Consider the following 44,474-nt stretch of genomic DNA (forward strand, 5'->3'; position numbering starts at 1 on the left):
CCCCCCCCTACACGCCATGACCAATACCATCCAAGAACTGATGGAACCCGACAGCGCGGTCTACAAGACCCTGCTCGAGTCCACCAAGGCCATTCCCTGGAAGATCGACTGGAGCACCATGCAGTTCGCCTATATCGGTCCGCAGATCGAGCACTTGCTGGGCTGGACGCCGGAGAGCTGGAAGAGTGCCGAGGATTGGGCCATGCGCATCCACGCCGAGGATCGCGAGGCGGTGGTCAATTTCTGCATCGCCCAGTCCAAGGCCGGTGCCGACCACGAAGCCGACTACCGCGCCCTCACCCGCGATGGCGAGCACATCTGGATCCGCGACGTGGTACATGTGGTGCGCAACGACGATGGCAGCCCCAACTCCCTGATCGGCTTCATGTTCGACATCACCGAGCGCAAGAAGACCGAGGCGCGCCTGATCGAATTGCAGAAGGAGCTGGAAGCCCTGTCCTATCGCGATGGCCTCACCAATGTCGCCAATCGCCGCATGTTCGACTCGGCCCTGGAAGTGGAATGGGCCAATGCCGTGCGCACCCAGTCGTCGCTGTCGCTGATCATGCTCGACATCGATTTCTTCAAGCAGTACAACGACCACTACGGCCACATTGCCGGTGACGCCTGCCTCAAGCAGGTCGCCGCCGTGCTCAGCGAGGCGGCCAGCCGCCCCAAGGATTTCTTCGCCCGCTACGGCGGCGAGGAATTCGTGCTGATCCTGCCCGAGTGCGACGACAAGACCGCCCTGCAGGTGGCGCAGCGCTGCCGCAAGCTGGTCGTCGACGCCGCCCTGCCGCACGAGAAGTCCCAGGTCGCCGACACCATCACCATCAGCCTGGGCGTACACACCATCACGCCCTCGCCCATGGACCAGCGCATGAGCTTCCTGGAGCAGGCCGACCGTCGTCTCTACAAGGCCAAGCAACTGGGCCGCAACTGTATCGCCGTCGACGAGTGAACTGTACCTGTCTCGCGGCAGGGGTGACCGATAGAATCGTTTGCCCTGACACCCTGCCGCGAGACCATGATGCCTGCTACCTACGCCTACCGCCTGCTCAACGTGTTTGCCGAATCGACCTTCGGCGGCAATCCCCTGTGCGTGTTCGACGACGCCCGTGGCCTGGACGACGCCACCATGCAGGCGCTGGCGCTGCAATTCAATCTCTCCGAGACCACCTTCATCCTGCCCTCGACGGTGGCCGATGCGCGCGTGCGCATCTTCACCACCGGCTACGAGATGCCCTTCGCCGGCCATCCCACGCTGGGTAGCGCGCATGCCGTGCGTGAGCTGCTGGGCCTGGGCGATGCGCTCACCCTGGAGTTCAAGGCTGGCGTAGTGCCGGTGACTGCCCAGGGCGATGTCTGGACCTTTACCGCGCCTTGTCCGGGCGGTGTCAGAACGGCACCATCGCCACTCTCGCGCGCCGAGGCCGCTGCCCTGGTGGGCTTGCAGGCTGATGACCTGGCTGCCGATCCGATCTGGGTCGATACCGGCGCCGACCAGTTCCTGATTCCGCTGAAGACCCCGGATGCGGTGCGCCGCGCCCAGCCCGACAGCGGCAGCCTGGACCGCTGGCCGGCCAGCAGCCTGGGACGCAAGACGGCCTATGTCTTCGCCTTCGATGACCAAGCACCGGGCCAGGTGCTGGCACGCTACTTCTTCACCAAGCAGGGCGGCGGCGTGGCCGAGGATCCGGGTACCGGTTCGGCTTGCGCCAACCTGGGCGGCTGGCTGTTGGCGACCGGTCATGCACTGCCGGCCAGTTTTGCGATCGATCAGGGTGCTGCGGTCGACCGTCCTTCACGCCTACACCTGGCGGTATCGGCCGAGCGGGCCATCCAGGTCGGTGGACGCGTCATCGAGATCGGCCGTGGCAGCGTCACCATCGATCCGGTCGGCCGTACGCTGCTGGCCTGACAAGCTTCCCCCTGGCTCCCTGGTGCATCAGGCCTGCATGCCACCTTCCTGCGTCAGCGGGAAGATCAGGTCGTGCAGCCAGTCCATGAAGCCGGCCAGCCGCGCCGGCACATGGCGGCGGCTGGCATAGAGGATATTGATGGGCATCGGTGCCGGGCGGTATTGCGGCAGCACTTCCACCACCCGCCCACCATCGAGCAGCTTGCGCTTGCGCGCCCCGACCAGCGGCAGCTGGATCAGGCCCAGACCGGCCTGGCAGGCGGCGTAGTAGGTCTCGGTGCTGTTGACGGTGACGCTGCCGGCCATGGGCAGCAGGTGCGTCTGCTTGCCGTCTGACCATTCCCATCCGGGCGAACGCCCGCCCAGTACCTGACGGTAGTGCACCAGCTTGTGATGCGCCAGGTCGTCCAGGGTGCGCGGCGTGCCGTAACGCTTGAGGTAGGCCGGGCTGGCACAGTTGATCTGCACCAGGTGGCCGATGGGGCGAGCCACCAGCGAAGAATCATCCAGCGTCCCCGTGCGCAGCACGCAATCGAAGCCCTCGGCCACCAGATCGACGCGGCGGTCGCTGGCCGACAGTTCCACTTCCAGTTGCGGATGCCGCTCCAGGAAATCCGGCAGGGCCGGCAAGACCACTTCGCGCGCCATGGCGCTGGACATGTCCACCCGCAGGCGCCCACTCAGGGCCTGCCCGCCCGCATGGAACATGGCCCGCAGCGACTCGAAATCATCCAGCAACTCCTTGCTGCGCCGGTAGAAGGCCTCGCCATCGGCGGTCAGCTGCACGCGCCGCGTGGTGCGCTGGAGCAGGCGCGTGCCCAGCATCTGCTCCAGTTGCTGGATGGCCAGCGAGACACTGGCATTGGGCAGGCCCAGCTGGCGGGCCGCACCACTGAAACTGGCCAGTTCAGCCACGCGCTGGAAGATCTTGAGGGTGTCCAACTGGTTCATGTCCGGCCTCGATTATTATTTATTCTTGAAAAGTCTAATATCAAACCAGAAATTTATTAAGAAAAATCTTCTCAATATACTGGGCTCCGTTGTCAAGCAAAACACCACCCAATGCCTCATTCTTCACGGAGCCCGACATGAACCACAGCACCAGCACCTCCCCCCGTACCCTCCGTATCGCCCTGATCACCGGCGGCAGCCGCGGCCTGGGCAAGAACACCGCCCTGCATCTGGCCCGCGATGGCGTGGGCATCATCCTCACCTACGTCGGCAACCGCGCCGCCGCCGAAGCCACCGTGGCCGAGCTGCAAGCCCTGGGCACCAAGGCCGTGGCCCTGCAGCTGGACCTGGCCAACAGCGCCAGCTTCCCCGCCTTCGCCCAGGCGGTGCGCAGCGCCCTGCAGGAGCAATGGCACAGCGAGCACTTCAGCTACCTGGTCAACAATGGTGGCATGGGCATGCACGCCGCCATCGCCGAAACCACCGAGGCGGTCTTCGATGAGCTCTTCAACGTGCATCTCAAGGGCATGTTCTTCCTGACCCAGGCCCTGCTGCCGCTGCTGGCCGAGGGCGGTCGCATCATCAACATCTCCAGCGGCCTGGCACGCTTCTCCCTGCCCGGCTATGCCGCCTACGCCGCCATGAAGGGTGGCGTGGAAGTGATGACGCGCTACATGGCCAAGGAATTCGGCGCGCGTGGCATCTCGGTCAATACCGTGGCGCCAGGCGCCATCGAAACCGACTTCGGCGGCGGACGCGTGCGTGACAACGCCCAACTCAACGCCTTCGTGGCCAGCCAGACTGCGCTGGGACGCGCCGGCCTGCCCGATGACATCGGGGCTGCCATCGCCTCCCTGCTGCGTCCGGAGAATGGCTGGATCAATGCCCAGCGTGTCGAAGTCTCGGGTGGCATGTTCATCTGAGCCCCCTGCCATGCTGGCCGCAAGGCCAGCGAAGCAAGCCTGCGCCTAAGCCGGTGCAGGCTTGCGTCGTCCTTGTGCTTCCCACTCCATTTTGTCGCTTTACCACGCCCCGATTGTCGACAAACCGTCCACAAGTACCTCGCCCCTTGTTGCAATTGAAAAGGACAGTGCATTGTGTTGCGCATTGGAATGTGCTCGGGTAACATCCCCCGACGTTGATCTGCCATTCGGCCAATGCCGCAGCCGCTTTCCAGCGCTGCCGAAATAGCTGGATGGTCATACCAGTTCGCAATCTGGGCATCAGACAATCAGATCGAGCGTAGCGCCACGACGGCGCCATGCAAGGAGGCACGACGAGCACGAATCCAGGCAGCGAGATCCTTCGCCCCATTCACGCCGTGTCCATATGGTGGAGTACAAATAGGGGGCGGTATTTTCAGTCATTTCATTCGCAATCGCGCAGTCCGTTGCTGTGCGGGCGTCACCTCGCTGGTCATTGCGCTGTTTGCCTCCCCCACCAGTTTCGCTGCCGGCACCGCCGGATCTGACGGTCCTGATTGCTCGCGTACCTATACGCTGGCGCTGCATGACCATGGCCTGCTCTATTCGGCCGCGACCGACACCGGCATCGACAAGGATTTCTCGGACGAGCTGATCCGTCGCAGCGGTTGTAAGGTCAATGTCAGCCTGATGTCGCGTGCGCGTATCTGGCAACTGATCGAATCGGGTGCGCTGGACTTCAGCCTCTCCGGCATCACCAACCCCGAACGTGACAAGTACGCGGCCTTCGCCTGGTACTTCAGCAACAAGTACTACCTGCTGGTACGCAAGGATGCCGGCATCACCCGCCTGTCCGACGTAGCCCGCAACGAACACTTCCAGCTGGGCGTGATCCGCAGTTTCCGCTACAGCACCAATGCCAACCGCATGGTGGACCAGTTGAGCGCCGCCAATCGCGTCAGCCAGGCCGGTGGCCTGGAACCGCTCTACGACGCCCTGCTGCTCAATCGCATCCAGGGCATGATCATGGAGCCCTTCGACTACCCGGTGGTGGAAGAAAAGCGCATCCGTGAAGCCACCAGCGTCATCAGCTTCGACGACCCCTCCGTGCTGCACGGCATGATCATGTCCAGGAAGGCCCTGCCGCCTGCCGAACAGGAAAAATGGCGCGCACTGGTCAACGGCATGCTGGCCGACGGCACTGTCCTGCGTATCTTCCAGAAGTACTTCAGCGCAGAACTGGCAGCGGCCATGGTTGAATTCCAGAGCAAACCGTGAACTGGATACGCCTGATCCTGCTCCCCCTGCTGATCCTGGCTACCGGACTGGGCGTCACCTGGACCGCCTGGGACCACGAACGCGACGCCGCCAACAAGGAACTGCACTCGCAATTCGCCTCCGTGCTACGCGAGACCGTCAGTCGCATCGAGCAGCGCATGGCCTCCTACGAGCAGATGCTGCACGGTGTACAGGGCCTGGTCTCGGCCACCGGCACGATCGATCGTGGCAACTTCCGCGATTACGTCAATGCGCTGAACCTGGACGCCAATTTTTCGGGCATCCAGGCCATCTCCATTGAAGAATGGATTCCCGCCGCCGCCATGCCGGCCCATCTGGCGCGCATGGCACGCCAGGGGATCGCGGACTACCAGGTCCGCCCCACCGGCGAGCGCGAGGCCTATGCCCCCACCATCCTGCGCGAACCCTACGTGGGCCGCAACCGCCTGCCCTTCGGCTTCGACCAGTGGTCCGACCCGGTGCGTCGCGCTGCCATGGAGAAGGCGCGTGACTCGGGCATCGCGACCATCTCCGGCAAGGTCGACATGCCCAGCATCGATGGCCACGAATATCCGGCCTTCATGATGTACCTGCCGCTCTACGAGCGCGGCAAGCCCCAGGGCACCATTGCGCAGCGCCGTGCCAGCCTGATCGGCTGGGTGCATGCGATCTTCCGCATGAACGATGTCATCGCCAGCCTCTATGGCGAAAGTACCCGCAGCATCGCCTTCGCGCTCTACGATGGCGTCGAGGCCAAGCCTGCCATGCTGATGTATCACTCCACCGGCGAAGCGACCCAGGTCTTGCCGGCGCAATTGTCGGCCAATGAATACCTGGTGGTGGCCAACCACAACTGGACCTTGTCCATGCACACCACCGACGGCTTCACCGCCCAGTTCGGTCGCAATGCCGAGCGCCTCATCGCTGCCACCGGCATCGCCATGAGCGTGACACTGGCGCTGCTGGCCTGGCTGATGATGTCCAGTCGCGTGCGCGCCATGCGCCTGGCGCAGAAGATGACGGCCGAACTGCGCGCCAGCGAAGAGCAGTTCCGCGCCATTGCCGATTGCACCGTCAACTGGGAAGTCTGGTGGGGCCTGGATGGCTGCCCGCGCTGGATCAACCATGCCGTGCGCGACTACACCGGCTACTCGGTCGAGGAATGCCTGCAGATGAAGGACTTCATCGGCACCATCGTCCATCCCGATGACGAACGCCGCATCCGCGCCGAGCTGGCCCGTTGCATGGATGGACAAAAGCGCGAGGATGTCGAGTTCCGCTGCGTGCGCAAGGATGGCTCGGTGTTCTGGCTGGCCCTGTCTTCGGCGCCCATCACCGATTCGCATGGCGCCTTCACGGGTTTCCGCACCAGCAGCCGCGACATCACCGACCGCAAGCAGATCGAGGCCGAACTGCGCATCTCGGCAGTGGCCTTCGACTCGCGCGAGGGCATGCTCATCACCGATGCCAACAGCAAGATCCTGCGCGTGAACAAGGCCTTCACCGAGATCACCGGCTACAGCGCCGAAGAGATCGTCGGCAAGCACCCCAACCTGCTGCGTTCGGACCGCCACGGCCCGGCGTTCTTCCAGGAGATGCGCGAGAGCGTGCGGCGCTTCGGCAAGTGGCAGGGCGAGATCTGGGACCGCCGCAAGAACGGCGAAGTCTATCCCGAATGGCTCACCATCTCGGCTGTCAAGAACAAGGATGACCAGGTCACCCACTACGTCAGCACCCATCACGATATCAGCGACCGCAAGCTGGCCGAGGAACGCATCCGCGAGCTGGCCTTCTTCGATGCCCTGACCCGCCTGCCCAACCGCACCCTGCTGCTGGACCGTCTCAAGCAGGCCATTGCCCTCTCGCTGCGCACCAAGACTTGTGCAGCCCTGCTGTTCATCGACCTGGACCACTTCAAGACCCTGAACGATACCGTCGGTCACGAAAAGGGCGATACGCTGCTCAAGCAGGTGGCCCAGCGGCTGGTGGCCAATGTGCGCGAGAACGATACCGTGGCCCGCGTCGGTGGCGACGAATTCGTGGTGGTGCTGGAGGGCCTCAACGAACATCAGCAGGAAGCCGCCACCCAGACCCGCGCCGTGGGCGAGAAGATCCTGACCGCGCTGGGCGCGACCTACCAGCTCGACGATGTCGAATACCGCACCACCGCCAGTATCGGTGCGACCGTCTTCCTGGGCCGTGCGGCCTCGGTGGATGAGCTGATGAAACAGGCCGACCTGGCCATGTACAAGGCCAAGGAAACCGGCCGCAATGCGCTGCGCTTCTTCGACCCGGCCATGCAGACCGCCGTGCTGGAACGCGCCGCGCTGGAAGCCGGCCTGCGCAAGGCCATCGACAGCGACCAGTTGCTGCTGCACTACCAGCCGCAGATCGTCGAAGGCGGCCGCGTGACGGGCGCCGAAGTGCTGGTGCGCTGGCAGCACCCGCAGCGCGGCATGGTGCCGCCGGGCGACTTCATCCCGCTGGCCGAAGAAACCGGACTGATCCTGTCGCTGGGCAACTGGGTGCTGGAGACCGCCTGCAAGCAGCTGGCCACCTGGGCCGGCCAGCCCAACAGCGAACACCTGAGCATTGCCGTCAACGTCAGCGCGCCGCAATTGCGCGAGCCCGATTTCGTGCAGACCGTGCTCGACACCATCGAGCGGACTGGCGCCAATCCGCGCCGCCTCAAGCTGGAACTCACCGAGAGCCTGCTGGTAGACAACGTCGAAGACATCATCCAGAAGATGTTCGCCCTCAAGGCCTATGGCGTGGAGTTCTCGCTGGACGACTTCGGCACCGGTTACTCCTCCCTGTCCTACCTCAAGCGGCTGCCGCTGAATCAGCTTAAAATCGACCAGTCTTTCGTGCGCGATGTCCTGGTCGATCCCAACGATGCCTCGATCGCCAAGACCATCGTCAACCTCGCCCAGAGCCTGGGCCTTGGCGTCATCGCCGAAGGTGTGGAGACCGATGCCCAGCGCAGCTTCCTGGCCGATGCCGGGTGCCATGCCTACCAGGGTTATTTCTTCTGCCGTCCGGTCGCCATCGAGGCTTTCGAGAAATTCGCGCAGGAATTCGATCCCCAATTTTCTGCCGCATAGGAATCCGCCATGAGCAATGCACTGTCCGCCTTCGCCATCGACCAGAAATGGCCGGCGCAACACCCCGATCGCATCCAGCTTTACTCGCTGCCCACGCCCAATGGCGTGAAGGTCTCGATCATGCTGGAAGAAACCGGCCTGCCCTACGAAGCCCACCTGGTCAGCTTCGAGACCAACGACCAGATGTCGCCGGCGTTCCTGTCGCTGAACCCGAACAACAAGATTCCTGCCATCATCGATCCCGACGGCCCCGGCGGCAAGCCGCTGCCGCTGTTCGAATCGGGCGCGATCCTGCTGTACCTGGCCGAGAAGACCGGCCAGTTCATCCCCCAGGATGCGGCCGAGCGCTACCAGGTGATCCAGTGGGTGATGTTCCAGATGGGCGGCGTAGGTCCGATGTTTGGCCAGCTGGGTTTCTTCCACCGCTTCGCCGGCAAGGAGTACGAAGACAAGCGCCCGCGTGACCGCTACGTCAATGAATCGCGCCGTCTGCTGGCCGTGATGGACCAGCGCCTGGCCCAGCATGCCTGGCTGGCCGGTGACGACTACTCCATCGCCGATATCGCCACCTTCCCGTGGATCCGCAACCTCGTCGGTTTCTACGAAGCGGGCGATCTGGTCGGCTTCAAGGACTTCCCCAACGTAGCGCGCGCACTGGAAGCCTTCGTGGCACGTCCGGCCGTGGTACGCGGTCTGACCATCCCGGCCCGCAACTGATCCTGGCGAGCGCGAGGCGGTTTCATGTAAATCCGCTTTGCGCTCCTTGTCTCCCCGCGTTAACATGGCGGCAATGTTCCACGATCGCACTGCTCGCACGCCTGCCATGACGAACCGCTTACATCCGCGCCGCCTGGCCGCTTTCCTGCTGTCCCGCTTGCTGCCGGTCCGTTTGCTGCTGGCCACTGCCTGCACGCTGGCCCTGGTCAGCGCCCTGCCGGCCCAGGCCGTGGACCTGTCGCTCAAGACCCTGCGCGTGGGCAACCTCTCGCGCACCTATTTCTCCGAACGCAGCGGCGTGGGTGAAGCCCAGCCGCTGATCATCGCGCTGCATGCCAGCGGCTCCAGCGGTTCCATCCTGGCACGCGCCACCGGCCTGACCGAGATCGCCGAGGCCGCCGGCTACATGATCGCCTACCCCAACGGTACCGGCCTGGCCATCGATGCACGCACCTGGAATTCGGGCGGCTGCTGCGGCTATGCGCAGATGCACCAGGTCGATGACGTGGCCTTCCTGCGCGCACTGATCGACAAGCTGGTGTCCGAGGGCCTGGCCGATCGCGAGCGGGTCTACCTGGTCGGGGTTTCCAACGGCGGCATGATGGCCTACCGCATGGCGGTCGAAGCGCCCCAGCTGTTCAAGGCCGTCGCCGTGGTCAGCGGCGTGCTCGACGTGCCGGCCGACACCGTCAAGGCTGCCATGCCGGTCTTGCACATCCATGGCAGCGATGATCCCTTCATCCCCTTCATGGGCGGCATTGGCAAGCAAGAGGTATCGCAGTTGCCGCGCATCTCGGTGGCCAAGACCATCGAAGCCTGGGTCAAGGCCGATGGCGCCGATCCCAAGCCGGCCATCAACGATATCGCCGACACCGCAGGTGACGGTACCACCATCCGCCAGTACACCTATCACAGCCCCAGCGATGCGCAGGCCGTGGTGCTCTACGAGGTCAAGGGCGGCGGCCATGCCTGGCCGGGCGGCGCTGCGCCCATCATCAATGGCGGCAAGACCTCGCAGAACCTGGATGCCTCGCGCACCATCGTCAGCTTCTTCAATGCCCATGGCGGCGGCACCAGCGAACAGGCCCAGGACGATAGCCTGCCGCCTGGCGCCACGCCGATTAAGCCAGCAACCGCACCGGCACCGGCCGCCCCCGTGAACGCGCCCAAGCCGGTCGCGCCTGCCGCGACCCTGCCCACGGCACCACCCCGCAAACCTTTCATCACGCGCTGAGACAGTACACGCCATCGACATCGAAATGGCACTATCATAGGAGCCAGCGTTCAATCCTCCTTGCCATCACAATGAAAAGATTCATCACCAGCGTCCTGATCGCCGTCGTCCTGTATTTCCTGCTGCCCTTCGTGACCAAGTTCATTCCCCACTATCGCCTGGCGGTGTACTGCATCACGGCCGGCATCGTCTCCTTCGCCATCTCGGCGCTGATGGACAAGACCTGAGCCCTGCACCGCATGAAAAAACGGCCGCCACGTTGAACGTGGCGGCCGTTTCTACTTGAGCGCGGAAATGACGGGATCGCGGCGGATCAGCACTCGCCGCGACGCTCATGTCCGGGCGGACAGTCGCGGCCACGACCACGGTCGTGATCACGGTCATGGTCGCGGTCGTCATCGCGATGATCGTGGCGGTACTCCTCGCGCGGCGGCGGACCGTTGCGCCAGCCGCCACGGTCGAGCTCCCAGCCACGCGGGCCTTCGCGCCAGATCGGCTGGGCATAGACATAGCCGGGGCGCTCGCGCAGCCAGTGGCCTTCACGCCAGAAATGGCGGTGACCATCCCAGTCCCAGAATCCGGGGATCCAGACATAGCCGTGACGCGGCGGTGGCAACACCTCGGTACGCGGTGGTGGCGGCGCACCGATGTTGATATTGACCGACACCTGGGCCTGGGCCACAGGAACCAGGGCGGACGCCGCGGACACGGCGATCAGGGTGGCGAGTATTATTTTTTTCATGGCAACAAATCCATCAGGGTGATAACAACTTTCAGACCTCAACCGGCCCGCTACGGTTCCGCATGGGACATGAAGAACGGCACGCAGGCCGGCGCGGCTGCCAACGATATCATCGCTGGCTTGATCGTGCAGCACGGGGCGTCTTGCCTTATCCGCCCTTGGCGCTCTTGAACATGGCCTTGATGCCGCGAATCGCCTGGCGGATGCGGGACTCGTTCTCGATCAGGGCAAAGCGCACATACTCGTCGCCATATTCGCCGAAGCCGATCCCGGGCGAGACGCAGACCTTGGCCTCTTCCAGCAGGATGCGCGAGAACTCCAGCGAACCGAACTGGCGATACGGCTCCGGGATCCTGGCCCAGATATACATGGACGCCTTGGGCACATCGACCATCCAGCCCGCCTCATGCAAGCCCTTGACCAGCACATTGCGGCGCCGCTCGTAGTTGGCGCGGATCTCTTCCACGCAGGACTGGTCGCCCTCCAGCGCCGCAATCGCCGCCACCTGCACCGGCGTGAAACTGCCATAGTCGTGATAGCTCTTGATGCGCGCCAGCGCCGCCACCAGGCGGGCATTGCCGACCATGAAGCCGATCCGCCAGCCGGCCATGTTGTAGCTCTTGGAGAGCGTGAAGAATTCCACCGCCACCTCGCGCGCGCCCGGCACCTGCATGATGGAAGGGGCTTTCCAGCCATCGAAGGTGATATCGGCATAGGCCAGGTCATGCACCACCAGGATCTGGTGCTCGCGCGCCAGCTTGACCACGCGCTCGAAGAATTCCAGCTCCACGCATTGCGCAGTCGGATTGGAGGGGAAGCCCAGGATCATCATCTTGGGCTTGGGATAGCTCTCGCGCACCGCGCGTTCGAGCTCATCGAAGAAATCCACGCCCGGGCTCATGCGCACCGAGCGGATATTGGCGCCGGCGATGACCGCGCCATAGATATGGATGGGATAGCTGGGATTGGGCACCAGCACGGTATCGCCCTTGTCCAGCGTGGCCAGCATCAGATGCGCCAGGCCTTCCTTGGAACCGATGGTGACGATGGCCTCGCTGTCGGGATCGAAGTCCACCTCGTAGCGGCTGCGATACCAGTGCGCGATGGCACGACGCAGACGCGGGATCCCCTTGGAGGACGAATAGCCATGCGTATCCGGGCGCTGCGCCACCTCCACCAGCTTCTCCACGATATGCGGCGGCGTGGGACCGTCGGGATTGCCCATGGACATGTCGATGATGTCCTCGCCGCGGCGGCGCGCGGCCATCTTGAGCTCGGCAGTGATGTTGAAGACGTAGGGCGGCAGCCGTTCGATACGTGGGAAGCTGACCGGGAAGGCCTCGGCAGGTACAGCGGAGGAAGACGAAGCGGAGGAAGAAGAAGCGTCAGGCGTGCGCGAGGAATCGCGCGAATCTGCGGATTGCGTCATGAGGGTCTTTCACGTAAGCGCCCGGAACCGTCCGAGCGACGTTGGAACGAATGTTCCGCGAAAGATTCTATGCGCGATGCCGCAGATGCACAAGCGCGATTTTCTGCTGCGCCATCGGGGACGGCTACTCGTACTTGCGCGCGTCCTCGATGACCTTGCCATCGTTGGGCAGGCTGCCCGGTGCCACCAGCAAGACCTCGCCGCGCAACTTGGTGACGTCGCGCAGACTGCCTGCCAGCGCCCCCACGTCGATGCCCGGATTGGCCGGATCACCCACTTCGCAATGCAGGGTCATGATGTCGTTGGCCATCTCGCCCGAGACCACCAGGCGCGCCCGCAGCACGTCGCCATGCCGGCGCACCACGTCAGCCACCTGGGAAGGATGGACGAACATGCCGCGCACCTTGGTAGTCTGGTCGGCCCGCCCCATCCAGCCCTTGATGCGGGTGTTGGTGCGCCCGCAGGGAGACACGCCCTGCACCACCGCCGACAGGTCGCCGGTGCCGAAGCGGATCAGCGGATAGTCGGGATTGAAGGAGGTCACCACCACCTCGCCGACCTCGCCCGGGGCCACCGGATCGCCCGTGCCGGGACGCACGATTTCCAGGATCAGCGACTCATCCAGCACCATCCCGGGATGGACCTGCCCCTCGCTCATGGTCTCGTAGGCGATATTGCCGATATCGGCCGAGGCATACAGTTGCAGCACCTGTGGCACGCCGTGCGCATGGAACCAGGCGCGCAGCGACGGCGGCAAGGCCTCGGCACTGACCAGGGCGCGCTGCACGCTGCTGATGTCGGCGCCCATTTCCTGCGCCTTCTCGATGATGATCTTCAGGAACGACGGCGTACCCACATAGGCATCGGGCTTCAAGGCCGTCATGGCATTGACCTGCAGTTCGGTCTGGCCGATGCCGGCCGGGATCACCCCGCAGCCCAGTCGCGCCGCACCGCCCTCGACCATGAAGGCCGCCGGCGTGAAATGGTAGGCAAAGCAGTTCTGCAGCAGATGTCCGGGCTGCAGTCCGAGTGCCTTCATCGGGCTGGCAAAGCGCCACCAGTCGGCCCCGTGACCTTCGGGATCGAAGATCGGCCCCGGCGAGACGAACAGCCGGCGCAAGGACCGTACCGGTGTGGTATTGAGGCCACCGAAGGGACTCTCGTGCGTCTGCAGGTCCTTCAGGTCGGACTTGCGCGTCACCGGCAGGCGCGCCAGGTCGCCGCGCGAACGGATCGCCTGCGCCTCCACGCCCTGCAGGATGCGCGCCCAGCCGGGCGCTGCCTGTGCGCGTGCCACCAGTTGCGGTAGGGCCTGCATCAATTGGTCTTCGCGCTGCCCGGCATCACGCCGCTCCAGCGCATCGAGTTCTGCCAGCACCAGCCTGGGATCAGCCATGATGCCCTCCCCTCAGGCCAGCCAGCGCTTGCGGCGCCGATAGAACTTCATGTCGCGGAAATTCTTGCGCCCGGCCGCCGAGACGCCCAGGTAGAACTCCTTGACGTCCTCGTTATCGGAGAGATCGCTGGCAGCACCTTCCATGACCACGCGGCCATTCTCCAGGATGTAGCCGAAGTCGGCATAGCGCAGCGCCACCATGGTGTTCTGCTCGGCCAGCAGGAAGGACACCTTCTCCTTGCTGTTCAAGTCCTTGACGATCTCGAAGATCTCTTCGACGATCTGCGGCGCCAGTCCCATCGAGGGCTCGTCCAGCAGGATCATCGAGGGCTTGGCCATCATGGCGCGGCCGATGGCGGTCATCTGCTGTTCGCCGCCAGAGGTATAGCCGGACTGCGACTTGCGCCGCACCTTCAGGCGCGGGAAATAATCGTAGATCTTTTCCAGCTCCTGCCTCACTTCGGCATTGCTGATGCCGCGCGTATAGGCGCCGGTCAGCAGGTTTTCTTCCACGGTCAGGTGGCCGAAGCAGTGCCGTCCCTCCATCACCTGGATCACACCGCGCTTGACCAGATCGTTGGGGGTCATGCGGTCCACGCGCTCGCCACGGAACTCGATGCTGCCCTTGGTCACGTCGCCGCGTTCGGCATGCAGCAGGTTGGAGATGGCCTTGAGGGTGGTGCTCTTGCCCGCGCCATTGGCCCCCAGCAGGGCCACGATCTTGCCCTCGGGCACATCCAGCGAGACGCCCTTCAGGACCAGGATCACGTGGTCATAGATGACTTCGATATTGTTGATCGACAGTGCCTTGCCCGCTGCTGCGTTGGACGCAGCCGGCACGGCGGTCGAAATGGGTGTGGCGTTCATGTGCATTCGCAATCCGAAAAAAGCGCCGGTAGCCATGGGAGACGTGCAAGGCCACCGGCGCAAGCGCCTACTTCATGCAGGCAGGAGTGATGCCTTTCTCTTTTGCGTATTTGGCGGCGGAGGCCTTGAACAGCGGGTGGATCAGGTTCTTGTTACCCTCGATCCAGTCCGACACCAGCACCCACTTGCTGCCATCCCATTGCTGGATCCTGACCTTGCCCGAACCCTCATGGTTCTCGCAGGAGGTCTTGATCTCCGGCAGCAGGCCGGTAGCGCCCAGGGCCTTCAGGCGGGCGTCGGTGATGTTGAGGTTCTCCAGGCCCCAGCGCACCTGTTCGCCGCTCATGACTTTTCCTTTGCCGAACTTGTCTTGTGCCGTGCGCACCGCTTCAACGGTCGCAATGGCCGCCGACACGCCGCGGTTGTAGAGGATGGAGCCGAGCTTGTTCTTGTCCTGCATGTTGCCGCGGCCCGCGCCGTAGACCACCTTGTCGATATCGGCGATCACCGGCACATCCTTGCCGGCCACGTTCCAGGTAGCCGACAGGTAGCCCTTGGCGGCTTCGCCGGCGGGAATGGTGTCTTCCTCGGAACCGGCCCACCAGGAACCGATGATCTTGTCACGCGCGAAGCCCACCTTCTGCGCCGCCTTCAGCGCGGTCTGGTTCATCACGCCCCAGCCCCAGAAGATCACGTAGTCGGGGTTCTCCTGGCGGATGCGTAGCCACTGCGCACCCTGCTCGTTGCCGGGGTGCGCCACCGGGATCTCCACCAGCTTGAACTTGCCGATGGACGACTCGGCCTGCAGCGCCACGATGGGTTCCTTGCCATAGGCCGAATCGTGATACAGGAACACGATCTTCTTGCCCGCCAGCGAACCGCCGTTCTTGGTCGCCAGGTACTTGACGATGGCCGAGACCTGCATCTGGTAGGTCGTCACCAGCGGGAAAGCATATGGGAACACCGAGCCATCCACCGCATCGGTGCGGCCATAGCCGATCATCAGCAATGGCACCTTGTCTTCGGCGGTCTTGTCGATCAGGGCATAGGAGATGCCGGTGGCCATCGGGTTGATGGCCGTGCCGTGGGTCACGGTATTCTTGTTCTTCATGCGCTCGTAGCACTCCACGCCCTTGGCGTTGTTGTACTCGGTCTCGCACTCTTCCCAGGAGAGCTTGACGCCATTGACGCCACCTTCCTTGAGATTGACGTAGTTCAGGTAATCGACATAGCCGCCATAGTAGGACTGGCCATTGGTGCCATACGGCCCGACCCGGTAGCTGGGGATGGCGATGAACTGGTCGCTAGTCTGCGCCAGCGCCGGCACTGCCGCCGACAGCAGGCCGGCCGCGCAGGCGGTGGCCAGCACCAGCTGCCTCAGATGCTTCATGCTTTTCATGGTCTCGTCTCCTTTATGTTGTCGTTGCCGACTTTTATCGGGCACCGGTGTCCCGGCCCTTCCTACCTTGAATCGAAGATGCGGCGCGTCAGTGCGGGAACGGCCACAGGCGCAGTTTTTCCTTGGCGATCTGCCACAAGCGGGCCAGTCCGTGCGGCTCGGCGATGAGGAAGAAGATGATCAGCGCGCCGAATACCATCAGCTGGATATGCGACACCGTGGCATTAGTGAACGGCAGGTGCAACAGCTCGGCCAGCGGCGGCAAGGCGTTGTCCAGGAAGATCGGCAGCAGCAGGATGAAGGCCGAACCCAGGAAGGAACCGAGGATGCTGCCCACGCCACCGATGATGATCATGAACAGGATGCGGAAGGACAGGTCCAGCGAGAAGCCATCCGGCTCCACCGACCCGAGGTAGCAGAAGGCGTAGAGTGCGCCGGCCACACCGCAGTAGAAGGAACTCACCGCAAAGGCGGTCAGCTTGGTGCGCATCAGCGGGATGCCGATCACCTCGGCGGCCACATCCATGTCGCGCACCGCCATCCAGGCGCGGCCGGTGGAAGAGCGCACCAGGTTCTTGGCTACCAGCGCGAGCACGCTGACGATGGCCAGCACGAAGAGATACTTGCGTACCGGCGTGTCGATGGCCAGGCCAAAGAAATCGATCTTGGGCGTACTGATCACGCCCGAGGAACTGTCATTGGAGAACCAGGAAAACTTGGTCAGCGCCCACACCACGAAGAACTGTGCGGCCAGCGTGGCCACGGCCAGGTAGAAGCCCTTGATGCGCAGCGATGGCAGCCCGAAGAGCACCCCCACCAGGGCCGCGCAGCCCCCCGAGAGCAGCAGCGTGGCGACGATGGGAATGCCCTCGATGCGCAGCTGGAAATTGTAGGCCGCGTAAGCCCCCACGGCCATGAAGGCAGCCGAGCCCAGCGAGAGCTGGCCGGCGTATCCGGTCAGCACGTTCAGGCCCAGGGCTGCCAGGGCAAACACCAGGAACGGCACCAGGATGGCCGAGAACCAGTATTCGTTGCCCAGCAGGGGCACGCCCAGGAAAGCAAAGGCCATGAACAGCGTGAAGATGATCCGGTCCTGGCGGATCGGGAAGATCTGGCTGTCGGCGAGGTAAGTGGTCTTGAATTGTCCGGCTTCACGGTACAGCATTGCATCCTCCTTGTTGCTGGATTGAAGAGCCCGTTCGGGCTGAGTAGCCGCCCCAGGCGGCGTATCGAAGCCTGCGCGCAAGCTCCCGATCACGGAAACTGCCCTTCGATACGGCCTTCGGCCTACTCAGGGCGAACGGCGTCATATCGCCATCATTGTTTCGCCCCACTGTCATACCCGGTCGATATGCCGCTCACCGAACAGCCCTTCCGGCCGCACCAGCAGGAACAGCAGCGCGAACACATAAGGGAACCAGCCTTCGATGCCGCCGAAGTTGCCGCCGAAGGCATCCTGCATCACCGGCGGAATATAGATCTCGGCCAGCTTCTCGGAAGCGCCGATGATGAGCCCGCCCACGATGGCGCCAGGAATCGAGGTAAAGCCGCCGAGGATAAGCACCGGCAAGGCCTTCAGCGCCGTCATGGTCAGCGCGAACTGCACGCCATTGCGCGAACCCCACAGCAAGCCCGCCACCAGCGCCACGAAGCCGGCCACGCCCCAGACCACCGCCCAGATATGCTGCAGCGGGATACCCAGCGACAGCGCGGCCTGGTGATCGTCGGCCACGGCACGCAGCGCGCGGCCCACCTTGGTCTTCTGGAAGAACAGCGCCAGCGCCGCCACCAGGGCCACCACCATGCCCGAGGCAAACAGGTCGAACTTGGAGAGGCCGATACCGAGGCTGTCCATCACCGACTGGATCGGTTCATCGACGATGCCCAGGTCGATGGGACGCACCTCGCTACCGAAGAGCAAGGGGCCCAGCCCTTCGAGGAAGAAGGTCAGGCCGATGGTGGCCATGAACAGCGTGATGGGCGGCTGGTTGACCAGCTTGCGCAGCACGAAACGTTCGGTGGCCAGCCCCACCAGGATCATCACCACGAAGGCGCCGATGATGGCCGCCCACATCGGCATGCCCTTGTCCATCAGGCCCACCACCGCCAGCGCGGCAAAGTAGACCATCGCGCCCTGGGCGAAATTGAACACGCCCGAGGCCTTGTAGATCAGCACGAAACCCAGCGCCACCAGCGAATACATCAGGCCGGACAGCAGGCCACTGAGCGTCACTTCGAGAAAGAATTGCATATCGTCTCCTTGCTACCGCCTTCGATATCGTTTTTATTATTTATATTATTTTGTGATTTCCACCCTGCCCGGCCGCACGCTCAATGCGAGGTACCTAGATAGGCCTTGATCACTTCCGGATTGCCCATCACCTCGTCCGGGGTGCCGTCGCCGATCTTCTTGCCGTAATCCAGCACCACCACGCGGTCCGAGATATCCATCACCACGCCCATGTCGTGTTCGATGAGGACGATGGTGGTGCCGAACTGGTCATTGACGTCCAGCACGAAACGGCACATGTCCTGTTTTTCTTCCACGTTCATGCCGGCCATGGGTTCGTCCAGCAACAGCATGCTGGGTTCGGCCGCCAGCGCCCGCGCCAGTTCGACACGCTTTTGCAGACCATAAGGCAGGCGCCCTACCGGCGTCTTGCGGATATGCTGGATCTCCAGGAAGTCGATCACCTCCTCCACCTTGCGACGGTGCTCGATTTCCTCGTTGCGTGCCGCGCCCCACCACAGGGCATTCGACAGCAGGCCCGAGCGCATCTTGGTGTTGCGCCCGGTCATGATGTTGTCCAGCACGGTCATGCCCTTGAACAGGGCGATGTTCTGGAAGGTACGTGCAATGCCCTGGCGCGCAATCGCGCTGGGCGGCATGCCACGGCGCGACTGGCCGCGATAGAGGATGTTGCCCTTCTGCGGATGGTAGACGCCGTTGATGACATTGATCATCGAACTCTTGCCGGCGCCATTGGGGCCGATGATGGCGCGGATCTCGTGTTCGCGCACATCGAAGGAGATATCCGTCAGGGCACGCACGCCCCCGAAGGACAGCGAGATGTTCTGCAGGTCGAGGATGACCTCGCCGATGCGCCGGCCGCTGGCGGTGACAGCCGCCTGCTCGTCGGGACTGGTCACCGGCGGCATCCCCGAGGGGAGGATTTCTGAGGACAGGTGTCGTTTCATGGTCGTGTTCATTCAGCGATGGTCTGGTTCGGGCTACGCTGGTGGCCGGGCATGTGGCCCGGGACGAGAAGGCGTTTTTCTCAGGCGGCGCTTTGCAGCGTCTTGTAGGTCTTGGCGTCGGCGATCCTGAGGTCGGCAGCGATCATGCCCTGGCGACCATCCTCGAACTTCACCTGCGTCTCGATGTACTGGGAGGGCTTGCCCTCATAGAGCGCCTCGATGAGCAGCGCGTACTTGTCGGCGATGAAGCCGCGCCTCACCTTGCGGGTACGGGTCAGCTCCTCGTCGTCGGGATCGAGCTCCTTGTGCAGCACCAGGAAGCGATGGATCTGCGAATCGGCCAGCAGCGGATCGGCCACCAGGTCAGCATTCACCTTCTCCACGCACTCGCGCACCAGCTCGTAGACGGCCGGATTGGCAGCCAGGTCGGTATAGCCGCTATACGGCAGGTTGCGCCGCTCGGCCCAGTTGCCCACCGCATCCATGTCGATGTTGATGAAGGCCATGCATTGCTCGCGGCCATTGCCGAAGGTCACCGCCTCCTTGATGAAGGGGAAGAACTTCAGCTTGTTCTCGATGTACTTGGGCGCGAACATGCTGCCGCAGGCCATCTTGCCGACATCCTTGGCGCGGTCGATGATCTTGAGATGACCGTCGCTGTCGAAGAAGCCGGCGTCGCCCGTATGGAAGTAGCCATTGGCGTCGATGGCTTCAGCGGTGGCTTCGGGACGCTTGAAGTATTCCTTCATCAGTCCGGGCGAGCGCACCAGCACTTCACCGCTGTCGTCGATGCGGACTTCCACGCCCTTCATCGGACGCCCCACGCTGTCGAGCTTGACGTCGCCCGAGGGCTGCATGCACACCGTCACGCAGGTCTCGGTCATGCCATAGAGCTGCTTGAGGTTGATGCCCAGTGAGCGATAGAAGTCGAACAGGTCCGGGCCGATGGCCTCGCCGCCGGTATAGGCCACGCGCAGGCGCGACATGCCCAGCACGTTCTTCAGCGGGCCATACACCAGGAAATTGCCCAGCGCATATTGCAGGCGATCCAGCAGCGACACACCCGACTTGCCGTCGAGGATACGCATGCCGACCCGGCGCGCCACGCCCATGAAGCCATGGAACATCTTGCGCTTGAGCCAGCCCGCATCCTCGATACGGATCATCACCTGGGTCAGGATGTTTTCGTACACGCGCGGCGGTGCGAAGTAGTAGGTCGGGCCGATCTCGCGCAGGTCGGTCATCACCGTATTGGGTGACTCCGGGCAATTGAGGCAGAAGCCGGCCACGTGCTGCTGGGCGAACGAATACAGGAAGTCACCCACCCAGGCCAGTGGCAGGTAGCAGAGAATGTCGTCGTTCTCGTCGAGGTGGTCGAACTCCACCAGCGTGCGGGCCGTGGTGACCATGGCCCGGTGCGAGTGGCACACGCCCTTGGGCTTGCCGGTGGTCCCGGAGGTGTAGAGGATGATGGCCACATCGTCAGGGCTGCCGGCATTGACTTCGTTCTGGAAGAAATCCGGATGGGCGCGCTCGTAGGCGCGGCCCAACTCCTGCACGCGGGCAAAGGAGAGCAGTTCGGGCTGATGGTAGTTGCGCATGCCGCGCTCATCGTCATAGATGACGTGGGCGATGCGTGGCAGTTGCTCCTTGATCTCGAAGACCTTGTCGACCTGTTCCTGGTCTTCGGCCATGACGAAATCGACATTGGCATCGGTGAGCACATAGGCCATGTCGGCCGCCGGTGCGTCCTGGTACAGCGGTACCGGCATGCCTCCCAGGGCCTGCGCCGCCGACATCGCCCAGTACAGGCGCGGGCAGTTGTTGCCGATGATGGCCAGGCTCATGCCGCGCTTGAAGCCCAGGGCGGCCAGGCCGCAGGCAAAGGCGCGCACCTCATCGGCCACCTGGCGCCAGTTCGTGGTCTGCCAGATGCCCAGGTCCTTCTCGCGGAAGGCCGGCCGCGTGGGGCGGCTCTGGGCATGCGCCAGCAACAGCCGCGGAAAGGTCGCGGCATCCTTGTCTTGTCTCGTCTCCACCATCTTCCCACCTTAGTGTGCAGGTTCGAAAGATTCGCCTCGGTCTCTTGTCTCGGTCCCTGAAGCGAACCCGGTGTCGGATCAGTCTGTGCCGCCAGGCTTACGCTGCTCTTACTGCGGCATCGATCGGCCTGGTGTGCCAGCTGTCCTGTCTCTATTTCTCTTTATTTCCTTCTCCGGGCCTGAAGCCCTTTTTTGCGATGATAGTAGAGTCAGTTGTTGCCAGTGGATGTCATCTCACGGACAATTGACAAAACTTTTGATATTGCGACGCATCATCATGGAGACACCAATACGACGCATGCTGTCCAAGAGCATCTGGGCGCAGGCACTGACGGAAGACCAACTGGCCCGGGTGGAGTCGGAAGTGGTCAGCCGCAAGATTCCCGCCGGCGGTTACGTCTGCCGCAAGGGCGATCCGGTCGCCCACTGGATCGGTGTGCATGAAGGCTTGCTGAAGATGAGCAGTGTCTCGCCTGAGGGCAAGACGGTTTCCTTTGCCGGCATGGCCAATGGCGGCTGGCTGGGAGAAGGTTCGCTGCTCAAGGACGAGCCGCGCAAGTACGATGTGGTGGCACTGCGCGAGAGCGAGTTGCTCTACATGCCCAAGTCCACCTATATCTGGCTGCTGGACAACAGCATTCCCTTCAACCGCTTCCTGGTGACGCAGTTGAACGAGCGCCTGGGGCTGTTCATCTCGCTGGTCGAATACGACCGCATGCTGGAACCCGATGCCCGCGTGGCGCGCTGCCTGGCAGCCCTGTTCAATCCCTACCTCAATCCGGGCATCGGCCTGAACCTGCAGATCTCGCAGGAGGAAGTCGGCAATCTCTCCGGCACGTCGCGCCAGCGCGCCAACCAGGCCTTGCAGGTGCTGGAGAAGGCTGGGCTGCTCAAGGTCGACTACGGCAGCATCACCATCAATGACCTCGATGGCCTGAGGCAATTTCCCGGCTGACTTCACCTATCCGGTCACCCCGGGCAGACATGAAAAAGCGCGGCCAGGCCGCGCTTTTTTCAGATGCGCAATCGATTGCGCACGGACAGCAAAAAACTGCTCAGGCTGTGCCGGAAACCGGTCCCGTCTCCCCTGCCTCACCCATGCGCGCCGGACGGTTGCGGTTGCGCCAGTAGATGCCCGTGTCGGCTACGGTGCCCATGAATTCCTTGGGATCGGTGGACTTGACCACGTAGCCATTGGCGCCGAGTTCATAGCTCTGGTTGATATCGCGCTGGTCGTCAGAGGACGAGAACATCACCACCGGAATGTGCGACGTCGCGGCATTGGACTTGATGATCTTCAGGAAATCATGCCCGCTCATCAGCGGCAGGTTCAAGTCCAGCAGGATCAGGTAAGGATGCAAATCCTTGCGGCTGGCATAGTCCCCCTGGAAAAAGAATTCCTCGGCCAGTTCCGCATCGGCAAACCAGGTCAGCTTGTCGGCCAGCTTGCGCGTGCCCAGGGCCAGGCGCGTCAACTCGGCCACTTCCGGGCTGTCGTCGACGAGGATGATGTCATATTGCTCGATATCCATGGATGGATCGCTTTCTTCAGTAAATTTCAAGCTGGAACTCTTCTTGTTGGTCTGACCATTTCCTGGTTCCGCCGCAACGTCTACGCTCCCCTCGCATCCACGTTGCCGCCCCATCTTGTCAAACAGGAAATTGTCCAGCATCGGCGAAATACCAAAAAACCAGTGCCGACGCCGATTCCAGCACTGTCAGGGGATTATTGCACAGGCGATTTCAAAAGGAATCAGATTTTTCCTGACGGCCATCCGCCTCGCCGATCGCCATGTCTCACTTGTCCGGCGTGGCGATGCCGGTGCGAATGGCATAGCGCACCAGGCCGGGCACGTCGCGGATATCGAGCCGCTCCATCAATTGCGCACGGTGCGTCTCGATGGTCTTGGCACTGACGTTCAACTGGTAAGCGATCTCCTTGGTATTGTTGCCCTCGGCAATCAATTGCAGGATCTCGCGCTGCCGTGGCGTGAGCACTTCCACCGGCGTGCCGTTCTGGGCCACGCGCTTCATGTAGTTGTCCAGGGCCTCGCGCGAAATGTGCGAATCGAGGTACTGGCGACCATGCTTGACCTCGTAGAGTGCCTTCTCCAGCTCGGTAGCGGCCGAATCCTTGAACAGGTAGCCATTGGCGCCGGCATTCAAGGCCTGCATCACGTATTCCTCGCTGCCATACATCGACAGCATCAGGAAGCGGATGGTCGGATAATCGCCCCGCAGGCGGCGCAGCGCCTCCAGTCCATTCATCCCTTTCATGGCGATATCGAGCAGCACCAGGTCGGGGTTGAGCTTGGGGATCATCTCGATGACCTCGGCGCCATCGGACGCCTCGCCGACCACTTCCACGCCGGGCATGGCGGTCAGCAAGGCTTTGATGCCACTGCGCACCAGCGCGTGGTCGTCGGCCAGCATGATTCGGGTGAGCATGGTTACATCCTCCTGACGATGGGGGCAACCGGCAGGTGCATGACGATTTCCGTCCCTGCGCCGGGCGCCGATGAAATATCCATGGATCCGCCTACCAGCACGGCCCGCTCTTCCATGTTGAGCAAGCCGAAGCTGGTACCGGAAATGGCGTTGCTGCGGGCACGCTCGATGTCGAAACCGCGACCATCATCGCGGATGCTGAGGAAGACCTGATCCTGCTGGCGATCGACCTTGACCCAGATGTTCTGGCATTTGGCGTGGCGCAGGATATTGGTGACCGCTTCCTGCACGATGCGAAAAGCAGTGTTCTCGATGTCATGATGCAGCTCGCGGTCGTGGCCGCTGCTCTCGAACCAGCCACTGACATTGGCCAGCTTGGACTTCTGCTCCACATAGGAGCGCAGCGCCGCGATCAGGCCCAGGTTGTCCAGCTGGGGCGGACGCAGATCCAGCGACAGGCTGCGCACCTGGGCCAGCACGGCGGTGACGATATCGATGCCATTCTGCAGCGACGGCCCTTCCAGGGTGCCGGTCTTCTTGATGGTTTCGAGATTGATCTTCAGCGCCGTGAGCGACTGCCCGACATCGTCGTGCAAGCCGCGCGCCAGGTGCTGGCGCTCGCGCTCCTGCACCTCGATCACGCGCGAGGACAGCAGTTGCTGGCGCTGGATCGCCAGCTCCAGCTCGCGCCGCGACTGCTCGCGCTCGGTGACGTCGATGGCCAGGCCGGCGACCATGTCGCCCTTGCCTTCGCCACTGATGGGAAACCGCACCACATCCAGGATGCGGGCATTGTGGTTATGGTCGAACACGGTTTCCTGGGTGTGCAGCTCGCACTTCTCTTCCAGGACCTTGCGGTCGTACTCCTGCGACGCCTCGGCGGCACCGGTGCTCATGAGCTCGGCATCGGTCATGCCATCCATGTCCCCGGGCGTCATGCCAAAGAACGCCGACTGCGCCGGATTGACGTAGCTGTAGCGCAGTTGCGAATCCTTGATCCAGGTCGGCATCGGCGCGGCATTCATGAAGGCATTGAAGCGTGCCTGCATCTCGCGCAGCGCCTGGGCGCTGGCGCGCTGCTTGCGACGGGCCTGGGAATCGCGCAGCTCGCGGTCGACCGCATGCGGCAGGCGGGCGATGGCGCTCTTGAGGAAGTAATCCTGGGCGCCGGCCTTCATCACCTCCACCGCCGTCTGCTCGCCGATCACGCCGGAGACGATGATGAAGGGGGTCTGGTCATTGTCCTGCTTGACCAGCTTCAATGCCTCCACGCCGCTGAACATGGGCATGGAATAGTCGGAAATGACGATATCCCAGCGCTGCTCGTGCAGCGCCGCCAGCAGCGCCTGTTCATCATCCACGCGCTGCCAGGTCGGCTCGAAGCCGCCGCGCTTGAGCTCTCGCACCATCAGCACGGCGTCTTCTTCCATGTCTTCGACAAACAGTACTCGCAGGGGAATACTCATGGCTCCAGTCTCACAGGTTCACACTCTCACATTCATCGGCCCAGGAGGGCCTCATCTAATTTCGTTCAGGCCCGGCGCCAGGCCCTTGCGCGGCAGCGAGAAATAGAAGCTCGCGCCTTCCTTGGGCTTGCTCTCGGCCCATACCCGGCCGGTATGACGGATCACGATACGCTGCACCAGCGCCAGGCCGATACCGGTTCCGGCATATTCCTCCTGGCGATGCAGACGCTGGAAGGTACCGAAGAGCTTGTGCGCATAGCGCATGTCGAAGCCCACGCCATTGTCATGCACGCCGTAGATGTACTCCTCCGGCCCCACCAGCATGCTCACCCGCACCACTGGCCGCTCGCTCTTGCTGCTGAACTTGACGGCATTGCTGAGCAGGTTTTCCCACACCTGGGTGATCAGGCCACGATTGGCCACCGCACCCTCCAGCCGTGGAACCTCGAACTCGACGCCTGGATTCTCCTGGCGCAGCCCGGCGATCACCTGTGCCACCAGGTCATCCATGGAGAAGCGCTCCAGCGTCAGCTCGCCGGTGGTGGACTTGGCCAGCTTGAGCAGGTCATTGATCAGCTCATCCATCTTGCGCACGTTGCGGCGGATCACCTGCAACTGCTCGCGGCCCTTCTCATCGATGGCTGCCGCGTAGTCCTCTTCCAGGATCATGGCGTAGCCGGAGATGGCACGCAGCGGCGCGCGCAAGTCGTGCGAGACGGAATAGGAAAAACTCTCCAGTTCCTTGTTCACGCTGTGCAGATGCTGGGCCTGACGCTTGAGATCGGCATTGAGGGCCTCGATCTCGTCTTCGGCGCGCTTGCGGTCCGAGATGTCATAGATGACGGTGCGGCTGATGAGACGGCTGTTATCCCGGCTGGGAATGGCGGTGGCATTGACCAGCGCCGTGAATTCGCTGCCATCGGCCCGGCGATAGTTCAGATCGATGCCGCTGATCTCGCGCCGGAGCAGGAACTGCGGCTGCAGTTCGCGCAGGTAGCGCTCGGCGCTGGCCGGTGCCAGCAGGTCGGTGTGGGTCATGCGCCCCACCACCTCGTCACGGGTATAGCCCAGCCACTTCAGCTCGGTATCGTTGATCTTGATGATCTTCTTGTCGGTCTCGTCAACCGTGTGATAACCGCAGGGGGCATTGTTGTACAGGTCTTCGATCTCGTCGGAATAGGCCTGGGCACGCTGCTGTGCCTCGATGCGCCGGCGCATCTCGCGACGCAGCTTGTTATAGACCAGCACCAGCAGGGTGATGCTCACCAGGCTGCCGCTGAGCACCATCAGGATGGTCAGGTCGGCGCTGGCCGCAGTCTCCTGCGAGCGCGTGGCCAGCAGCGTGTTCTCGTTGCCCTTCATCTCGTTGAAGCCGTCCCGGATCTGGTCGCTCAGGGCCTTGCCTTCCAGCACGCGCTGGCGCGCCACCGTCCGATCTATCTCCAGCAATTGCCGCGCCATGGTCAGGCGCTGGATCACCAGCTCCTCGGTATGCTCCAGTACGCGCATCTGCTGGACGTTGTCGACCATCAGCCGGCGCAGCTCGCGCATCAGGGCGTCGGCCTGCCGTGCCCCGGTATCGAAGCTGGCGCGGTACTCCTCGTTGCCCGACAACACGTACCCACGCGAACTGCTGACAGCATCGCGCACGGTGGAATTGGCCTCCTCCAGCACCTTCAGCACCGTATGGGTGTGCTGCAGCCAGACCGCACGCTCCTCGAAGTCACGCACGCTGCGATAGGAAAAACCGGCCACGCCCAGAAGGAGCAGCAAGGCCAGGAAGAAGAATATGCCTGTACTGGCACGGGCCAGTCCGCTTTGTTTGTTCATCGGCATGGTTCAAACCAATAGGCAGCAAGCATCCAACCCGCTTGCGTCACCAGGCAAGCGCCCGGCAGTGCATGTGTTCATGTCTTCTCCAGAGAGCGCATGCACGCGCAAGTTCCTCGATATCCTGCAAGCCGCCAGAGGCGGATCGCAGCACTGCCTTACCGCTACCCTTTCGCTTCACAGTCACTCTGTACACGTGCAACTTGGTTACTCTCCTGGTCAGCCAATACCGCCATCCTCGATCACCACGATGGCACCGCTTCTTGCTCGCATCAGGATAGACACCGTTGCTGCCCGGCCGTCAGGGTGGAACGCCGCCGCTTTCCCTGCGAGAAAACGGCAAGTGACGACTGACATGGGCCTCCGGGACAGTGGCAACGACCGCAGGCAGACATTGCCGGGGCCTGCAGCCACCGACCGGAAAATGATTCCTTGCTATCAAATGTTTTCATTCTTATAGCAAATTACTCTATCTGCATCGATCACGTCTCGACGACGCTGTTGCTTCTTCGCACTTTCCTGAATATTTATTCGAATTAATTCTATAATAGTATCAAGCTTTTATTGTGACTAGCCGGCACCCTACAACAATGAAAAATTCGCATCTTTTCCTGCTGGCCGCCGGTCTTTTATTTTGCTACGCGCCAGAGCTACTGGCGGCAAGCTCGACTGGCAATCTCGACATCACAGCCATGGTGCCGACGCAATGTATCGTCCAGAGCGCCGCCCTGCCTTTCGGCACCTATTCTTCCGGCGCCATCCAGCAGAACGCCCAGATCGGCGTGACCTGTTCCAGCGGCACCAGCTATACGGTGAGCCTGGATGCCGGCACGGCCTCCGGTGCCAGCACCGCCAACCGCAAGATGGTCAGCACCGATGGCAGCAACTCGCTTAATTATGGCCTGTACCAGGATGCCGCACGCACTCGCACCTGGGGCAATGCCAACGGCACCGATACGCTGTCCGGCGTAGGCAACGGCAACAGCCAGAGCATTCCGGTCTACGGCTACGTCCCCGCTGGGCAGACTTCGCGTGCGGGCGTCTACAGCGACGTGGTCGCCATTACCCTGTCCTACTGATCACACTGGCTTGCGGCGGCGGCATTCGGCCCGCCTGATGTAGGCGCTCCTGGCGGCCAGTTACGACCATGCTGGCGGCATGTCGTCTGCAATATCTCTTCCTGATCCCACCCCTTAGTCACTCCCGCTCGCGCTCTTCTTTCATCCGGTCTCACTTGGGTCATGCCGTCAATCAACTTGTCGCATGGCATTATTAGTCACGCCGATTCACTTAATTTCTTAACTTTTGATCAAATTTTGTGGCTTGCCTGCAACTTTGACGATTACTTAACTATCTTTTCGTTTTACTCTAGAAAAAATGACATTCGCCTGACAACTAGAGTGGAGATTTCGTAGCGTGACGAGATCCGGATCCATTTTTTGGCGGCTGACCAGGTTCTGGTCCATGGCCTGCCTCGTAAGCGCAGGGGGGATACAAGCGGCGCTGGCGTCGAACTTCGAGATCGCCCCGGTGGTGCTGGAGCTTTCGTCTTCGCGCACCGCTGGCGTGGTCAAGATCGTCAACAACGACAACCACGTCGTCTCGCTGCAGATCCGCGCCTTCGACTGGAACCAGGTTGACAGCAAGGACGACCTGCAGCCGACCCAGAACCTGATCATCAGTCCGCCGGTCTTCAGCCTGGCGCCTGGCGCATCGCAGGTCATCCGGGTGGTCTCCAAGCAAGCCGCCGGCAACAGCGAGATCGCGTTCCGGCTGCTGATCGACGAGATCCCCTCGGCCGCCGAGGGCGCCACGATCAACTTCAAGTTCCGCATCTCGATGCCCGTGTTCATCGCCGCCAATGGCCAGGCCAAGACACAGCTTGACTATCAGTTACGTGCCGGCAAACCTGCCCGACTGCAGGTGCTGAACACCGGCAATCGCCGCTCGCGCCTGCTCGACCTGATGCTGACCCTGCCCAATGGCAAGACCATCAAGGCCCCGGCCGGCAGCAACCCTTATACGCTGGCCGGGGTGACGCGCCAGTACGTGATCGATACCGAGACCCCGCTCGCCACTGGCAGCAAAGTCAAGTTGAGCGCCAACAGCGATACCGGGCCGATTGATGCCGAACTGACCGTCGCGCCTTGAGTTGCCTCTCGCGCTGGCTACTGGCTCTGATCCTGCTGCTGGTGGGCGTGGTCGGACGCGCCGCCCAGCCGGGTGAGGACATCCTGCTGCTGGAGGTGTCCATCAATGGCCGCGGGACCGACCTGGTAGCGCAGTTCACGCGTCGCCAGCAACAGCTTTACGCGACCACCGCAGAACTGCGCAGCCTGAAGCTGCGCATCGATGGCGCAGACGACGACCTGGTGGCGATTTCTTCCATCGCCAGCCAGATCGATCTGGACGAAGCCGGCGCCCGGATCAACCTTGCCATTCCGGCCCGATTCATGAATACCACCGACATCGACGCCAACAGCACTGCCGAGAAGGTCCCGCTCTCGCCCGGCGGGCGCGGACTGGTGCTCAACTACGACCTACTGGCCAGCAACAGCCAGGGCCAGCATGCCCTGGGCGGCCTGTTCGATGGCCGCTGGTTTTCCGGCAGCAGCGTGTTCAGCTCGACCGGTCTTGGCTATACCGGCAATAGCGGCGGTGTCTCCGCGCGCCTGGAAAGCACCTATACCTATTCCGAACCCTCCAGCCTGATCCGTTATCGCGCGGGCGACGTCATCAATGGCAGCCTGGCCTGGAGCCGTTCGGTGCGCATGGGGGGCTTCCAGTACGCCTCCGACTTCAGCCTGCGGCCCGACCTGGTGCGCTTCCCTACGCCGTCCCTGGGCGGCGAGACGGTGGTGCCGTCGACCGTCGACCTGTTCGTCAACGGTGTGCGGCAACTGTCGCAACCGGTGCCGCCCGGCCCCTTCGAGATCCGGCAACCGCCCATTGCCAGCGGCGCCGGCCAGATCGCCGTCGCCGTCACCGACGAGCTGGGCCGCCAGACCTTCCGCACGGTCAACTTCTATGCCACCGATCGCCTGCTCAAGACGGGCTTGTCTTCCTACTCGGTCGAGGGCGGCTGGGTGAGGCGCAACTATGGCTTGCGCAGCAATGATTATGGCCAGTTCGCCCTCTCCGGCACGGCGCGCCACGGCATGAACGACTGGATCACCCTGGAGGGACATGCCGAAGCCATGCGCGCCCTGACGCTGGCCGGCGGTGGTGCCGTGTTCAACCTGGACAACCGCGCGGTACTGGCCTCGGCCGTGGCGGCCAGCCGCTCCGATAGCAGTTCCGGACAGCAGGTATCACTGGCCATCGAACGCAATGCCGATCCACTGAGCATGTCGATCAGCCGTACCCAGTCCACCGAGGGCTACCAGGATATCGGCGCGGTCCAAGGTGCGCCGGTCTCGCGCAGCGCCACGGTGGCCACGCTGGGCGTGAACCTGCGCAGCGCTGGTTCCCTGAGCATGGCCTATGCCAGGACCAAGAGCCCGCTGCTCTTCACCGACCTCGGCACCACCGGCCTGGCCGACAGCGAGACCCTCACCGTGACCTATTTCAAGTCGGTGGGCAGCAATGCGAGCATGTACCTGACGGCTTACCGGGATTTCCGCAACAGCGGCTATGGCGCAACAGTGGGCCTGATCATTCCGCTGGGCGGCCGCGATGTCGCCGGCGCCAGCGTGGGCAGCAACAACGGCCAGCGCACCACGACCCTGCAGGCTGGCCGCTCGACGGTGGCCATCGGCGACCTCGGCTGGCAGCTGCAAGACACCGAGGGCAGCTACCAGCAACGCCTGGGGCAGCTCAACTACAAGAGCCGCTATGGCAGCTTCAACATGGCCGCCTCGCAGTCAGCCAATGTCACCAGCCAGCGCGTCGGCGCGCGCGGCGCATTCGCGGTCATGGATGGCAGTGTCTTCGCCGCGGACTGGATCGATGACAGCTTTGCCCTGGTCAATACCAGCGGCGTCAAGAACGTGGGTATCTATACGGAGAACCGCTACGCCGGCCGCACCGACGACAACGGCCAACTGCTGCTGAGCAATCTGCGCGCCTACGACGTTAACAAGATCTCCGTCGATGTGCTGGACCTGCCACTGACCCTGCAGCTGGACCAGTCCGACCAGTACGTCAAGCCACGTGACCGCTCCGGCGTGCTGGTCAACTTCACGACCCGGCGCGCCTCCGATGTCACCATCACGCTCAAGGATGGCGAGGGCAACTACCTGCCGCTGGGTTCGTCGATCCGGGTGCGCGAAACCGGCCTGCAGGCGCCGGTCGGGTATGACGGCGTGAGCTATCTGCAGGAGCTGGCCCCGGTCAATACCCTGGACGTACTGCTCCCCTCCGGAGCCCGCTGCCAGGCCACGCTCACGCCACCGGACCGCAGTGAGGGCGGCATGATCAACGAAGTCGTGATCTGCCGCTGAGGTCCGCCATGGAGCCGACATGAGACACCGACTTGCCACCCTGCCCGGCCTTGCCATCCTGCCATGCCTGGTCTTGGGGCTGCTGCCGGCCAGCGGCGCCCAGGCGCAGACGCTATGTTCGGCCACCTCCACGCCGGTGGCCTTTGGCGTGTACGATCCCCAGTCCAATAGCAATCTGGACAACAGCGGCAGCATCACCGTGACCTGCCAGGCCACGGTGTCCCTGCTGGTAGCCTATACGGTCAAGCTCAGCAGCGGCAACAGTGGCGCGTTCTCCCAGCGCAAGATGCTCAATGGCGCCACCGCCCTGAACTACCAGGCCTATATCGACTCGACGCGCACCACCATCTGGGGTGATGGCTCTTCCAGTACCGCGTATGCCACCGACGGCTACCTGCTGCAGGTCCTGACGCCGATCATCAAGAATTACACGGTCTACGGACGGGTCACGGCCAACCAGAACGTCAAGGCGGGCAGTTACCTGGATACCCTGACCATCCTCATCACGTACTGAAACCGGGATGGCGCGGCGCTGGACTCAGGATTGTCCTGACAGGATTTACCTGAGCACAAATGACGCACTCTCAGGAATGCCCGGATGCCAATAAAGGTAACCAGAAATTAAAGTATCTCCATACCAGCTGCACAGGGAAGTTCTTGCAAGGGGCAAGGACGGGGCAGCCAAACCAGGAGAAACCAAATGTTCTTTGCCAAGCAAAACCGTTTTGTCAGCGCTTCGATCGCCGCTATCGTCCTGGCCTCCAGTGCCCCGGCTTCCTTCGCTGCCACCGCGACTTCCTCGCTGACCATCAGCGCCTCGGTCGTGGCCTCCTGCACTGTGGTCGGTTCGGCCATCGCCTTCGGCGCCTACACCCAGACTCTGGTGAACCAGAGCGGCAGCATCACCGTACTGTGCACCAACGGCACCACCTACAACGTCGGCCTGGATGCAGGTACCGGCACCGGCTCCACCGTTTCCACCCGCAAGATGAGCGCCGCCGGCGGCGGCACCCTGAACTACTCGCTCTATCGCGATGCAGCCCACACCAACAACTGGGGTACCACCATCGGCACCGACACGGTCGCCGGCACCGGCTCCGGCCTGCTGCAGACGCTGACCGTCTACGGCCAGATCCCGGCCGCGCAGACTCCGCTGGCAGGTGCCTATTCGGATACCGTGACTGTCACGCTGACTTATTGATTTTGCTTGACGATCGCGCAAGCTGCGCGATACAACAGTTTCATCTGCAGTCATACCGGGGAAACCGGAGGGGGAGACGGCGCACTTCAGCCTGAAGTGCGCCGTTTTTTATTGCCGCCGATCAAGCCTGTGTCGTCACGGGCGTGGCCGGAAACACCTCCTGCACCAGCTGCATCTGCCGGGCGTGGTGCACGCTCTTGGACGCGGTCGGCCCCGACGCGGTGTTGTCGCGGCAAACGGCGCGCAGGCGCACCGTCGCCGGCAGGCTGGCTTCAATGTCTTCGCGCACGCACAGCCAGGCGCCCTGGCTGCGCTCTTCTTCCTGCACCCAGATCACCTCTTCCAGCGCCGGATAGCCCTCCAGCACCTGGCCTAGCGACGCTGCCGGGAAGGGATAGAGCTGCTCCACCGACAAGATGGCAGTGACATCATCGCCTGCCTCGGCCTGGCCCCTGGCCAGATCGTAGTAGACCTTGCCGCTGCACAACACCACCCGCCTGACCTGCGCCGCCGGCAGCGCAAGACGATCACCCAGGAAAGGCGCGAAGCCGCCCTCGATCAGGGCCGACAGCGGCGAGTGCGAACCGGCTTCGCCATGCAACACCACCTTGGGCGTAAATACCACCAGGGGCTGGGCGCCCTCCAGGGCTTGCTGGCGCAGCAGATGGAACCATTGCGCCGACGTCGATGGCATGGCCACGCGGATGTTGTTTTGCGCGCACAGCAGCAGCATGCGGCTGAGGTATCCGGTCGAGTGCTCCGGCCCCACTCCCTCGTAGCCATGAGGCAGCAGCATGGTGAGCCCCGAGCGATAGCCCCATTTACCCGTGCCGGAGGTGATGTACTGGTCAATCATGATCTGGGCGCCGTTGACGAAATCGCCGAACTGCGCCTCCCAGATGACCAATCCCGGACCGTGCACCTGGCTGCTGAAACCATATTCGAAACCCACCACCGCCTCTTCGCTCAAGGGCGAATTGATGATTTCCAGCGCAGCGCCGTCGACGGTCACTTCCCGCAGCGGCCAGAATTCGCGCTGCACGCCCTGCTCGGCATCAACCGCATGCCACACGGCATGACGGTGCAGGAAGGTGCCACGCTGTACATCCATGCCCGAGATGCGCACCGCCTGTCCCTGGCTGAGCAGGGAGGCATAGGCCATGTTCTCGGCGAAGGTCCACTGGCAGACCGCCTGCGGCGTCGTCACGCTGGCCTGCCACTGGGTAATCAGCTTGCCAATGGCGGCATGTGCCGCGAACCCTTCCGGCAGGGTCGTCATCCGTTCGACGAAATGACGCAGCTCGGCCAGCCCCGGATTTTCTCGCAACACCGGCGCCGGCTGCACTACCGGCTGAGCGTGTGCCGCCCCGTTTTCAACAACATCAGCCTGGAAGCGTGCCCGCGCCTCCAGCCGTGCCCGCGCCAGACCGGGCCAGCCATCGGCCATGCCCGGCTGGGCCGCCTGCTCGTAGCGCGCGGTGACGGTGGGATGCTTCTCGATGAAACCATGCAGCAAGGGTTGCGTGAAGGTGCTCGTATCCTGCTCGGAGTGGCCCCAGCGGCGGTAGCCAACCAGGTCGATGACCACATCGGACTGGAACTGCATGCGGTAGTCGAAGGCGATACGCGCCGCGCGCAAGACCATCTCCGGCTGATCGGCATTGACGTGCAGCACCGGCGCACCGACGACGCGGGCGATGTCGGTGCAATAACCGTGGTTCTCGGGATCGAGCGGATTGGGGGTGGTGAAGCCGATCTGGTTGTTGACGATGACGTGTACCGTGCCTCCCACCGTATAGCCGGGATGCTGCGCCAGCTTGAGCGACTCCATGACCACGCCCTGCCCGCAGAAGGCGGCATCGCCATGGATCACCACTGACGCCGGTACCTGGCCATGGATATCCTGCGCCTGGGCGCCGCGCACCATGCCCAGCAATACCGGATAGGCACTCTCCAGGTGCGAGGGATTGTGCGCCAGCAGCAGGGCGATCTGGCCATGGGCCGTGGGGCGTACGCTCTGGTGACCCAGGTGATACGGCAGATCGACCGCCCCGGCGGCGGCTGGCGTGGTTTTCTGCTTGTCGAAATATGCCACGATCTCGGCGGCCGGCATCTGCATGAAATTCACCAACAGGTTCAGGCGGCCCCGGTGCGGCATGGCAAAGAAGAGTTTCTCCAGCTGGTAGAAGCTGGCGCGCTCGGCCAGGCTCTCCATGAGCAGCAGCAGGCTCTCGCAACCTTCCAGGGAGAAGCGCTTGCCCAGCGGGTACTCCTCCTGGAGGAAGCGCTCCCATTCCTCGGCGGCCACCAGCCGCGTGAGCAAGGCGGCCCGTTCATGCCCGGCCAGTTCGGCCCCATGGTCTGGCGCCGCCAGGCGCGCCAGCAACCACTGGCCGCGGCTGTCATCACGGATACCACTGCAATCCACGCCCAGCGGGCCGCTGTAGAGCTTGCCCAGGTGATGGGCCAGGTCCCTGACACTGGTCAGGCCCAGGCCATCGAGGAAGCGATGCTGCGAGAGGACGACATCCTCGTCGCACAGCGCGTGGTACTGCGGCTGCAGTTCGGCAATGTCGGGCACGGAGATGCTGTCCAGAGGGTCGATATCGGCGATGCGATAGCCTTCCCTTTTGTAGGCATCGATGAAGGCCTGAACGCGCGCATGGGCCAGGCTCTGGCGCACGCCGGCATGGCCGGCAACGGAAGTGGGGTGTTGGAAACTCATGGCGAGACCTTTCAGTGCGGCTGCACGGTCAAGTAGCATGGACGAGTCACCTCCCCCGAAGCCTGCGCCACGGCATCGTGGCGAAGTCATTCGGGTAAGGGAATCGGATGGGACGCGCTTTTGTTATCGCGACGCGCCGTCGAACCGGCGCGCGCGGTCTCCTCGCAAACGCTCAGGAACGGGCGTTCAGGCCTCGATCAGGGACAGCTCGGGCTGGACGGTGGCAACCCGTGGACCGGGTCTGTTGGGGTGGGCATGGGAGTGCGCCAGCAACTCGCTGAGCTTGAAGCGTCCCATCAGGTCCGACAGTTGCTCGGCCTGGCCTTGCAAGGCCTTGGAGGCAGCAGCGTTCTGCTCCACCAGGGCCGAGTTTTCCTGGGTCATCTGGTCCATCTGGCTGATAGCCTGGTTGATCTGCTCGATGCCCTCGCTCTGCTCCTTGCTGGAGGAGCTGATATCGGTGATCAGGTCGGTTGCATGCTTGATGCTGGCGATGACCTCATCGATGGTGGAGACGGTCTGCTCGACGATGGCGCTGCCGGTCTTGACCTGGTCCACGGAGCCCTCGATGAGGGACTTGATTTCCTTTGCAGCCACGGCACTGCGCTGGGCCAGTCCACGCACTTCGCTGGCCACCACGGCAAAGCCGCGGCCATGCTCCCCGGCCCGGGCTGCCTCGACGGCGGCGTTCAGCGCCAGGATATTGGTCTGGAAGGCGATGCCATCGATCACCGTGATGATGTCGGCAATCTTGCCCGAGGACGTGCTGATGGCGCTCATGATGTTGACCACCTGCTCCACCGAGGAGCCTCCGCGCACCGCCACATCCGAGGCCGATACTGCCAGCGCGCTGGCTTGGCGGGCGTTGTCGGCATTCTGCTTGACGGCCGTGGTCAGCTGCTCCATGGCCGAGGCGGTTTCTTCCAGGGAGCTGGCCTGTTGCTCGGTACGATCGGACAGGCTGAAATTGCCCTGCGCCAGTTCACGCGCGGCCATGTCGATGGCGGTGGTACCGCTGCGCACATTGGAGACGGTGTCGTGCAGGTTATCGCTCATGTTCTGCAGGGCATGCAGCAAGCGGCTGATTTCATCCTTGCCCTGGGCCTGCAGGCGATGGGACAGGTCTCCATGGGCTACGGCCTCGGCCAGCACCACGGCATTCTTGACCGGCGCAGTGATGGTTCGGGTGATGAGGAAACCGATGATGGACGCCAGCACTACCGCTGCCGCCGACAGGGCAATCATCTGCACCACGGCCATCTGACCCTGGTCGGACGCCTGACGGGCATCGCTGACCATCTCCTGGGCCAGGTAGTTGACCATCTTGTCGACGGTGACGAAGTACTCGACCTGCAGGCGTGACATGTCACCCTGGTAAAGCGTGGTTGCCTCGGCGCGACTGTCGGCCTTCATCAATTCGAAGAACTTGCGCACGGTCACGCCATAGGCGCTGCGCGCCGTGGTCTGCTCGGCATAGAGGGCTTTGCTCTTGTCGTTGTCGAGCAAGGCTTCCAGTTGCTGGTAAGCCTCGGTATTGGCCTTGCGCAGGCCCACGTACTGCTCCATGTACTTGGCCGATGCCTCGGGTGAGGACGCCAGCAGAATATTGCTCAGTACCGCATTGGCCTTGTAGCCATTGTTCTTGATCTGGTTGCTCAATGCGATGAGCTGGTACTTCTCGTTGACGATGCCGTTCATCTCGGCATTATTGGATGACTGGTTCCTGACCCCGACCAGGGCGGTCACCACGATCAAGAGCAAGACTACCGAAAATGCGCCCCCCAAGCGGACGCCAATATTGAAATTGGCCAGCTTCATTGCCACCCCTTCCTATCCCGAATAGATATCGAACATGCAGTCGACGGCACGGCCACTACGCCCCGCGTACTCCGTGTCGTCACACTCTTGCGAATCCGCTTACTGCATCTCTACTGGTTCTATATCGATTCGTCGGGGTGCTACGCCTGGCTGGTGGCTATCCATCGAGAGCTGCCAGCATGGGTAATTCCTCAAAACCAATCCGCCTCGGCTAACGCCGGTCTCTTTTGTTGAGAAACCGCAAATTCACCACAAGTTAAACATTACTTTGAAGAAATGTCACGTAAAAATAGAGTTTTTATGATGTTTTACGACGCGACAAGCATCCAGGCAGGGACGCGTGTCACGTAACGAACAAGTGTACTTGCCACGTGATCAAACGTACGTCATGAGGATGGCGCAGGATCGGCCTTTGCATGGCCGGCAAGCGCAAAAAAAAGCCACCTCGCGTGAGGTGGCCCCTGCCCTGCAAGACCAGATCGTTAGTAATTGATGTCGACGCGTGCTGTGCGTCTGGCTTGCTGCGGCTTATTGCGGCTTGCGGCTCCCTGCTTAAGCGGCCTTGGGCTGGCGGCGGGATGCGCGCAAGGCCACCAGACCCAGGGCCATCAGTGCCAGCGACATTGGCTCGGGGACCGTACCGCCGGTATTTCTCACCACGGTGTAGGAATCCACCGGGGGGAAGTAGTCCCAACCGTTGGCCAGGCTCCAGCCGAAGTTGGAGCCAAAGTAGTTTGAAGTCAGGAATGCATCCAGATTGCCGAACCAGTCAGCGGCATTGCTGGACCATACGTTGGTATTGACGTTGAAGGTGCCGAAAGCATTGACATTGCCCAGCGAGAAAGTCTGGCTGTCACTATCCGAGAAGGAAAGCGCCGTCAGGTTCGCGAGATTGATATTGCCGGCGCCGTCGGCATTACCGGTGAAGGTGATGCTCCAGCTTTGGGTGTTGCTATACCAGGTGCCGTCAATGGTGACGGTATTGGCGTGGGCGGCTGGCATGCAGAATGCCAGGGCAAATGAGATTAATGCCAGCAGGCGCTTGGTGAGAGTCATGATGAAGTCCTCATTCGGTTAGTGGCAATATTGTCAATGCAATAACCTTGCCAGAATTGAAACCTCACTTCCCCTGTTTCCAAGCCATTGATTTTATTGTATTTAATGCATCATTTTTCGGCCGTCTACCGCCAAAACTCACATCAGGAATTCGGATTGAAAGGAATTCCGACAGTGAGGATTGTTTCCGCGCAGGCGGCTCCCTCCACTCCGCCCGTTTTTGCTGCGCAAAAACAAAAACGCCTCGTTCTTGCGAACGAGGCGTTTTATTTGGCGGAGCGGACGGGGCTCGAACCCGCGACCCCCGGCGTGACAGGCCGGTATTCTAACCAACTGAACTACCGCTCCAAAACGGGTGCAGACTGCAAGATGCTGGTGGGCGCTGAGAGGCTCGAACTCCCGACCTAAGCCTTGTAAGGGCTCCGCTCTACCAACTGAGCTAAGCGCCCGGCAACCTTAACAGTCTCGTTGCTTTTGTTTCCTCAGCAACGAAAGAACATTATTTTATAGCATCTTTTAAAGCTTTGCCAGCTTTAAATTTAGGAACTTTGCTTGCCTTGATCTTGATGGCGGCTCCGGTCTGGGGATTACGCCCCGTACGCGCTGCTCGCTTGCCCACTGCGAAGGTGCCGAAACCCACCAGGGTCACGGTGCCATTCTTCTTCAGCGTGGTCTTCACTGCACCAATGAATGCGTCTACTGCACGTCCGGCCGCTGCCTTGGAGATATCCGCGGCACCGGCAATGTGTTCAATCAGTTCGCCTTTATTCACTTACGCCCCTCGAACAAGTATTTGGTTTGGTTTGATTTCAAGTGACAGCTCATGCGACCCAACGACAGAGCCCCTCTCACCGTCGCTTGCCTTGCGGAAATTTTCCGCAGCGGCTATTAAACAAGCCGCTTCCCCAGGTGTCAAGCGGGTTTCAGGGTTTTGACGTGATTTTCAGCGAGGATCAGTCATTCAGAATAGTGCAATGAACCATGAACCCCGGCGCATAAGAAAAAAGCGCCTCTCACGAGGCGCTTTTCAACATTTCAATACCGGACTACGCCGATGATGAAACTCTGGCAGATCAGTGCTTGACCACCGGATCGGTTGCCCCATCCTTGGCTGCCACCGCCGTCTCGACGATGGCTTCATCGTCGCTCAGCGGTACCGGCTGGCGTTCCAGCGCCACTTCCAGCACCTTGTCGATCCAACGCACCGGGATGATCTCCAGCTTGTTCTTCACGTTGTCCGGAATCTCGGCCAGATCCTTCACGTTCTGCTCGGGAATCAGCACGGTCTTGATACCACCGCGATGCGCCGCCAGCAGCTTTTCCTTCAGGCCACCGATGGGCAACACCTCACCACGCAGGGTGATTTCACCGGTCATCGCCACATCAGCACGCACTGGAATGCCGCTGAAGATGGAGACCAGCGCCGTGGTCATCGCGATACCCGCGGACGGACCGTCCTTGGGGGTCGCGCCTTCCGGCACGTGGATGTGGATGTCGCTCTTCTCGAACACTTCGTTCTTGATACCCAGCTTGCGGGCACGGCTGCGCACGACAGTACGCGCGGCCTCGATCGATTCCTTCATCACATCGCCCAGCGTACCGGTACGGATGATCTGGCCCTTGCCGGGCATGTTCACCGCTTCGATGGTCAGCAGGTCGCCACCCACTTCGGTCCAAGCCAGGCCGACCACCTGGCCGATCTGGTTCTCCTTCTCGGCGATGCCGAAGTCGAAGCGACGCACGCCCAGGAACTTGTCCAGGTTGCGCGAGGTGACGGTGATCTTCTTCTCCTGCTTCTTCAGCAGCAGCATCTTGACCACCTTGCGGCAGATCTTCGAGACTTCGCGTTCCAGCGAACGCACACCGGCTTCACGGGTGTAGTAGCGGATGATGTCGCGGATGGCCGATTCGGCCACGCTGATCTCGCCTTCCTTCAGGCCGTTGTTCTTGATCTGCTTGGGCAGCAGATAGCGCTGCGCAATGCTGGTCTTCTCGTCCTCGGTGTAACCCGACAGGCGGATCACTTCCATCCGGTCCAGCAGTGCCGGCGGGATGTTGAAGGAGTTCGAGGTCGCCACGAACATCACATCCGACAGATCGAAATCGACCTCGATGTAGTGGTCCGAGAAGGTATGGTTCTGTTCCGGATCCAGCACTTCCAGCAGGGCCGACGACGGATCGCCACGGAAATCCATGCCCAGCTTGTCGATTTCATCGAGCAGGAAGAGCGGATTGCGTACACCGACCTTGGACAGGCTTTGCAGGATCTTGCCCGGCATGGAGCCGATGTAGGTGCGACGGTGGCCACGGATCTCGGCCTCGTCACGCACGCCACCCAGTGCCATGCGCACGAACTTGCGGTTGGTGGCGCGGGCGATGGACTGGCCCAGCGAGGTCTTGCCCACGCCCGGGGGACCGACGAAGCACAGGATCGGCGCCTTCAGCTTGTCCACGCGCTGTTGCACGGCGAGATATTCCAGGATGCGTTCCTTGACCTTATCCAGGCCATAGTGATCGCCTTCCAGGACCTTCTCGGCATTGGGCAGGTCATTGTTGACCTTGGACTTCTTCTTCCAGGGCAGCCCGACCAGGGTATCGATATAGTTGCGCACCACGGTGGCTTCAGCCGACATGGGCGACATGAGCTTCAACTTCTTGAGCTCGGACTGGGCCTTTTCCAGGGCTTCCTTGGGCATCTTGGCGGCCAGGATCTTCTTTTCCAGCTCTTCCAGATCCGCGCCGTCTTCGCCTTCACCCAGTTCCTTCTGGATGGCCTTGACCTGTTCGTTCAGGTAGTACTCGCGCTGCGACTTTTCCATCTGGCGCTTCACGCGGCCACGGATGCGCTTTTCCACCTGCAGGATGTCGAGTTCGCCTTCCAGCTGGCCGAGCAGGTGCTCGTAGCGCTTGGCGACGTTGAAGATCTCCAGGATGACCTGCTTCTGCTCCAGCTTCAGGGGCAGATGCGCGGCGATGGTGTCGGCCAGGCGACCGGCATCATCGATACCGGCCAGCGAGGTCAGAATCTCGGGCGGGATCTTCTTGTTCAGCTTCACGTACTGGTCGAACTGCTGCACGATGGTACGGCGCATGGCTTCGACTTCGGCTTCATCGCCCTGCTCCGACTCCACCGGGGTCAGGTCGGCGACGAAATGCGTTTCCAGTTCGCTGATGTGATGGATGCGTGCGCGCTGTGCGCCTTCGACCAGCACCTTCACGGTGCCGTCAGGCAGCTTCAGCATCTGCAGGATGTTGGCCACGCAACCGATTTCATAGATGTCTTCGGCCGAAGGCTCATCCTTGGCGGCGGCCTTCTGGGCCGCGAGCATGATGCTCTTGCCTTGCTCCATGGCCGCTTCCAGCGCCTTGATCGACTTCGGGCGGCCGACGAAGAGCGGAATCACCATGTGCGGGAAGACAACCACATCCCGTAACGGCAACAGCGGCAATTGCGATTGTTCTGTGAGTAGAGGAGTCGTCATGGCGGGCCTTATCAAAAATTACTGTGAATGATGTTGGCACGAGTGACCAAAACACAAGTCCGGCAACGTGAATATTTCTACACCGGTTGCGCGTTGTCATGATCGCAACAAAATAAAAAAGCCACACGAAGTAAACTCCGAGTGGCTTTTCGATGGAAGCCAGAGTAGTTTCGCCGGTTTATTTTACCGCTTTTGCGGCTACCGGACTTCGGGTGGCTTCTTGCTACCAGCCGGCACCGCATCCCCTGCGGCGCTGGCTGTTTCCTGCACGGCAGCAGGCGCTCAGGCGCCCGACACCTTGGGCTGGTCGTGATAGATCATCAGCGGCTTGGCACCATTGGTGATGGTGTTCTCGTCGACGACGACCTTGGCCACGTTCTGCTGGCTGGGCAATTCATACATCACATCCAGCAGCGCATGCTCCAGGATGGAACGCAGGCCGCGGGCACCGGTCTTGCGCGCCAATGCCTTCTTGGCGATGGCGTGCATGGCAGCCGGGCGGATTTCCAGCTCGGCGCCTTCCATCTGCAGCAGCTTGGCGTATTGCTTGACCAGGGCATTCTTGGGCTCGATCAGGATCTGGATCAGGGCTTCCTCATCCAGTTCGTTCAGGGTGGCGATCACCGGCAGGCGACCGACCAGTTCCGGAATCAGGCCGAACTTGACCAGGTCTTCCGGCTCGGCATTGAGCAGGACTTCCGAATTGGTCTTCTCGGTCTGGCTCTTGACGCTGGCCGAGAAGCCGATGCCGCTCTTCTCGGAGCGATCCGAGATGATCTTGGCCAGGCCGTCGAACGCACCGCCGCAGATGAACATGATGTTGGTCGTGTCGATCTGGACGAAATCCTGGTTCGGATGCTTGCGACCACCTTGCGGCGGCACCGAGGCCATGGTGCCCTCGATGAGCTTCAGCAGCGCCTGCTGCACGCCTTCGCCGGAGACATCGCGGGTGATCGACGGGTTATCCGACTTGCGGGAAATCTTGTCGATTTCGTCGATGTAGACGATGCCCTTCTGGGCTTTCTCGACTTCGTAATTGCAGTTCTGCAGCAGCTTCTGGATGATGTTCTCGACGTCCTCGCCAACATAGCCGGCTTCGGTCAGCGTGGTCGCATCGGCGATCACGAAGGGAACGTTCAACATGCGTGCCAGGGTCTGCGCCAGCAGCGTCTTGCCGGAGCCCGTCGGGCCGACCAGCAGGATGTTGCTCTTGGCCAGTTCGACATCGTCCTTCTTGCCCAGGTGCTTGAGGCGCTTGTAGTGGTTGTACACCGCCACCGACAGGATGCGCTTGGCAGTGACCTGCCCGATCACGTACTGATCCAGCAGTTCGCTGATTTCCTGGGGGGTGGGCAGATCCGACTTGGCGCCAGCCACCGAATCAACACTGGCGGCTTCATCACGGATGATGTCGTTGCACAGGTCGATGCATTCGTCACAGATGAAGACCGAAGGACCGGCAATCAGCTTCTTGACTTCATGTTGGCTCTTGCCGCAGAAGGAGCAGTAAAGCAGTTTTTCGCCGCTGGAAGATTTTTTCTCAGACATAGAGCTACTAGGATAGAAGTTACGCCCCGATCATACCCGCGAAATCCGGATCCGTCACGGCTTGGTCATGTTCACTGCCCCAAAATGCTTCATGAGACGGCGACATGTTCGTTATATGTCAGCGCAAGCGTGATTTATCAAGCAAATAGAGCCGAAAAAGCTGCCCTATACCGATTTCATCAGAAATTTGCCAAAAAAAATGCCCGAACCATGTTCCGTTCGGGCATTTGTTTCGCGTCTTGCGACGCTGCGCTCAATTCAGGTTCAAGCGCGCTCGGTCAGCACCTTATCGATCAGGCCATATTCAGCGGCGGCCTCGGCCGACATGAAATTGTCGCGATCGGTGTCCTTGCTGATCTGATCGACCGTGCGGCCGGTCTTTTCAGCGAGGATGGTGTTGAGACGTTCACGCAGGTACAGGATTTCGCGTGCCTGGATCTCGATATCCGATGCCTGGCCCTGGGCGCCGCCCAGAGGCTGGTGAATCATGATGCGCGAGTTCGGCAGCGAGAAGCGCTTGCCCTTGGCACCAGCAGCCAGCAGGAAGGCCCCCATGGACGCGGCCAGGCCCGTGCACAGCGTCGACACTTGCGGCTTGATGAACTGCATCGTGTCGAAGATCGCCATGCCGGCCGATACCGAACCGCCAGGCGAGTTGATGTACAGGGAAATGTCCTTGTCCGGATTTTCGCTTTCCAGGAACAGCAGCTGGGCGACGATCAGGTTGGCCATCGCATCATTGACCGGTCCAACCAGGAAAATGATGCGTTCCTTCAGCAGGCGCGAATAGATATCGTAGGCGCGCTCGCCGCGACCACTCTGCTCGATCACCATCGGCACCATGCCGAGCATTTGGGTGTCCAGTGCAGATTGCTTGATCAGACCTGTCATGTATGCATCCTTAGCGTAAAGAGTTTTCCGATACTACTAGAGAAAACCGGATTACGCTTGTGCCTGATTACCCATCAGCTCGTCGAACGCAACCGGCTTTTCCGAGACCTTGGCCTTGCCGAGAACGTAGTTGACGACGTTTTCTTCCAAAACAAGGGCTTCGACTTCAGCCAGGCGGCGACGGTCGGAGAAGTAGTACTTCAGCACTTGTTGCGGGTCTTCGTAGCTTTGGGCGAAATCTTCGATCTGGGCCTTGACCTGTTCTTCGGTGGCTTCCAGCTTGTTCTGCTTGACCACTTCAGCCAGGATCAGACCCAGGCGCACGCGGCCACGCTCAACGACACAGAACAGTAGGATCTCAACTAG

36 protein-coding genes, 2 tRNA genes and 1 pseudogene are annotated in these 44,474 nt (G+C 62.0%); 14 read left to right on the forward strand and 25 right to left on the reverse strand.

The annotated features are described in order from the left end of the window. Positions 1 to 40 precede the first annotated feature (40 nt). A complete protein-coding gene (locus ACIPHN_RS02035) occupies positions 41 to 961 on the forward strand; it encodes a GGDEF domain-containing protein (protein WP_400433152.1) in 921 nt (306 codons plus the stop codon). Between the two features lie 69 nt (positions 962 to 1,030). Then, positions 1,031 to 1,921, forward strand: coding sequence for a PhzF family phenazine biosynthesis protein (locus ACIPHN_RS02040; protein ID WP_400433155.1), 891 nt, complete (start codon positions 1,031 to 1,033; stop codon positions 1,919 to 1,921). 27 nt (positions 1,922 to 1,948) lie between these two features. Here ACIPHN_RS02040 and ACIPHN_RS02045 read toward each other — a convergent pair whose 3' ends face one another. Next, positions 1,949 to 2,872 carry a LysR family transcriptional regulator gene (locus ACIPHN_RS02045; RefSeq protein WP_400432003.1) on the reverse strand — a complete coding sequence of 308 codons (924 nt, stop codon included), beginning with the start codon at positions 2,870 to 2,872 and terminating at the stop codon, positions 1,949 to 1,951. A gap of 137 nt (positions 2,873 to 3,009) precedes the next feature. Here ACIPHN_RS02045 and ACIPHN_RS02050 point away from each other — a divergent pair, with 137 nt between their 5' ends. From ACIPHN_RS02050 to ACIPHN_RS02075, 6 genes are all read left to right on the forward strand, one after another. Then, entirely contained in the window at positions 3,010 to 3,795 is a 786-nt protein-coding gene (locus ACIPHN_RS02050) for an SDR family NAD(P)-dependent oxidoreductase (RefSeq protein WP_400432006.1), read from the forward strand. Between the two features lie 420 nt (positions 3,796 to 4,215). Further along, positions 4,216 to 5,073, forward strand: a complete 858-nt coding sequence (locus ACIPHN_RS02055; protein ID WP_400433158.1) for a substrate-binding periplasmic protein — start codon at positions 4,216 to 4,218, stop codon at positions 5,071 to 5,073. Beyond that, a complete protein-coding gene (locus ACIPHN_RS02060; protein WP_400432009.1) occupies positions 5,070 to 8,177 on the forward strand; it encodes an EAL domain-containing protein in 3,108 nt (1,035 codons plus the stop codon). Before ACIPHN_RS02055 ends, ACIPHN_RS02060 begins: the two co-directional genes overlap by 4 nt. A gap of 9 nt (positions 8,178 to 8,186) precedes the next feature. Continuing rightward, on the forward strand, positions 8,187 to 8,894 hold the full coding sequence (locus ACIPHN_RS02065; RefSeq protein ID WP_400432012.1) for a glutathione S-transferase N-terminal domain-containing protein: 708 nt from the start codon (positions 8,187 to 8,189) through the stop codon (positions 8,892 to 8,894). A gap of 106 nt (positions 8,895 to 9,000) precedes the next feature. Beyond that, on the forward strand, positions 9,001 to 10,128 hold the full coding sequence (locus ACIPHN_RS02070; protein WP_400432015.1) for an alpha/beta hydrolase family esterase: 1,128 nt from the start codon (positions 9,001 to 9,003) through the stop codon (positions 10,126 to 10,128). Between the two features lie 71 nt (positions 10,129 to 10,199). Continuing rightward, positions 10,200 to 10,355 (forward strand): hypothetical protein, encoded by a 156-nt coding sequence (locus ACIPHN_RS02075; RefSeq protein ID WP_400432018.1) that lies wholly within the window; start codon positions 10,200 to 10,202, stop codon positions 10,353 to 10,355. 86 nt (positions 10,356 to 10,441) lie between these two features. Here ACIPHN_RS02075 and ACIPHN_RS02080 read toward each other — a convergent pair whose 3' ends face one another. The 9 genes from ACIPHN_RS02080 to ACIPHN_RS02120 form a co-directional block, all read right to left on the reverse strand. After that, a complete protein-coding gene (locus ACIPHN_RS02080; RefSeq protein ID WP_400432021.1) occupies positions 10,442 to 10,870 on the reverse strand; it encodes a YXWGXW repeat-containing protein in 429 nt (142 codons plus the stop codon). Positions 10,871 to 11,018: 148 nt separating this feature from the next. Continuing rightward, a complete protein-coding gene (gene alaC / locus ACIPHN_RS02085) occupies positions 11,019 to 12,299 on the reverse strand; it encodes an alanine transaminase (protein WP_400432024.1) in 1,281 nt (426 codons plus the stop codon). 124 nt (positions 12,300 to 12,423) lie between these two features. Further along, a complete protein-coding gene (locus ACIPHN_RS02090) occupies positions 12,424 to 13,695 on the reverse strand; it encodes a phenylacetate--CoA ligase family protein (RefSeq protein ID WP_400432026.1) in 1,272 nt (423 codons plus the stop codon). Between the two features lie 12 nt (positions 13,696 to 13,707). Further along, entirely contained in the window at positions 13,708 to 14,568 is an 861-nt protein-coding gene (locus ACIPHN_RS02095) for an ABC transporter ATP-binding protein (RefSeq protein ID WP_400432029.1), read from the reverse strand. Between the two features lie 61 nt (positions 14,569 to 14,629). Then, positions 14,630 to 15,961 carry an ABC transporter substrate-binding protein gene (locus ACIPHN_RS02100; protein ID WP_400432032.1) on the reverse strand — a complete coding sequence of 444 codons (1,332 nt, stop codon included), beginning with the start codon at positions 15,959 to 15,961 and terminating at the stop codon, positions 14,630 to 14,632. 88 nt (positions 15,962 to 16,049) lie between these two features. Then, positions 16,050 to 17,126, reverse strand: a complete 1,077-nt coding sequence (locus ACIPHN_RS02105; RefSeq protein WP_400432035.1) for a branched-chain amino acid ABC transporter permease — start codon at positions 17,124 to 17,126, stop codon at positions 16,050 to 16,052. A gap of 171 nt (positions 17,127 to 17,297) precedes the next feature. Next, positions 17,298 to 18,212 carry a branched-chain amino acid ABC transporter permease gene (locus ACIPHN_RS02110; RefSeq protein ID WP_400432038.1) on the reverse strand — a complete coding sequence of 305 codons (915 nt, stop codon included), beginning with the start codon at positions 18,210 to 18,212 and terminating at the stop codon, positions 17,298 to 17,300. Between the two features lie 80 nt (positions 18,213 to 18,292). Then, entirely contained in the window at positions 18,293 to 19,171 is an 879-nt protein-coding gene (locus ACIPHN_RS02115; protein WP_400432041.1) for an ABC transporter ATP-binding protein, read from the reverse strand. Positions 19,172 to 19,239: 68 nt separating this feature from the next. After that, positions 19,240 to 21,201 (reverse strand): AMP-dependent synthetase/ligase, encoded by a 1,962-nt coding sequence (locus ACIPHN_RS02120; RefSeq protein WP_400432044.1) that lies wholly within the window; start codon positions 21,199 to 21,201, stop codon positions 19,240 to 19,242. A 298-nt stretch (positions 21,202 to 21,499) separates the two neighbouring features. Here ACIPHN_RS02120 and ACIPHN_RS02125 point away from each other — a divergent pair, with 298 nt between their 5' ends. Further along, positions 21,500 to 22,156: a Crp/Fnr family transcriptional regulator gene (locus ACIPHN_RS02125; protein WP_400432047.1), complete on the forward strand. Its 657-nt coding sequence runs from the start codon at positions 21,500 to 21,502 to the stop codon at positions 22,154 to 22,156. A gap of 100 nt (positions 22,157 to 22,256) precedes the next feature. Here the strand turns inward: ACIPHN_RS02125 and ACIPHN_RS02130 are convergent, their stop codons facing one another. The 5 genes from ACIPHN_RS02130 to ACIPHN_RS02150 all read right to left on the reverse strand — a co-directional run bounded on the left by ACIPHN_RS02130 (position 22,257) and on the right by ACIPHN_RS02150 (position 27,302). Further along, complete coding sequence (locus ACIPHN_RS02130; RefSeq protein WP_400433161.1) at positions 22,257 to 22,733, reverse strand: response regulator; 477 nt, start codon at positions 22,731 to 22,733, stop codon at positions 22,257 to 22,259. Between the two features lie 265 nt (positions 22,734 to 22,998). Continuing rightward, positions 22,999 to 23,649 (reverse strand): response regulator, encoded by a 651-nt coding sequence (locus tag ACIPHN_RS02135; RefSeq protein WP_400432050.1) that lies wholly within the window; start codon positions 23,647 to 23,649, stop codon positions 22,999 to 23,001. A 2-nt stretch (positions 23,650 to 23,651) separates the two neighbouring features. Next, on the reverse strand, positions 23,652 to 25,115 hold the full coding sequence (locus ACIPHN_RS02140; RefSeq protein WP_400432052.1) for an ATP-binding protein: 1,464 nt from the start codon (positions 25,113 to 25,115) through the stop codon (positions 23,652 to 23,654). A 51-nt stretch (positions 25,116 to 25,166) separates the two neighbouring features. Continuing rightward, on the reverse strand, positions 25,167 to 26,951 hold the full coding sequence (locus tag ACIPHN_RS02145) for a CHASE3 domain-containing protein (RefSeq protein ID WP_400432055.1): 1,785 nt from the start codon (positions 26,949 to 26,951) through the stop codon (positions 25,167 to 25,169). 213 nt (positions 26,952 to 27,164) lie between these two features. After that, the gene (locus ACIPHN_RS02150) at positions 27,165 to 27,302 is read right to left on the reverse strand and encodes a hypothetical protein (RefSeq protein ID WP_400432058.1); all 138 of its coding nucleotides are present in this window, start codon (positions 27,300 to 27,302) and stop codon (positions 27,165 to 27,167) included. Between the two features lie 233 nt (positions 27,303 to 27,535). On the opposite strand from ACIPHN_RS02150, the gene ACIPHN_RS02155 reads away from it, so the two are divergent. The 5 genes from ACIPHN_RS02155 (at position 27,536) to ACIPHN_RS02175 (ending at position 32,588) form a co-directional block, all read left to right on the forward strand. Continuing rightward, positions 27,536 to 28,024: a spore coat U domain-containing protein gene (locus tag ACIPHN_RS02155; RefSeq protein ID WP_400432061.1), complete on the forward strand. Its 489-nt coding sequence runs from the start codon at positions 27,536 to 27,538 to the stop codon at positions 28,022 to 28,024. Between the two features lie 385 nt (positions 28,025 to 28,409). Further along, complete coding sequence (locus tag ACIPHN_RS02160) at positions 28,410 to 29,096, forward strand: molecular chaperone (RefSeq protein WP_400432064.1); 687 nt, start codon at positions 28,410 to 28,412, stop codon at positions 29,094 to 29,096. Beyond that, positions 29,093 to 31,387 carry a fimbria/pilus outer membrane usher protein gene (locus tag ACIPHN_RS02165; protein WP_400432067.1) on the forward strand — a complete coding sequence of 765 codons (2,295 nt, stop codon included), beginning with the start codon at positions 29,093 to 29,095 and terminating at the stop codon, positions 31,385 to 31,387. Before ACIPHN_RS02160 ends, ACIPHN_RS02165 begins: the two co-directional genes overlap by 4 nt. Positions 31,388 to 31,406: 19 nt before the next feature. Beyond that, positions 31,407 to 31,901 carry a spore coat U domain-containing protein gene (locus tag ACIPHN_RS02170; RefSeq protein ID WP_400432069.1) on the forward strand — a complete coding sequence of 165 codons (495 nt, stop codon included), beginning with the start codon at positions 31,407 to 31,409 and terminating at the stop codon, positions 31,899 to 31,901. Between the two features lie 186 nt (positions 31,902 to 32,087). Next, positions 32,088 to 32,588, forward strand: a complete 501-nt coding sequence (locus tag ACIPHN_RS02175) for a spore coat U domain-containing protein (protein ID WP_400432072.1) — start codon at positions 32,088 to 32,090, stop codon at positions 32,586 to 32,588. Between the two features lie 121 nt (positions 32,589 to 32,709). Here the strand turns inward: ACIPHN_RS02175 and ACIPHN_RS02180 are convergent, their stop codons facing one another. From ACIPHN_RS02180 to ACIPHN_RS02225, 10 genes and pseudogenes are all read right to left on the reverse strand, one after another. Beyond that, entirely contained in the window at positions 32,710 to 35,313 is a 2,604-nt protein-coding gene (locus tag ACIPHN_RS02180) for a 2-oxoglutarate dehydrogenase E1 component (RefSeq protein ID WP_400432075.1), read from the reverse strand. A 186-nt stretch (positions 35,314 to 35,499) separates the two neighbouring features. Then, on the reverse strand, positions 35,500 to 37,131 hold the full coding sequence (locus tag ACIPHN_RS02185) for a methyl-accepting chemotaxis protein (RefSeq protein WP_400432078.1): 1,632 nt from the start codon (positions 37,129 to 37,131) through the stop codon (positions 35,500 to 35,502). 552 nt (positions 37,132 to 37,683) lie between these two features. Then, positions 37,684 to 38,187, reverse strand: coding sequence for a PEP-CTERM sorting domain-containing protein (locus ACIPHN_RS02190; RefSeq protein WP_400432081.1), 504 nt, complete (start codon positions 38,185 to 38,187; stop codon positions 37,684 to 37,686). Positions 38,188 to 38,458: 271 nt separating this feature from the next. After that, positions 38,459 to 38,535: transfer RNA gene (locus ACIPHN_RS02195), tRNA-Asp, on the reverse strand. Positions 38,536 to 38,560: 25 nt separating this feature from the next. Beyond that, positions 38,561 to 38,636, reverse strand: a tRNA-Val gene (locus ACIPHN_RS02200). A gap of 50 nt (positions 38,637 to 38,686) precedes the next feature. Next, on the reverse strand, positions 38,687 to 38,959 hold the full coding sequence (locus ACIPHN_RS02205) for an HU family DNA-binding protein (RefSeq protein ID WP_102663817.1): 273 nt from the start codon (positions 38,957 to 38,959) through the stop codon (positions 38,687 to 38,689). A gap of 301 nt (positions 38,960 to 39,260) precedes the next feature. After that, positions 39,261 to 41,669 (reverse strand): endopeptidase La, encoded by a 2,409-nt coding sequence (gene lon / locus ACIPHN_RS02210; RefSeq protein ID WP_400432085.1) that lies wholly within the window; start codon positions 41,667 to 41,669, stop codon positions 39,261 to 39,263. Between the two features lie 282 nt (positions 41,670 to 41,951). Beyond that, positions 41,952 to 43,217, reverse strand: coding sequence for an ATP-dependent Clp protease ATP-binding subunit ClpX (gene clpX, locus ACIPHN_RS02215; RefSeq protein WP_400432088.1), 1,266 nt, complete (start codon positions 43,215 to 43,217; stop codon positions 41,952 to 41,954). 264 nt (positions 43,218 to 43,481) lie between these two features. Further along, positions 43,482 to 44,108 carry an ATP-dependent Clp endopeptidase proteolytic subunit ClpP gene (gene clpP, locus ACIPHN_RS02220; RefSeq protein WP_400432091.1) on the reverse strand — a complete coding sequence of 209 codons (627 nt, stop codon included), beginning with the start codon at positions 44,106 to 44,108 and terminating at the stop codon, positions 43,482 to 43,484. Positions 44,109 to 44,159: 51 nt separating this feature from the next. Beyond that, positions 44,160 to 44,474 (reverse strand): annotated as a pseudogene (locus ACIPHN_RS02225) (trigger factor); the annotation flags it as partial.

Source organism: Herbaspirillum sp. NPDC087042 (assembly GCF_044745245.1).
Lineage (GTDB): Bacteria > Pseudomonadota > Gammaproteobacteria > Burkholderiales > Burkholderiaceae_D > Herbaspirillum.

What these genes read in the sequence shown, in the direction of transcription:
- ACIPHN_RS02140 (WP_400432052.1), bottom strand. Translation starts at nt 25,115, where the DNA reads ATGAGTATTCCCCTGCGAGTACTGTTTGTCGAAGACATGGAAGAAGAC.
- clpP (WP_400432091.1), bottom strand. Translation starts at nt 44,108, where the DNA reads ATGACAGGTCTGATCAAGCAATCTGCACTGGACACCCAAATGCTCGGC.
- ACIPHN_RS02110 (WP_400432038.1), bottom strand. Translation starts at nt 18,212, where the DNA reads ATGCAATTCTTTCTCGAAGTGACGCTCAGTGGCCTGCTGTCCGGCCTG.
- ACIPHN_RS02045 (WP_400432003.1), bottom strand. Translation starts at nt 2,872, where the DNA reads ATGAACCAGTTGGACACCCTCAAGATCTTCCAGCGCGTGGCTGAACTG.
- ACIPHN_RS02145 (WP_400432055.1), bottom strand. Translation starts at nt 26,951, where the DNA reads ATGCCGATGAACAAACAAAGCGGACTGGCCCGTGCCAGTACAGGCATA.
- ACIPHN_RS02180 (WP_400432075.1), bottom strand. Translation starts at nt 35,313, where the DNA reads ATGAGTTTCCAACACCCCACTTCCGTTGCCGGCCATGCCGGCGTGCGC.
- ACIPHN_RS02065 (WP_400432012.1), top strand. Translation starts at nt 8,187, where the DNA reads ATGAGCAATGCACTGTCCGCCTTCGCCATCGACCAGAAATGGCCGGCG.
- ACIPHN_RS02125 (WP_400432047.1), top strand. Translation starts at nt 21,500, where the DNA reads ATGCTGTCCAAGAGCATCTGGGCGCAGGCACTGACGGAAGACCAACTG.
- ACIPHN_RS02095 (WP_400432029.1), bottom strand. Translation starts at nt 14,568, where the DNA reads ATGCACATGAACGCCACACCCATTTCGACCGCCGTGCCGGCTGCGTCC.
- ACIPHN_RS02070 (WP_400432015.1), top strand. Translation starts at nt 9,001, where the DNA reads ATGACGAACCGCTTACATCCGCGCCGCCTGGCCGCTTTCCTGCTGTCC.
- ACIPHN_RS02035 (WP_400433152.1), top strand. Translation starts at nt 41, where the DNA reads ATGGAACCCGACAGCGCGGTCTACAAGACCCTGCTCGAGTCCACCAAG.
- ACIPHN_RS02075 (WP_400432018.1), top strand. Translation starts at nt 10,200, where the DNA reads ATGAAAAGATTCATCACCAGCGTCCTGATCGCCGTCGTCCTGTATTTC.
- ACIPHN_RS02155 (WP_400432061.1), top strand. Translation starts at nt 27,536, where the DNA reads ATGAAAAATTCGCATCTTTTCCTGCTGGCCGCCGGTCTTTTATTTTGC.
- ACIPHN_RS02185 (WP_400432078.1), bottom strand. Translation starts at nt 37,131, where the DNA reads ATGAAGCTGGCCAATTTCAATATTGGCGTCCGCTTGGGGGGCGCATTT.
- ACIPHN_RS02050 (WP_400432006.1), top strand. Translation starts at nt 3,010, where the DNA reads ATGAACCACAGCACCAGCACCTCCCCCCGTACCCTCCGTATCGCCCTG.
- ACIPHN_RS02170 (WP_400432069.1), top strand. Translation starts at nt 31,407, where the DNA reads ATGAGACACCGACTTGCCACCCTGCCCGGCCTTGCCATCCTGCCATGC.
- clpX (WP_400432088.1), bottom strand. Translation starts at nt 43,217, where the DNA reads ATGTCTGAGAAAAAATCTTCCAGCGGCGAAAAACTGCTTTACTGCTCC.
- ACIPHN_RS02120 (WP_400432044.1), bottom strand. Translation starts at nt 21,201, where the DNA reads ATGGTGGAGACGAGACAAGACAAGGATGCCGCGACCTTTCCGCGGCTG.
- ACIPHN_RS02105 (WP_400432035.1), bottom strand. Translation starts at nt 17,126, where the DNA reads ATGCTGTACCGTGAAGCCGGACAATTCAAGACCACTTACCTCGCCGAC.
- ACIPHN_RS02100 (WP_400432032.1), bottom strand. Translation starts at nt 15,961, where the DNA reads ATGAAAAGCATGAAGCATCTGAGGCAGCTGGTGCTGGCCACCGCCTGC.
- ACIPHN_RS02190 (WP_400432081.1), bottom strand. Translation starts at nt 38,187, where the DNA reads ATGACTCTCACCAAGCGCCTGCTGGCATTAATCTCATTTGCCCTGGCA.
- ACIPHN_RS02150 (WP_400432058.1), bottom strand. Translation starts at nt 27,302, where the DNA reads ATGTCAGTCGTCACTTGCCGTTTTCTCGCAGGGAAAGCGGCGGCGTTC.
- ACIPHN_RS02080 (WP_400432021.1), bottom strand. Translation starts at nt 10,870, where the DNA reads ATGAAAAAAATAATACTCGCCACCCTGATCGCCGTGTCCGCGGCGTCC.
- ACIPHN_RS02135 (WP_400432050.1), bottom strand. Translation starts at nt 23,649, where the DNA reads ATGCTCACCCGAATCATGCTGGCCGACGACCACGCGCTGGTGCGCAGT.
- ACIPHN_RS02175 (WP_400432072.1), top strand. Translation starts at nt 32,088, where the DNA reads ATGTTCTTTGCCAAGCAAAACCGTTTTGTCAGCGCTTCGATCGCCGCT.
- alaC (WP_400432024.1), bottom strand. Translation starts at nt 12,299, where the DNA reads ATGACGCAATCCGCAGATTCGCGCGATTCCTCGCGCACGCCTGACGCT.
- ACIPHN_RS02040 (WP_400433155.1), top strand. Translation starts at nt 1,031, where the DNA reads ATGCCTGCTACCTACGCCTACCGCCTGCTCAACGTGTTTGCCGAATCG.
- lon (WP_400432085.1), bottom strand. Translation starts at nt 41,669, where the DNA reads ATGACGACTCCTCTACTCACAGAACAATCGCAATTGCCGCTGTTGCCG.
- ACIPHN_RS02115 (WP_400432041.1), bottom strand. Translation starts at nt 19,171, where the DNA reads ATGAACACGACCATGAAACGACACCTGTCCTCAGAAATCCTCCCCTCG.
- ACIPHN_RS02160 (WP_400432064.1), top strand. Translation starts at nt 28,410, where the DNA reads ATGGCCTGCCTCGTAAGCGCAGGGGGGATACAAGCGGCGCTGGCGTCG.
- ACIPHN_RS02090 (WP_400432026.1), bottom strand. Translation starts at nt 13,695, where the DNA reads ATGGCTGATCCCAGGCTGGTGCTGGCAGAACTCGATGCGCTGGAGCGG.
- ACIPHN_RS02130 (WP_400433161.1), bottom strand. Translation starts at nt 22,733, where the DNA reads ATGGATATCGAGCAATATGACATCATCCTCGTCGACGACAGCCCGGAA.